Origin of the sequence: Anabaena sp. 4-3, from assembly GCF_001597745.1 — a bacterium.
Classification (GTDB): Bacteria; Cyanobacteriota; Cyanobacteriia; order Cyanobacteriales; family Nostocaceae; genus Trichormus.
Map to the genome: position 1 here is coordinate 324,737 of NZ_LUHJ01000026.1, position 51,139 is coordinate 375,875.

The 51,139-nt window shown below is 42.3% G+C and carries 37 protein-coding genes; 19 read left to right on the forward strand and 18 right to left on the reverse strand.

What is annotated here, in order from left to right; translation table 11 throughout:
• A partial coding sequence (locus A3775_RS23475; RefSeq protein ID WP_156481580.1) for a DUF4351 domain-containing protein occupies nucleotides 1-108 on the forward strand: 108 nt, incomplete at its 5' end.
• Between the two features lie 44 nt (nucleotides 109-152).
• Here the strand turns inward: A3775_RS23475 and A3775_RS07985 are convergent.
• Both A3775_RS07985 and A3775_RS07990 read right to left on the reverse strand, forming a co-directional pair.
• Nucleotides 153-1,370 (reverse strand): ABC transporter permease, encoded by a 1,218-nt coding sequence (locus A3775_RS07985; RefSeq protein WP_066424471.1) that lies wholly within the window; start codon nucleotides 1,368-1,370, stop codon nucleotides 153-155.
• Complete coding sequence (locus A3775_RS07990) at nucleotides 1,370-2,833, reverse strand: efflux RND transporter periplasmic adaptor subunit (protein ID WP_066424473.1); 1,464 nt, start codon at nucleotides 2,831-2,833, stop codon at nucleotides 1,370-1,372. Before A3775_RS07990 ends, A3775_RS07985 begins: the two co-directional genes overlap by 1 nt.
• A gap of 396 nt (nucleotides 2,834-3,229) precedes the next feature.
• Here A3775_RS07990 and A3775_RS07995 point away from each other — a divergent pair, with 396 nt between their 5' ends.
• On the forward strand, nucleotides 3,230-4,078 hold the full coding sequence (locus A3775_RS07995; protein WP_066383880.1) for a tetratricopeptide repeat protein: 849 nt from the start codon (nucleotides 3,230-3,232) through the stop codon (nucleotides 4,076-4,078).
• Between the two features lie 167 nt (nucleotides 4,079-4,245).
• On the opposite strand, the gene A3775_RS08000 is transcribed toward A3775_RS07995, so the two are convergent.
• The gene (locus A3775_RS08000) at nucleotides 4,246-4,650 is read right to left on the reverse strand and encodes a response regulator (RefSeq protein WP_066383873.1); all 405 of its coding nucleotides are present in this window, start codon (nucleotides 4,648-4,650) and stop codon (nucleotides 4,246-4,248) included.
• Nucleotides 4,651-4,947: 297 nt separating this feature from the next.
• Between A3775_RS08000 and gyrA the strand changes: the two genes are divergently transcribed.
• Complete coding sequence (gyrA, locus tag A3775_RS08005; RefSeq protein ID WP_066383872.1) at nucleotides 4,948-7,455, forward strand: DNA gyrase subunit A; 2,508 nt, start codon at nucleotides 4,948-4,950, stop codon at nucleotides 7,453-7,455.
• A 576-nt stretch (nucleotides 7,456-8,031) separates the two neighbouring features.
• Nucleotides 8,032-8,211 carry a chlorophyll a/b-binding protein gene (locus A3775_RS08010; protein WP_066383871.1) on the forward strand — a complete coding sequence of 60 codons (180 nt, stop codon included), beginning with the start codon at nucleotides 8,032-8,034 and terminating at the stop codon, nucleotides 8,209-8,211.
• Between the two features lie 131 nt (nucleotides 8,212-8,342).
• On the opposite strand, the gene rpoD is transcribed toward A3775_RS08010, so the two are convergent.
• On the reverse strand, nucleotides 8,343-9,515 hold the full coding sequence (gene rpoD / locus A3775_RS08015; RefSeq protein ID WP_066383861.1) for an RNA polymerase sigma factor RpoD: 1,173 nt from the start codon (nucleotides 9,513-9,515) through the stop codon (nucleotides 8,343-8,345).
• A gap of 1,956 nt (nucleotides 9,516-11,471) precedes the next feature.
• Nucleotides 11,472-13,409, reverse strand: coding sequence for a DNA topoisomerase (ATP-hydrolyzing) subunit B (gene gyrB, locus A3775_RS08020; RefSeq protein ID WP_066383860.1), 1,938 nt, complete (start codon nucleotides 13,407-13,409; stop codon nucleotides 11,472-11,474).
• 364 nt (nucleotides 13,410-13,773) lie between these two features.
• Here gyrB and miaA point away from each other — a divergent pair, with 364 nt between their 5' ends.
• Complete coding sequence (gene miaA / locus A3775_RS08025; protein ID WP_066424561.1) at nucleotides 13,774-14,670, forward strand: tRNA (adenosine(37)-N6)-dimethylallyltransferase MiaA; 897 nt, start codon at nucleotides 13,774-13,776, stop codon at nucleotides 14,668-14,670.
• Nucleotides 14,671-14,843: 173 nt separating this feature from the next.
• Here miaA and A3775_RS08030 read toward each other — a convergent pair whose 3' ends face one another.
• Nucleotides 14,844-15,551: a Uma2 family endonuclease gene (locus A3775_RS08030; protein WP_066383998.1), complete on the reverse strand. Its 708-nt coding sequence runs from the start codon at nucleotides 15,549-15,551 to the stop codon at nucleotides 14,844-14,846.
• A gap of 217 nt (nucleotides 15,552-15,768) precedes the next feature.
• Between A3775_RS08030 and glcD the strand changes: the two genes are divergently transcribed.
• Entirely contained in the window at nucleotides 15,769-17,241 is a 1,473-nt protein-coding gene (gene glcD / locus A3775_RS08035; RefSeq protein WP_066383858.1) for a glycolate oxidase subunit GlcD, read from the forward strand.
• Nucleotides 17,242-17,662: 421 nt separating this feature from the next.
• The gene (locus tag A3775_RS08040; RefSeq protein ID WP_066383856.1) at nucleotides 17,663-18,913 is read left to right on the forward strand and encodes a glycoside hydrolase family 10 protein; all 1,251 of its coding nucleotides are present in this window, start codon (nucleotides 17,663-17,665) and stop codon (nucleotides 18,911-18,913) included.
• 304 nt (nucleotides 18,914-19,217) lie between these two features.
• Here the strand turns inward: A3775_RS08040 and A3775_RS08045 are convergent, their stop codons facing one another.
• From A3775_RS08045 to A3775_RS08060, 4 genes are all read right to left on the reverse strand, one after another.
• Nucleotides 19,218-19,673, reverse strand: a complete 456-nt coding sequence (locus A3775_RS08045; protein ID WP_066383853.1) for an EVE domain-containing protein — start codon at nucleotides 19,671-19,673, stop codon at nucleotides 19,218-19,220.
• Nucleotides 19,674-19,966: 293 nt separating this feature from the next.
• Nucleotides 19,967-21,568, reverse strand: a complete 1,602-nt coding sequence (locus A3775_RS08050; RefSeq protein WP_066383851.1) for a peptide ligase PGM1-related protein — start codon at nucleotides 21,566-21,568, stop codon at nucleotides 19,967-19,969.
• Nucleotides 21,569-21,786: 218 nt separating this feature from the next.
• The gene (locus A3775_RS08055) at nucleotides 21,787-24,024 is read right to left on the reverse strand and encodes a GAF domain-containing protein (RefSeq protein ID WP_066424475.1); all 2,238 of its coding nucleotides are present in this window, start codon (nucleotides 24,022-24,024) and stop codon (nucleotides 21,787-21,789) included.
• A gap of 358 nt (nucleotides 24,025-24,382) precedes the next feature.
• Nucleotides 24,383-24,961, reverse strand: a complete 579-nt coding sequence (locus tag A3775_RS08060) for a hypothetical protein (RefSeq protein ID WP_066383844.1) — start codon at nucleotides 24,959-24,961, stop codon at nucleotides 24,383-24,385.
• Between the two features lie 241 nt (nucleotides 24,962-25,202).
• Here A3775_RS08060 and A3775_RS08065 point away from each other — a divergent pair, with 241 nt between their 5' ends.
• The 5 genes from A3775_RS08065 to A3775_RS08085 all read left to right on the forward strand — a co-directional run bounded on the left by A3775_RS08065 (nucleotide 25,203) and on the right by A3775_RS08085 (nucleotide 30,472).
• Nucleotides 25,203-26,948 (forward strand): bifunctional serine/threonine protein kinase/MFS transporter, encoded by a 1,746-nt coding sequence (locus tag A3775_RS08065; RefSeq protein WP_197480109.1) that lies wholly within the window; start codon nucleotides 25,203-25,205, stop codon nucleotides 26,946-26,948.
• Between the two features lie 351 nt (nucleotides 26,949-27,299).
• Complete coding sequence (locus A3775_RS08070; protein ID WP_066424477.1) at nucleotides 27,300-27,821, forward strand: pentapeptide repeat-containing protein; 522 nt, start codon at nucleotides 27,300-27,302, stop codon at nucleotides 27,819-27,821.
• Nucleotides 27,822-27,932: 111 nt separating this feature from the next.
• The gene (locus tag A3775_RS08075) at nucleotides 27,933-28,670 is read left to right on the forward strand and encodes a phycocyanobilin:ferredoxin oxidoreductase (protein WP_066383839.1); all 738 of its coding nucleotides are present in this window, start codon (nucleotides 27,933-27,935) and stop codon (nucleotides 28,668-28,670) included.
• Nucleotides 28,671-28,786: 116 nt separating this feature from the next.
• A complete protein-coding gene (locus tag A3775_RS08080) occupies nucleotides 28,787-29,560 on the forward strand; it encodes a nucleoside phosphorylase (RefSeq protein WP_066383837.1) in 774 nt (257 codons plus the stop codon).
• Nucleotides 29,561-29,872: 312 nt separating this feature from the next.
• Nucleotides 29,873-30,472, forward strand: a complete 600-nt coding sequence (locus A3775_RS08085; RefSeq protein ID WP_066383993.1) for a TIGR02281 family clan AA aspartic protease — start codon at nucleotides 29,873-29,875, stop codon at nucleotides 30,470-30,472.
• Nucleotides 30,473-30,642: 170 nt separating this feature from the next.
• Here A3775_RS08085 and A3775_RS08090 read toward each other — a convergent pair whose 3' ends face one another.
• The gene (locus tag A3775_RS08090) at nucleotides 30,643-32,094 is read right to left on the reverse strand and encodes a sensor histidine kinase KdpD (RefSeq protein WP_066424562.1); all 1,452 of its coding nucleotides are present in this window, start codon (nucleotides 32,092-32,094) and stop codon (nucleotides 30,643-30,645) included.
• A 633-nt stretch (nucleotides 32,095-32,727) separates the two neighbouring features.
• On the opposite strand from A3775_RS08090, the gene A3775_RS08100 reads away from it, so the two are divergent.
• Nucleotides 32,728-33,186 (forward strand): BON domain-containing protein, encoded by a 459-nt coding sequence (locus tag A3775_RS08100; protein ID WP_066424479.1) that lies wholly within the window; start codon nucleotides 32,728-32,730, stop codon nucleotides 33,184-33,186.
• A gap of 265 nt (nucleotides 33,187-33,451) precedes the next feature.
• Here the strand turns inward: A3775_RS08100 and A3775_RS08105 are convergent, their stop codons facing one another.
• Both A3775_RS08105 and A3775_RS08110 read right to left on the reverse strand, forming a co-directional pair.
• Nucleotides 33,452-35,656, reverse strand: coding sequence for a serine/threonine-protein kinase (locus A3775_RS08105; RefSeq protein ID WP_066383829.1), 2,205 nt, complete (start codon nucleotides 35,654-35,656; stop codon nucleotides 33,452-33,454).
• A gap of 82 nt (nucleotides 35,657-35,738) precedes the next feature.
• Nucleotides 35,739-37,460 (reverse strand): serine/threonine-protein kinase, encoded by a 1,722-nt coding sequence (locus A3775_RS08110; protein ID WP_066383826.1) that lies wholly within the window; start codon nucleotides 37,458-37,460, stop codon nucleotides 35,739-35,741.
• Nucleotides 37,461-37,611: 151 nt separating this feature from the next.
• Here A3775_RS08110 and A3775_RS08115 point away from each other — a divergent pair, with 151 nt between their 5' ends.
• The gene (locus A3775_RS08115; protein ID WP_066424484.1) at nucleotides 37,612-39,129 is read left to right on the forward strand and encodes a phenylacetate--CoA ligase family protein; all 1,518 of its coding nucleotides are present in this window, start codon (nucleotides 37,612-37,614) and stop codon (nucleotides 39,127-39,129) included.
• Nucleotides 39,130-39,237: 108 nt separating this feature from the next.
• Here the strand turns inward: A3775_RS08115 and glp are convergent, their stop codons facing one another.
• Entirely contained in the window at nucleotides 39,238-40,461 is a 1,224-nt protein-coding gene (gene glp / locus A3775_RS08120; protein WP_066424485.1) for a gephyrin-like molybdotransferase Glp, read from the reverse strand.
• A 258-nt stretch (nucleotides 40,462-40,719) separates the two neighbouring features.
• Between glp and A3775_RS08125 the strand changes: the two genes are divergently transcribed.
• From A3775_RS08125 to A3775_RS08135, 4 genes are all read left to right on the forward strand, one after another.
• Complete coding sequence (locus tag A3775_RS08125) at nucleotides 40,720-41,277, forward strand: RDD family protein (protein WP_066383816.1); 558 nt, start codon at nucleotides 40,720-40,722, stop codon at nucleotides 41,275-41,277.
• 43 nt (nucleotides 41,278-41,320) lie between these two features.
• The gene (rpmG, locus tag A3775_RS23485; protein WP_082803697.1) at nucleotides 41,321-41,515 is read left to right on the forward strand and encodes a 50S ribosomal protein L33; all 195 of its coding nucleotides are present in this window, start codon (nucleotides 41,321-41,323) and stop codon (nucleotides 41,513-41,515) included.
• 2 nt (nucleotides 41,516-41,517) lie between these two features.
• Nucleotides 41,518-41,733, forward strand: a complete 216-nt coding sequence (gene rpsR / locus A3775_RS08130; protein ID WP_066383809.1) for a 30S ribosomal protein S18 — start codon at nucleotides 41,518-41,520, stop codon at nucleotides 41,731-41,733.
• A gap of 220 nt (nucleotides 41,734-41,953) precedes the next feature.
• A complete protein-coding gene (locus tag A3775_RS08135) occupies nucleotides 41,954-44,014 on the forward strand; it encodes a ribonuclease catalytic domain-containing protein (RefSeq protein WP_066424487.1) in 2,061 nt (686 codons plus the stop codon).
• 153 nt (nucleotides 44,015-44,167) lie between these two features.
• Here A3775_RS08135 and A3775_RS08140 read toward each other — a convergent pair whose 3' ends face one another.
• The 4 genes from A3775_RS08140 to A3775_RS08155 form a co-directional block, all read right to left on the reverse strand.
• A complete protein-coding gene (locus tag A3775_RS08140; RefSeq protein WP_066383805.1) occupies nucleotides 44,168-44,770 on the reverse strand; it encodes an MBL fold metallo-hydrolase in 603 nt (200 codons plus the stop codon).
• Nucleotides 44,771-44,970: 200 nt separating this feature from the next.
• Nucleotides 44,971-46,854: an ABC transporter ATP-binding protein gene (locus tag A3775_RS08145; protein WP_066424489.1), complete on the reverse strand. Its 1,884-nt coding sequence runs from the start codon at nucleotides 46,852-46,854 to the stop codon at nucleotides 44,971-44,973.
• 176 nt (nucleotides 46,855-47,030) lie between these two features.
• A complete protein-coding gene (locus tag A3775_RS08150) occupies nucleotides 47,031-47,561 on the reverse strand; it encodes a single-stranded DNA-binding protein (RefSeq protein ID WP_066383797.1) in 531 nt (176 codons plus the stop codon).
• Nucleotides 47,562-48,212: 651 nt separating this feature from the next.
• Nucleotides 48,213-49,424: an FAD-dependent oxidoreductase gene (locus tag A3775_RS08155; RefSeq protein ID WP_066424491.1), complete on the reverse strand. Its 1,212-nt coding sequence runs from the start codon at nucleotides 49,422-49,424 to the stop codon at nucleotides 48,213-48,215.
• Between the two features lie 287 nt (nucleotides 49,425-49,711).
• On the opposite strand from A3775_RS08155, the gene A3775_RS08160 reads away from it, so the two are divergent.
• Nucleotides 49,712-50,986: an ABC transporter ATP-binding protein gene (locus A3775_RS08160; RefSeq protein ID WP_066424493.1), complete on the forward strand. Its 1,275-nt coding sequence runs from the start codon at nucleotides 49,712-49,714 to the stop codon at nucleotides 50,984-50,986.
• Nucleotides 50,987-51,139: the final 153 nt, after the last annotated feature.

The following is a 51,139-nucleotide window of genomic DNA, read 5'->3' on the forward strand; positions in this document are numbered from 1 at the left end:
GTCACTCAATTAGAGGAGTTAGCTGAGGCTTTGTTAGATTTTACTAGCCAAAGTGATTTAATTAATTACTTGGCGAATATCTCCCCGTCTTCAAGCAATACCATTTGAAGATACAAATACCTGGGTGGGGGTTTAGCAATGCTCAACCCTTACTAAACGCTTCTGAGTGCCACAATTGGATCGAGTTTAGCAGCACGACGGGCGGGAACGACACCGAAAAATAAACCAATGCCACCGGAAACACCTACAGCCGTCATAATGGCTACGGGAGAAATTGCTGCTTCTAGGGGTGTTATAGCTCCTACTAACATAATGCCACTGACACCAACGGCAGTTCCAACTAAGCCACCAATGGCAGAGACAATTACAGATTCAATGATAAATTGCAGTAATATATCTTGTTCTGTCGCGCCAATGGCTTTGCGTAGTCCAATTTCTTGGGTGCGTTCGGTGACGGAAACTAGCATAATATTCATGATACCAATACCACCGACAAACAGAGATATGCCAGCGATCGCAGCTAGCATGATTGTTAATGCACCAGAAATCTGTCCGACTGTTTGCAAAGCATCTTTTTGAGTACGGATAGTAAAATCATCTTCACCGACGAGTTTATGGCGTTGTCGCAGTAAATTGGTGATTTGAAATACGGCTGCATCTACGCTATCGGCATTGTTGGCGGAAGCTACAATATAACTTAACTCCAACCCATAGGGAGATGTGCGCCCAACAATGCGGTTAGCCATTGTGAACACGGGTATCAAGGCTGCATCATCATAATCAACGCCTAAGCTTGAGCCTTTGGTTTCTAATACTCCAATCACCTGAAAGCTAGCATTCTTAATTCTCAGTTGTTGACCTACGGGGTTACTATTACCAAAGAGTCTATTAGCTAATTTTCCCCCTAATACGGCAACTTGATTACTGCGCTTCATGTCTACGTCGCCAAAAAACCGCCCTTGGGCGACTTCAAAATCCCGCACGATTAAAAAGTTGGGGGTTGTGCCAATAATGTTGACATCTGTGTTGCGATTACTGTAGGTGACAACCTGCCTACTGTTTAACTCCGCAGTCACGTCGGCGATGGTTGGTACTTGGGTAGCGATCGCGTTAGCATCTTCATATACCAAAGTCTTTGGTACTTCTCTAGAAATCCGTTGAGTTGCCTGATTACCTGGAATAATAAACAGTACGTTCGGCCCTAAAGATTCTAACTGTTGTTGTACGAATCTTTGTCCGCCTTCACCAATTCCGATCATCGCTATCACCGAAGCGTTACCGATGACAATACCCAACATAGTCAGGGCGGTACGTAGTTTATTAGACAGCAGGGTTTTACCTGCCATTTGCATACTTTCTAGCAGGTTCATTAATTACCCTCTTTTTTCTCCTTCTCCAGTTTGTAATCTTTTGGCAAATCCACAAACACGCGATCGCCTGTTTTTATACCTGATAAAATTTGCGTTTGGTCTTGGATTTGTGCGCCAATGGTGACTTCCTGAAACTGGGGTTTATTCTTCGCATCCGGTATAAGTACGCCAGTTTTGCCATTTTCTGTCAAAATTGACACCGTTGGCACTAGCACAGCATCATTGACGCGATCGCCCAAAAAGGTAAGATCGACATTTAAGCCAGAACGTAATTTTTCTGTACCTGTTTTCAGAGCTACCCGCACCTGAAAGGATGTCACACCTTGTTCTACAACCGCTTCTGGTGCAATCAAACGCACCTCACCTTTAAACACTTCATCAGGGTAAGCATCAGCCACAATTTCCACCTGCTGTCCCTGTTGAATTCTACCAATATCTGCTTCGGGAATTTGCGCTAAAACTTCCAAATCCTTGGCTACAGCCACAATTGAACTCGAAGTAGCTGATGCACTGGTAGAAGCTGAAGTTGTGGGTGTGACAAAAGCCCCAATGTTGGCGTATTTCTGAGTCACAACCCCAGAGAAGGGCGCGCGAATCATTGTATCTTGTAGTCTGACTTCTGCTGCTGCTAACTGGGCTTGAGCCGCTTTGACTGCGGCTTGACGTTGGGCGATTTCTTCAACACGGCTACCTTCTTCCAATAGTACCAAGGCGGCGCGGGCTTCGATGACAGCTGCTTCTCTAGCTGTGATTACCTCGCTACGAGTCCCAGTTTCCAGCAGCGACAATCGTTTTTGTGCTTCTGCCAAATTCGCTTTTGCGCTTTTATCTTCGCTAATCGCTTGATCGAGTAATTGTTTTCTCTCTGCTCCCTGTTGGTAAAGATACTGATAACGCTTTACTTGTTCAGATGTATAGTTTACCCTAGCGCGTGCCGCATCTACTTGGGCTTGGACTTGGGCAATTTCTTGGGGACGATTACCGGCACGGGCTTCGGCTAACTGGGCTTGTGCCTGTGCCAAACGCGCTCTAGCTTGGGCGATTTCTTGGGGACGATTACCTGCTTGGGCTTGGGCTAGCTGGGCTTGTGCTTGTGCTAAATTAGCGCGGTATTGAGCAATTTGGGCGGGGATATCACCTACATCCATTCTGGCGATAATTTGTCCTTGCTGCACGCGATCGCCTTGTTCTACATATAATTGTGCTAGTACGCCTGGGTTTTTCGGACTAATATTTACACTTTGAACTGGAACTACTTTCCCACTGGCAGTAATCCGCAAAGTTACATTTTTGGCTTCTACAGGTACGGTTAGTTGCGTTACGTCTTGTTTGTTAGCTCTTTGATTGACAATGGTGTAGCTCGTTGTACCCACAACCAAAGCTCCCGCCGCTAACAATCCCACTAGCCACCGGGTTGGGTATTTAACTTTGCCAATAATGGGAACTTCTATGTACGCAATCATCAGTAGTTGCCTATGAAAATTTTTGGTGGTCTTAATTAACAGGTAAGAACAGTTATCTCAAGATTTTAAAACTCTGGGGGGGAAAATAAATTTTTATTGCCAATTAAACATTTAGACGCATAATCATGATAAAAGTTGCTGATTCTACACTATCCTAGCCTTTATCAGTTGTTTATGCCTTTAATTTTCCGGTGAAGTGTTCAAACATTTCAGAAAAAGTCATGATTGTTGGTTGTTGACTGTTGATGGTTGATGGTTGATAGTTGGGTAAAAGTCGTCTCCCTCCGCTCCTCCGCTCCTCCAGTGCTAACGACTGTAAAATTGGCCTGCCACCTCAAGCGGATATCGTTTAAGCTAGCTGAAAGATTATTGATATATGGTTTAAGAGGCGGTAGTGTGCCTAAATACTTTCGGTTAATTTCTCTTTTACTCGTCTGTGGTTTGTGGAGTGTGCCAAAAACTGCTCAAGCCCAGGCTTTGATACCTCATACTGTGCAACTAGATACGGATAAGCTAGAAAAGCAAGGGTTAAGTTTAGCACAAGAAGCAGCCCAATTAGGGCAGTTTCAGCAGTATGAGTTGGCTATACCACGAGCGCGACTAGCTAGCCAACTAGCTCCTAAAAATGATAAAGTTTGGTTTCTCTTGGGTGGCTTGTATTTGCAAACCAAAGATTATGATGGCGCGATCGCAGCCTTAACTCAAGCCCATACTCTCAATCCGAAAAATGCCGATATTTTATTTGCTTTGGGTTCGGCTAATTTTCAACAAAAAAAATATACCACAGCAATTGACAATTACCAAGCTGGCTTGAGGTTAAAACCCAATCACCCAGAAGGTTTGTTTGATTTGGGTAATGCCTACTATATGGTGGGCAGACTGACAGATGCGATCGCCGAATATAATAAAGCTGTGGCACAAGACAATAAATTTTGGCCCGCAGTTAATAACATCGGCTTAATCCAATATGAACAGGGTAATGTGCAAGCAGCCATTCAGCAATGGCAAACGGCTGTTTCTCTAGATAAACAAGCAGCCGAACCATTATTAGCAATGGCTGTGGCAATATACACTAAAGGCGATCGCCAACAAGGTTTGACTTTAGGTGAAAATGCACTTCGCATCGATCAACGCTATGCTGATTTGGATTTTCTCAAAGAAAATCTGTGGGGCGATCGCTTACTTGCTGATGCGAAACAATTCTTGGAATTACCCCGGATTCAAGCCGCCTTAGATTCCCGCTAAAACTTACTTGATAACTTATAAGCGGAGCATTTACAGCTCCGCTTTTTTTACCAGATGATTTTCCTAGTTGCCAATTACACTATACTGTAGTACATATATACTAACAGAGGAAAATGTTCGCCAATAACACCAACTGGTGAATATTCCGCAGAGAATGTCTAAAGTTTTCAGCTGTTGTCTGTGGGGAGAAGTGCCATGATTTGGTCAACGAACTGTTGATGGTCTACAACAGGTTTAGAGATGTAGTCATCAGCACCACTTTGTTTGAGAAAGTTCTCGCGATCGCCTTCCATCGCGTGTGCTGTGACTAAAATTACAGGTAAATTTGCTGTTTGTGGATCAGCCTTTAACATCTGGGTAATCTTAATACCATCAACAGACTTACCTTGATAAACACTTCTAGAGAGAGAAACATCCATTAAAATCAAGTCTGCTTCTCCTGACTGGGCGATTTGAATTACTTCTTCCACATTTTCAGTATGTTTAACACCTAAACCACCCCGCTTAGTCAAAATCTTAGAAAAAACACGAGCGTTAATCAAATCATCTTCGACAATCAAAACAGTCTTCATGAGAATTTTATTTACAAACGTGAGGGGGAAACACCAATTCTAAATTTCAAATCAAATTATGGTTACACAACTATAGGCAACCTAGAGCAGCAAGGGTTGATTACCAGTCGATGACACACTAAACTGTCTCCTTTTTAATAATCTATATACATCGGAGTCATCAAGGATAATACTACGGCTTTTACTTCGGTGATAATCAAGATTGTGTAAGGAATCCCATTTCATCCGTTATGCTGTGTTTGCTGCAATGTTTAGCACCAGCAACTTTTGTGTAGTTAAATCTCAGGGAAAAAACTCATGGCAAAACAGTTAAACCTTCTCGCAACGGGACAGGTAATCACAACGGCCCTGCATACCGAGATGCAACGGTCTTACCTAGAATATGCCATGAGTGTGATTGTCGGACGAGCATTACCAGATGTTCGTGACGGTTTAAAGCCAGTGCATCGGCGGATTTTATACGCGATGCACGAATTAGGTTTGACACCGGATAGACCCTACCGCAAATGCGCCCGTGTGGTGGGGGATGTCTTAGGTAAATATCACCCTCATGGCGACCAAGCGGTTTATGATGCTTTAGTCAGACTGGTGCAAGATTTTTCCAGTCGTTATCCCTTACTAGCTGGACATGGTAACTTTGGCAGCGTGGATAATGACCCCCCGGCGGCGATGCGCTACACAGAAACCCGTCTTGCACCGATTAGCCATGAGGGGATGCTGACAGAAATCGGCGAAGAAACAGTAGAATTTGTCGGTAATTTCGATAATTCGCAGCAAGAACCCACAGTTTTACCGGCTCAATTACCCTTTCTGTTGCTGAATGGCTGTGCAGGAATTGCGGTGGGCATGGCGACGAATATCCCTCCCCATAATTTAGGGGAAATTGTGGATGGCTTAATTGCACTAATTGATCAGCCAGATTTACCAGATGAGAAGTTATTAGAGTTAATACCAGGGCCAGATTTTCCCACGGGTGGGGAAATAGTCGGGGATGCGGGGATTCGAGACGCATACATTACCGGCAAGGGTGGGATTATGTTACGGGGAGTCGCCACAGTTGAAGAAATTCCCGGCGGTAAAGGTAGCAAGCGGCGGACGGCGATTGTGGTGACTGAGTTACCTTATCAAGTTAATAAAGCCGGCTGGATTGAAAAAGTGGCTGATTTGGTAAATCAAGGTCGTTTGCAAGGTATTTCTGACATTCGGGATGAAAGCGATCGCGAAGGGATGCGAGTTGTGATCGAACTCAAACGCGATACCAACCCCCAAGAAGTGCTACAGCATTTGTATCACCAAACCGCTTTACAATCTAATTTTGGGGCAATTCTTTTAGCTTTAGTCGATGGACAACCACGCCAGTTAAGTTTACGCCAACTTTTACTAGAGTTTTTAAATTTCCGAGAACAAACACTTAACCGTCGTTATAGTTATGAATTAGGTAAAGCAGAAAGTCGGCTACATACAGTCGAAGGATTACTCACCGCTTTGTCTGATGTCGATGAGGTAATTACAATTTTGCGACAAGCCGCCGATGGTAGCACGGCGAAAATCAGTTTGTGTAGTCGCCTGGATTTAAGCGAAAATCAGGCTGATGCTATTTTAGCGATGCCATTACGTCGCCTCACCAGTTTAGAACAGCAAAATTTACAGCGTGAGTTTGAGGAACTGCGGCAACAAATCGCTTTACTGCAAAAATTGTTGAGCGATCGCAAAGAATTATTGAAAGCTTTGAAAAAAGACCTGCGATCGCTCAAGCGCAAGTACGGCGATTCGCGTCGTACCAAGATAGGGACGAATATTCCAGAGGAGTTACCCAAAAGCGAAACCACCAGCAGACAAAAAAAACCCACCTTAGCTGAAGTCGAACCGGAAGTTACTACACCGGCGGAAGATGTCACCTTAGAATTGACTCAACGGGGGTATGTACGTCGTCTTCCCCTCTCCGGGAGAAAGTCAAAACTAGAAAATGGTTTAAATGATCATGACTTCATCATTCAAACCGAATTGACCGACACCAATAAAGATTTACTTGTACTCACCAGTGGTGGTAAACTCTACCCGGTGAAAATAGGCGATATTCCCCCCACTACTACACGTTCACCACGGGGAACACCATTAATTACCATGTTGACAAGTACCGCCCAAGGTACACAAGAAGCGGTAGTCAGTCGGTTTGTACTGCCAGAAGATTTAGAAACTCAGCAGATAGTTCTGTTGACGAAGCAGGGAAGAATTAAGCGTCTGTCTTTGAGTGAACTAACTAACCTGACAAGACGGGGAATTACAATTATCAAACTCAAAGATGATGATGAGTTGTTATTAACTCAGTTGACTCAGCCAGGAGAGCATTTAATTTTAGCTAGTTCTGGTGGGCGGTTGTTACGCTTCCCAGTGAATGAGGCACAATTACCCATTATGGGTAGAACAGCGATGGGTTTACAAGCATTACGTGTACTGAAACATCAACCAATGGTAGGGTGTGTGAGTTCGGCGGAAGCTGATCATTTATTGCTAGTCACAGAAGAAGGTTACGCCAAACGCTTACCTATTAATCAGCTAAAAACAGCGAATCGTGGTGATTTAGGAACGCAAGGCTTAAAATTTGCTAGCCAAACAGATAATCTAGCGGGTATGGTAGGAGCGATCGCAGCTTCCGAAGTGGCTCTAGTGACCAATAAAGAGCGAGTGGTGCGAATCCCCACAGATAGTATACCTATTTTGACCAGAGACAATAAAGGTGAAAGCATCCTGCAACTCAACCGTGATGAAAAAGTGATGAATGTCGTCCCTGTGCGCTCATCGTGAGCATCCACTCAGCTAGAAGTTAACAGATTGACTGTTAGTCGGGTGCGTCAGAATGAATATTTTCTTGGTATAGCTAGGGTGACTCGTACTGACGCACCCGACATTTTGGATGTTTTTTGCTCTGGAAGTCCCTAATTACGCAATAGATCCCCGACTTCTTTGAGAAGTCGGGGATCTGATTGTTACATGGTTAATGCTAATTATTCCTAATACAATTTGTCAGGTGGGCATTGCTTACAAGTTTCTCAGACCCTGATTTTGATGTTTTTGGCTGTGCATCGCCTTACTTTAATTGAGAATACAGCCAGCTATGAGCAAATTTTGTGCTAAAATAATTGATAAATAATAGCAATATCTATATTTATTCATACAACTATCTATTTCTGGGTGGTCGCTTTTATCTGACATCCTTCTGCCAAAAGATAGATGTATGAGCCTGTTTATCAATTTTCCCTAACAATAGCATTGAGTTTATGGCAACCAGAATATAAATAAATGTTGCAATTTAGAAAAATATTGTTATATTAGTTTACATAAGACAACAATCCTTAGAAAATTCAGTTTGGAGTGGCAACCATGACAGACACAACCAAAGTTACAGCTCCAGTCATCGAAGACCGTAACGCTTGGCGTTGGGGCTTTACCCCCCAAGCAGAAATTTGGAATGGTCGCTTGGCAATGATTGGCTTTTTAGCAGCTGTATTGATTGAACTGTTTTCCGGTCAAGGATTCCTACATTTTTGGGGTATTCTGTAATTTTTAAGTGTCAGATTGCCTAGGCATACTAAAGAGTTAAACAAAAAAACCTGGGAGTTTATCTATATCCCAGGTTCTTATTGTTTTTTAGACGCGATTCATCACGTCTCTAGATGAATTTTGGCTTTTGACTAGCGAATGTATTCTTTAAGTACGCTGTTGCGATTGGGATGGCGTAACTTCCGCAGTGCTTTTGCCTCTATTTGACGAATTCTTTCGCGGGTGACGTTGAAAATTTGTCCGATTTCCTCTAAAGTTTTCATACGGCCGTCATCTAAACCATAGCGTAGTCTGAGGACATCGCGTTCACGGGGGCTGAGGCTGTCGAGGACTTTTTCTAAGTCTTCCCGGAGCAGATTTTTAGAAACTTGGTCTTCTGGGGTTTCGCCGTCAGATTCAATAAAATCACCCAAGCGAGAATCTTCTTCTTTACCAATGGGTGTTTCTAGGGAAATGGGCAACTGAGCAGATTTAGCGATGAACCGCAATTTCTCGATAGTCATTTCCATACGAGTTGCGATTTCTTCTTCTGTGGGTTTGCGTCCCATTTCTTGAGACAGCAATTTGGTGGTTTTCTTGATGCGGGAGATGGTTTCGTAGAGATGGACTGGTAGGCGGATAGTCCGGGATTGATCGGCGATCGCTCTGGTGATAGCCTGACGAATCCACCATGTAGCGTAGGTGGAGAATTTATAACCTTTCTCGTGATCGAATTTCTCAGCCGCACGAATCAAACCCAGACTACCTTCTTGAATCAAGTCTTGGAATGATAAACCACGGTTCATGTACTTCTTAGCAATAGAAACCACTAGCCGTAGGTTCGACTGCACCATTTTATCTTTCGCTCTGCGACCTAGATGCAAGCGATAACGGAAAGCTGGCAATGGCAATTGTACTGCTTCTGCCCATTCACTATCACGCGGATCACGTTCTAACTGTTCTGAGAGTCTTTCCCGTATCCTTTCTAATTCGAGTAAGTCAGCAATTTTTCTGGCTAATTCAATTTCTTCATCTGCCCGTAACAGGCGAATTCGACCAATTTCTTGCAAGTACAGGCGAATCGAATCTTCGGTATAATGCTTCTTCTTGCTTTGTGTCCGACGACGCGATTTAGCGGCTTTTCCAGACTTTGCGTCGTCCTCATCAGTCTGAGGCTCTAAAAACTCATCAATTTCGCCGTCATCGGTAAGCAGTAAGTCCTCCTCGTCTTCAATTAAGAGGTCTTCTAACTCGATCTCAGGCTGATTCATCATTTCTAGGTCAGGCTGATAAATGCTATCGAGTACGTTGTTAGCCTGGTTCATGCCGCGTTCCTCATGCTCCTTGCAGAATCAATTACTCAAAATTTGTTGACTGCTCTTTTTAAACTGAGCTAGTGAACAAATAAAAATAGGGTTTTAGATGGATTTCCCTGGTGTGTTTGGGAAGTTCCCGCCAATGGAGAAATTTCTTACTCCTCGTGAAAAGTCGCAGTTAATGCTGACTTACTTACTCATTCCATACCAGCCAAAAGTGTTGCTGTGGCAGACACTTTTATTTGGTTTGTCTCTAACAAGACTTGTCTTGATAAAAAAATTTACCACTTCATCACATATTAATTATGACTGTTGGCATATTTTCTTATAAAGACTCTTCCGATTGTAGCCTGTTTCACAAAAATTGCACTCTTTTTGTGTATTAATCATTAACTCATGAAGCAAGGTAAAGCCACTACTATCAAAAAGTCTTGAAAAATGGTAGTGATACCCTTAAATTTTCTCTAAAGCTTTTTGCAATTGCTGTGGGTTGTCTTCACATTCTCAGGATTTTAAAGCCTCCTTTACACAATTTCTGGTATTTTCTAAGACATGAATTACCTAAAAACTGTGTATTTTATATCAACTGAGTCCAGAAGCATTAACGCACCCATTTTTACATTTCCTTCATAAATAACTCAGTCCGGAGAATTGGGGCTTGATTTCCCAAGAAATAAAGACACCAACAGAAATAGTTCTTGCCTTGAGAAACTTAAGTTTCTACGTGCAGAACTCCTTTACTAGCTAGTAAAGGCTGGGGGAAACTTGCCGGGTGGCAGTTGGCGATTTGAATTTAGTCTTATTCACACATTAACGCACTGCTGAGATTTCTACCCTCTAATTCTTGACAAACTTTGATTGTTGTATCCAACGATATTTTAATCAATTCAAAAGGCATTTGACAGGTGTAATGAAAGATATTTGCTTAGTTATAGCAAAACTTTATCGAATACACACTAAATTCTGCCTGTGAAAAGATGAAATAGAATACATGAGCAAGTTAGAAGCAGGTTATGACTACTGCTTGTGCAGGAGAAGTATAGTTTAGGTGTTCATGTTTGAGCTTAACCTAATTTTCAATGTGGCTGTTGAGCAAAAAAATTTGAAATCCAATCCCGTGTTTTCCTGGGAAATGTTTTTGTCTAGTGATCTGGGATTTTGAAGATACCGAGATGATGTGACTGAGCAGATTCATCTAGAACTTTTTTTCCCAGCTTAACAAATAAGTTATGAGGCTGGCAGCAAAAGCATCAACCAGCTTTTTTATCCGTTCCGGTGTACCCAGTTGATAACGGTTACTTATTGCTTGAGATTGTCGGAATAATTGACCTCAATGTGAGAATTTGAGGCTTTTGTGACTTAATCCCAGCCAATAACGGATAAATTTTAATTATACTGTCACCCTGTTGACAAAATATGGTTTTTGTGCATTCAGATGAATTGAAAAAAACTGATAATTTAATTAATCAATGATTATGTATATTAACAAACATTTTTATCAGCAACAATTTTAATCAGCGAAAATGTTTCTTTGGGTGGATTGGCAATTTTGTAAAGATATCAAGAAGATGCTGAGAGTCACAGAAAATAGACTGTCAAGTTTTGCTGATGAGACACGGAATTGACCGCAAATCAATGTAGCGCAGAGTAAGCGGATTTATCCGTGGGAATAAGTAGGAGCAGGTTCAGAAAGATGAATATTTATGAAGAAAAATGTCGTTTAATCCGTACCTACTCAGATGAAATCAGTAGGTCAACATAATTAAAGATGATGATGGGATAGATCCCCGACTTCTCAAAGAAGTCGGGGATCTGAGTTAGTAGTGTGCGTCAGAATGAATAATTTCTTGGTATGGCTAGGGTTTCTCGTACTGACGCACCCTACATTTTAGAGATTTTTTGATCTCTTTAAATGTTCGGTGGGCATTGCCAACAAGGTAAAACTCAGGTTATAAGATACTGAGATTAGATATCTAGGTCAGTGAGATTCAATTTAGAACCATAGGTTTCGATAAATTCGCGTCTGGGGGCAACGCGATCGCCCATTAAAATGGTAAATATCCGATCAGCTTCGGCAGCATCCTCAATTTCCACTTGCTTGAGGGTGCGGGTTTGGGGGTTCATTGTGGTATCCCAAAGTTGCCCAGGCATCATTTCACCCAAACCTTTGAAGCGTTGGATGGTATAGTTAGCGTTAGCGGGGAACTTAGCGAGGATGTCTTGCAGTTCGCGATCGCTATAACAATACTCATGATTGCGTCCCCGTTCGACTTTATATAATGGGGGACAAGCAATATAGATAAAGCCTTGTTCGATGAGCGATCGCTGATATCTATAAAAGAAAGTTAACAGTAGGGTGCGGATGTGTGCGCCGTCTACGTCAGCATCAGTCATAATCACGATGCGGTGATAACGTAGTTGGGAAGCGTCGAATTCTTCACCTTTGACACCTAAACCCAAAGCGGTGATTAAGGCTTGAACTTCATTATTTTTATAGATTTTCGAGTCGTCAGTTTTCTCGATATTCAGGATTTTACCACGTAGAGGGAGGATGGCTTGAGTGCGGCGATCGCGTCCTTGTTTAGCACTACCACCTGCGGAGTCACCTTCCACGATAAAGATTTCTGACTCGCTAGGGTCGCGGGAACTGCAATCTGCTAACTTACCAGGTAGTGGGGAAGATTCTAATACAGATTTGCGGCGGACTAACTCCCGTGCGTGACGGGCTGCTTCTGCGGCTTTAAAAGCTTGGATAGCTTTATCTAGAACAGAGTCAGCGACACCGGGATGAAATTCTAAGTATTCAGTCAGGACTTCGCCGACTAAAGAATCAACAATACCTCTAACTTCAGTATTACCTAGTTTAGTTTTAGTTTGTCCTTCAAATTCTGGGTCAGGGACTTTGACAGAAATTACCGCCGTCAAACCTTCGCGGACGTGTTCACCACTGAGGTTAGACTCATTTTCTTTGATTTTATTCCGCTTGCGAGCGATCGCATTCAAAGTTCTGGTCAAAACCGCCTTTAAACCTTCCAGGTGCGTACCACCATCAACGGTGCGGATATTATTGGCAAAGCCTAGCACGTTGTCAGTGTAAGCATCGGTACACCATTGTAAAGCCACCTCCACCTGAACGTTATTCCGTTCACCCTGCACATAAATCACTTCCTCATGGAGTGGCTGCTTTTCGCGGTTCATGTAAGCGATATATTCCCGAATTCCACCCTTGTACTCGTAGGTTTCAACTTTCGGCGTATCGCTTTTCAGCAATTCTAGACGGTTATCGGTAAAGGTAATTTTTACCCCTGCATTTAAATATGCCAACTCCCGCAGACGACTGGCGAGGGTAACATAATCAAATTCAGTTCCAGTGGTAAAAATTTGAGCATCTGGCTTAAAACTGACAGAAGTTCCCGTTCTCGGTTCTTTATAAGACTTGGCGACGAGTTCCGTCACCGGAACACCTCTTTCATATCGCTGAGTGTGAACCTTTTTGTCTCGCCAAACCGTGACTTCTACAACTTCTGACAAGGCGTTTACTACAGAAATACCAACCCCGTGCAAACCTCCAGAAACTTTATAACCGCCACCGCCAAATTTACCTCCAGCGTGTAGTACAGTTAATACAGTTTCTAAAGCTGATTTTCCCGTCCGCGAGTGAGTATCGGTAGGAATACCCCGACCATCATCGGTGACAGACACGGAACCATCAGCATTGAGATCGACCTCTATGTGAGTACAGTAACCTGCTAATGCCTCATCAATAGAGTTATCTACCACCTCATAAACTAAATGGTGGAGTCCTCGCGGCCCGGTAGAACCAATGTACATCCCCGGTCGTTTGCGGACGGCTTCCAGACCTTCCAGAACTTGAATCTGATCGGCACTGTAACTGCTCGTCATGAAATTTCTCCTGATGCGTGGGGTTGAAAGTGCCTAAAGGCTAAAAATTCAAAAACACACCAAGATTTTAACACAAAAGCCTTAATGACGGTTGCAGGGCAATTTTATGAGAAGTTTATAGAGGGGATGTAACCCCATAAGTTTTTTAGATTATTGCCTGGAATATTTCCAATTTGACTAATTTTGAGATAAGAGACATTAAGAGCTTGTAGCATTGAGTCTCACAAGAGCAAAATGCCTCAAGATTTTAGCACAAAAGGAATTGGGGATTGGAAGGGACTGGGGATTGGGGACTGGGGGATGAGGGAGATTTTTTCCCAAGTCTCTTTAATTTTGAATTTTGAATTTTGAATTGTTATGGCTAATGACTAAATTAATTGTGATTTGTGGTGCTACGGCGACGGGTAAATCTGGGTTAGCTGTGAATTTGGCGATGCGGTTGGGTTCGGTGATTTTAAGTGCTGATTCCCGTCAGGTTTATCGTGAGTTTAATATCGGTACGGCGAAGCCAACTTTAGCAGAACAGAAATTAGTTCCCCATTATTTGATTGATATCTGCGAGCCAACAGATACAATGACGGTGGCAGACTATCAAGAACAAGCACAAGCTTTAATTAATTCTGTTGCTGTATCTCCACTGTTATTGGTGGGAGGTACTGGGTTGTATATTCGCTCAATTGTGCAAGGGATGAAAATTCCGAGAGTTGCACCTGATTATGAATTGCGATCGCAGTTAGAAACTCTCGGTCAAACTACACTTTACGGCATCTTACAACAAGTTGATTCCACTGCTGCCCAAAAAATTCATCCCAATGATCCCGTGCGAACTTTACGCGCATTAGAAGTATTTTATGTGACGGGTATTCCCATTTCTGCCCAACAAGGCGAAAATCCCCCAAATTATCCCATTTTGCAGATAGGTTTAGATTCTCAGGTAGAGAAATTAGACAAGCGCATTCACAAACGCACTGAGCAAATGATTACAGATGGGTTAGTGAATGAAGTCGAATATCTTTGTAAAAAATATGGTACTGATTTACCTTTGTTGAATACTTTAGGCTATCAAGAAATCAAGCAATATTTGAACGGTGATATTTCTTTAGAAACAGCCAAAGAATTAACAGTTTTGCATACTCGGCAATTTGCGAAACGTCAACGTACTTGGTTTAGAGCATATCCTCAAATTGAATGGTTTGATGCGGATGATACTGATTTGTTGGAAAAGGTTTGGCAGCGTGTGGAAGAATTTATCAATAATTGACTTTTTGTGTCAGTATTTTTTTGTCTCACGCAGAGGCGCAGAGGCGCGGAGAGAATGAGGAGGTTGAGATTTAAATATATCAAGTTTTGTCCCATTATTAAGCAAGGTTAATTAACAATATGTAGAGACGTTTCATGAAACGTCTCTCTACTGGTTTTCTGCATGAAAGATTTTTACAGGCTATCAGGATCAATTCCCATAGCCCTGAGTCTTTCTGCTAGTAATTGGGCGCGTTGTTCTGCTTGTTCCGCACGTTGTCGTTCTTGTTCTGCAATTTCATCTCCAGTCAGTAAAACCGTACCATCTTGATAACACCAACGTAACCAAGTATCCTGTCTTCCTTCAAATTCACCTTCCCAGAGAGTAACACCTAAACCTACTTGTTCTAACCAAGTTTCGGATGTCTCAAAATAACGTCTTCCTCTCAGCTCATAAACTCGTAGTTTTTTTTCTCCTAGTTGCTGAGTGGAATCATAAACAATGTAGTAACTAACCCGCATTTGTTCATAAATTTGCAGCTTTTTACCGAGTTCGTCACCTTCTTTATTAGAGACAATTTCAATCACAACTTCTGGAGGTTTTCCAAACCGCCAAACCATGTAACAACGGTTTTGTTTCTCCCACCAATTTGCAGGAGTTTGGACATCTAAGTTGAGGAAAACATCGGGAACAATTGCTGGCTGTTCATCTGTATGATAAATACCAACGTTAGCTTCAGCTAAGAAAGTCTGATTTTTTAAAGCACTGTAAAGAGAACCTACTAATAGACGTTGTTGTTTGGCGGATGCAAAATTGTCCACAGGTGTATCATCTTCAGTAACTAGCTGGTTGGCATCTGGTACATAGAAATCATCATTATTTATCAGAAGTTGCTCAACCATGATTTTATCCATTGATTTAAGAGCCTTATTTCTAGGTTAATGGATTCGAGATATAGGAGCGCAGTTAAATAGATATACTGTATTAATTAAACGTAATACCCAGATACCCGACTTCTCAAAGAAGTCGGGTATCTATCCCATCAGAAATCCCCCTAAACTGCTATTCTGGCAACAATAGTCATTAAACTTACCCACCCAGCCAGCAATATAAAAATCTATGCTTACCCAAGATAAAAAACAACGTAACTGGAAACCCATTATCAAAGCGTTTGAGGCTGTTCTTGGTGCAAATGGCGTAGTACAACGCCGGGAAGAACTCATCACTTATGAGTGTGATGGTTTAACTAGCTACCGTGAACGTCCGGCGGTGGCAGTGTTACCACGCACTACAGAACAAGTGGCGGCGGTCGTCAAAATATGCAACCAGTATGCTGTACCATTTATCGCACGCGGTTCTGGTACTGGTTTATCCGGTGGTGCGTTACCCACACAAGACTCTGTTTTAATTGTCACTTCCTTAATGCGGCAAATCCTGAGCGTAGATTTAGACAACCAGCGTATTGTTGTACAGCCAGGAGTAATTAATAGTTGGGTGACACAGACAGTCAGTGGTGCTGGATTTTACTACGCTCCTGACCCCTCTAGCCAAATTATCTGCTCAATTGGCGGAAATGTGGCGGAAAACTCTGGCGGTGTGCATTGCTTAAAGTATGGTGTCACAACTAACCATGTTTTAGGTTTAAAAATTGTCACGCCAGAAGGGGAAATTGTTGATTTAGGGGGACAAATTCCCGAAACTCCTGGTTATGATTTAACAGGTATCTTTGTCGGTTCAGAAGGAACTTTGGGTATTGCCACAGAAATCACTTTACGAATTCTCAAAAGTGCTGAATCCATTTGTGTGCTATTAGCAGATTTTACCAGCGTGGAAGCTGCGGGGGCGACTGTTTCGGATATTATCAGCGCGGGGATAATTCCTGGCGGGATGGAAATGATGGATAACCTCAGCATTAATGCTGTGGAAGATGTGGTTGCTACTAATTGTTATCCCCGTGATGCTACAGCTATTCTGTTAGTGGAAATTGATGGTTTAGAAATTGAAGTTGCAGAAAATAAACAGCGTGTAATTGACATTTGTAAAAAGAATGGGGCGCGTAATGTCACTTCTGCGAGTGACCCAGAAACTAGGTTAAAGTTGTGGAAAGGACGTAAAGCTGCGTTTGCTGCTGCTGGACATTTAAGCCCAGATTATTATGTACAAGATGGGGTAATTCCTCGGACACAGTTACCCTATGTGTTACAAGAAATTGAGGCGTTAAGTAAAAAATTTGGTTATCCAGTTGCCAATGTATTTCATGCTGGTGATGGCAATTTACACCCATTAGTGCTGTATGATAATGCTGTCCCTGGCGCATTAGAAAAAGTCGAAGAATTAGGCGGAGAAATTCTTAAACTTTGTGTCAGAGTTGGCGGTAGCATTTCCGGGGAACATGGTATTGGTGCTGATAAAAAGTGCTATATGCCAGATATGTTTAGCAATGCTGATTTAGAAACGATGCAGTGGGTAAGAGAAGTATTTAACCCCCAAGGTTTAGCAAATCCTGGTAAAATATTCCCTACACCTCGCACTTGTGGGGAAGCGGCAAATAAAACCAGTAATCAACAGTTTGCAGGAGTCGAAAGATTTTAATCTAGTTTGTAGTAAGGACTTTAGTCCTTAGAAGATTGGAAAGCCATCAAGGATACTAAAAACCCCTCTCCAAATCTCTCCCCTACAAGGAGAGAGGCTTTGAAACGCCCATTCCCTGCCTTGCGGCACGCTGCGCGAATGTAGGGAAGGGGGGCTGGGGGGTTAGGTTTGACAGACTTTGGTGTTAATAATAATACTTTTTAAAGAACCTCTTAGAAGTTTGGAAAAGAAAGGGCTGAAGCCCTGACTACGAACAACGTTCACTAATAACTATCTCATCACTAAATTCTAGCCAAGATATCAAGTTACCAGTTTTTCTTGATATCTTGGTATATTTTGATGTTATTTCTACATTATCCAGAACAATAATGATTTATTCTGTATTGATACATATCTCGACCTAACGAAGTCAAAACCACAGATGAATCGGTTGGCTAAACTTTGTTTGTTTTATTTAGTGTGTGTGCAATTAGTATTGTGCTTAACAATATTTTCCTCTCCTTCCCTCTCAGATTATCAACCAAAAGATAATCTACCGACGACAACAGAAATTCGTGGAGTTTGGCTAACTAATGTTGCTAGTGGTGTATTATTCGTTCCTTGGGGAATTGATCGGGCTGTCAATCAACTATCTGCACTCAATTTTAATACAATTTATCCTGTGGTTTGGAATCGCGGACATACTTTTTATAAAAGTAAGACGGCGAAATTGTTCACAGGTAGCGATGTTCAACCTTTGGTGAATTTTGTACATGGTGGTCAAGATTTTTTGAGAAAATTATTGAGACTTGCGAAACCTAAAGGTTTAACTGTGATTCCCTGGTTTGAATACGGGTTTATGGCACCACCTGATTCCGAATTAGCTAGGCGTTATCCTTATTGGTTGACAACTGGGCAGGGAGGAGTCAAAAGTATTAGTGAAATTTTACCAGAAGAAATTAACAATAACCCTACCAATAAGTTAGTCTGGCTGAATCCTTTGCATCCTGAAGTGCAAGATTTTATTTTGTCGTTAATTTTAGAAGTTGTGACTAATTATGATATAGACGGCATTCAGGTTGATGATCATTTTGGTATGCCTGTACAGTTTGGTTATGACAGATTTACGCTTGAAGTTTATCAAAAAGAACATGAAGGTAAAAGCCCTCCTATTGACCCATTTGAAACAGAATGGATGCGGTGGCGGGCTGATAAAATTACTGAGTTCATGACGAAAATATCTCAAGTGGTTAAGGATATAAAACCTCATCTTAAAATATCTTTATCTCCTAACTCACAAGCTTTTGCCTATAGAAATTATCTCCAAGATTGGGAGAATTGGGTAAAAAATGGTTTAATAGATGAGTTGATTTTGCAGGTTTATACTCATGACAAAAGTGGTTTTATTAGAGAATTAGAACAACCTGCGGTGAAGTTTGCGCGAACTAAAATCCCGGTGGCGATTGGGATTACTACAGGGACTTTACGTAGTCCTGTGAAGATTGCACAGGTTCAAGAACAAGTTCAAGCAGTGCGCGATCGCTCTTTTTTTGGTATATCTTTTTTCTACTGGGAAAGTCTGTGGGGTTACATCACTCCTGAATCACCAAAACAGCGTCGCACGGTTTTTAGTGAATTGTTTGCAGCTAAAGCTGAACGACCTTTAACAATAGCTAAAAAACAGTCAGAATAAACGCAATTGAACTTATCTTCAAAAAACTTAGGGAACACGGTTAGTAGGGTGCGTCAGAATGAATATTTTCTTGGTATATAGGAATCCGATTTGATTAATAAAATTATTTGTGTAGGTAGGGAACAGGGAACAGGGAACAGAGGTGTACTGAGTTTTTTTCAGAAATCAAATATGATTCCTATAGCTAGGGTTACTCGTACTGACGCACCCTACATTTTGGATGTTTTTTTTATCTGGAAGTCCCTTAATACCCAGATTCCTGACTTCTTTGAGAAGTCGGGTATCTATCCCATCATCATTTTATTTAGTCTGTTCTCAACGCCAAAATCTGCTGTGCGACTGCTTCAGACACCGGAATTACTGATAAGCGATTTCCTTGTCTGACTATCATTAATTCTTCAGGGTTAAATTTCTCTTTGAGTGTTGATAGCAAAATGGGCTGAGAAAAATCTTCCACGAATTCCACTACAACTGTTTGCCAGCGAGGAGATTCTATACTTGATTTTGGGTCATAGTAATCACTCTTTGGGTCAAATTGGGTGGGGTCAGCAATACCCGTTTTGACTACACGCATTAACCCAGCAATACCCGGTGGATTTGTGTTGGAATGATAGAAAAAAGCTAAGTCTCCAGGTAGCATTTGACGCAGATAATTGCGCGCTTGATAATTGCGAACACCGTCCCAGATAGTTTGGTGTTGCTGTTTTAGGTCAGCTATGCTAAAAACTTCTGGTTCTGACTTCATGAGCCAATAATTCATTAATTTACAGCACTTTGCAGATAAATGAGGTACACATTTAATATCATAAATCTTGTGGGGGAGCCACTGCGTTGGGCGGCTGTGCCGACTTGTAGCAAGTGGCGTTGGGCATCCTGCCCGCCCTGATGTACTTCACTCAGATGAAATTTGCTGTATTTACTAAGTGGTTATGTCAATTTTAAATGCAGATAAACGCAGATGAACGCAGATAAATTTGTACGTTATTAGACTAGAAATTGCTATATTCAGCAATGAGATGAGAGAGGACTAAAGTCCTTACTACAAACTATTTTCTAGCTGTATCCGTCCCAGGCGACGGGGAAGGTGTAATCTGAAAATAGGGAAAAATTGGCGGTGTCGCTGCGGGTTTCTTCGTCTAAAACTTTGACGACTTTGTTATAAATGTCTTCTGCTTGTTGGGGTGAATCACCTATGCTGGTTAGTCCTAATTTACCAAACTGGGACAAGCAACCCATGAGATGGAATACTGTTCCGGTTTCTGTGCAGCTATCAAAGTGTAATCTGTGGTGGGCGATGATGTCCATGAGGTCGTTTGGTAATAATCCCCGATAGCGGTCTTTTTGCAGGTTGTCTGTGGCTATGTAATATTTAGGGCGACCTTGTAGACTATAAAATAATCCGGTGGATAGGTCATAACGTCCGTTTGTTAATAATTTTAAGGTCATAAATGGGTGGGTTGTACCGCCTTTACGAAGGTTAATTTCTATTGCTTGGATTTCCCATTCACCGTTACCTTGATCAACTGTGATAAAGTCTACTCCAAATCTTTCTAAGGCACCTTTTTCTGCTAGCTTTTTACCAACTTTTAATCCTAAATTCTGTAATTGTAAACGGTAGCTTTCATCGGCTGGGAATCGACAACCAAGATAAATTTGTCCATCGGGGCCGCCCAGAATTTGGTCATGGGTGGAGAGGATTTCTACTTCGCCTGTGGGGGTAATGCGTCCTTGCACACTGGGCGATCGCTTGTTTTCTCCTTCTACAAATGCCTCGACAATTGCGCCTAATTCCGGTATTTTTTGCGAAAAACTCCCCCAGTTTTCTTGTTTGGCTTGAAAGCGCATCACAGCAAAGCGATCGCTAATGGCTGCTATTCTCTGAGTCTGTGTACCTTCTCCCGGTGCTAAGTCCATAATCGGACGCAAATCTAGGAGTGCGTTTCCTTCTCCTGAAATCCCTTCATTTAATTTAACTACCATCCTTTGTAATGTCGGTTGACGTTCCCACAACTCACTCGCTGCTATGGCTAATTCTTCAACCTTCCAGACTAATTCACTACCATCAGGGTGGGGAACTCCACTTTCTGCAAAGATTTGGCGACTACCACTCTTTGTCCCCCAAATTTGTAACTCTGGTGCAGCCGCATACAATGGTACGTTTAATTTTAACGATAATTCTGCTTCTAAATTGGTAGAATTATAGCAAGCAATTAATGATTTTTCTAGCCGGATTGCTTGGCGAATTCTTTCTATTAATCGGGGACGTTCTAAAATTTTTTGAGTTAGGGGTTTGGGTGAAGCATCGTAAGTTGATAATAATAGTAAGCGATTGCGAGCATGAGAAAAGGGAATTCCAGGTAATAATTGTAGATAGTAATCAATGATGCTGGGATGTAATGGCATTGAGGTTACATAAATTAACCTAGTGCGGGGATTTCTTAACCGCATTAAGGCAAAAAGTAATCTTTCTTCATAATGTTCTGAACCTTCTATCTTTTGGATTTCGCGCTGATCAATACTCAGGGAAGGTATGATGATAATGTCTGCCTCACCAGTGTCAAATAACTCGATGGTTTTCCAGCGATCGCGCAAAGTTAATTGCAGATGATGAAACTGATCTATCTTCTCGAATTGCGAAACATTTAATGTCATCATAAGCCTTACCCTGTGATGATCCCCAACGCTGCTTATTATTCTGGTATATCTCAAAGCAACAGCCTTAACGTTAATATGCAATACTTCTTTGACTAAACTTTGCTTAATCTCTAGCATTAAATCCCCGACTTCTTTGAGAAGTCGGGAATCCATGCCAACAAAACTTAAAATAAACACAACAATATAGTTAATTCGTCAAAATACAGTCAACTGATAATTTATGGTGTGGCAAATATGGGGAATTTGACGATGAAAGTAGTCTCTCCTGCGCCACTTTCTACATGAATTGTTCCCCCTAAATGTTTAACCATTTTTTTGACTAATGCCATTTCTAAGCCGGTGCCGCTATACTTCCAGGGGTCGTCTTTGCAAATGTGGTAAAATGGCTCGAAAATGCGCGATCGCTCATCGGCAGCAATTTCTAATCCAGAATTATTGATGCTGATTTCTAGTGTCTCTACATTTGTATAAACAGACACCGTAATTGATTCCCCTGGCGGAGTATACTTACACGTATAACTGAGTAGTTCGGTAATAATTCGCTCTAGCTCGGTGATTTCCGTTGCTAGCGGTGGCAATGCAGTTTCTAGATTCAGGTGTAATTTTTGACTCTGGAAACTACTCAGTTCAGAAAAATCTGCCACAATCGGAGGTAGCCAAGTTTGTAAGTCGATAGTAATTAAAGTTGACGCTTCCGGTTGTGCTTCTAGATGGATGAGTGTGAGTAAATCGTTAATCAGTTTGTTTTCCCTACCACACTCATGATGTAGGATGTGTAAAAGCTGGGGTACGACTTCATCTAGTGTGCCATCAGGTAACAACACACCTTCCAAAGTTTGCGCCGCTAAACTAATACTTGTGATTGGTGTTCGCAGTTCGTGAGCCAGATTTTTGAGAAATTCCTGAGTTAGACGTTGTTTTTCTGCTAATTTTCTCATTTTGGCTTGCTTGGTGGCATAAAGTTGAGCCTGTCGAATCGCGATCGCGCATTCATTGGCTAAGGTTTGCACCAGGTTAATTTCCCATTCATTAAACATCTGTTGTATTGGTCTAATCAACCACAGATTCCCCAGCATGCCTTCCTGGTCAAAAATCGGACAGGCTAACTGAGTAATTACCAGTAACTTGGGATGCCATCCAGGGACAATTTCCACCGATTGGAAGTGTTGTTTTTGCAATAGCGGCTGATAAATTTCGCTGAATTCTGGCGGTTGTCTAGTCAATCCCTCGTATACGGGTTGGGTTGCTGCATACTCACAAACAACATTGACTTGTGAACAGTCTTGGTTGTAAAGTTCAATATAACAAGACTCAAGCTGGAGTAACTCGGCTAACTCCTGGGTAATACTTGCCCAAATTTGACACTCATCTCTTGTATCACGAACTTGTTCGGTGATGCGTCTGACTAACGCCTGAAATTGATCTATTTGGCGTAATTGGGCTTGATGTTCTTTGTTTTGCAACTCTAGTTGCTGTTGTAGTTTTGATTGTTGGACAGCAATTCCCAGTAGGGTGGCTAGTTGCTGGAGTAAGTCAATTTCTATTTGTTGCCATTGGTGGGGTTCTTCGCAATACTGGGCAATTAACAGCCCCCACAAATTATGTTGGCACGAAATTGGCATGACTAAATGCCCTCTCACTTGCAACCTAGCTAAAAATTCTTGTTGACAAGAATTGATGTGAGTTGCATAGATATCGTCTACAATTTCCTGACAACATCGCTGTGAGTGTTTGTGATGTTTCGCCACGAAACAAGGATCATGGAAACTTTTTCCCAACAGTGACAGCGCAGGGCTAACTGTAGCTTCGGCAATGACTACACCATGATCATGAGTCTGCATCTGATAAATTAGGATGCGATCGCAATTTAAACACTGTCGCAAATCTTTTGCTGTCTCATGCACAATTGTCTTTAAATCTAAAGACGAATGAATGCGTTGCGCCACGACTGCCAACAATTGCTCTCTTTGGGCTTGAATTTCCTGCGCCTGTGTTAGCTGTTTAGCGGCAGTAATATTACTACTGCTACCAATGAGCCGATAAATTCTAGAGTCTGTATCCCGTAATGGTGTGAGAGTTGTATTCCACCAAGTCAGAACCCCCTGGAATTGTAAACACTGTTCGTAAGAAATAGTTCTACCCAAACGTACACAGTCTGCATAGTGCTGACGCACCTTAGCCGCATCCACTGGATTGAGAATATCCTCTGGTTTTTTGCCCCGAAAATCCTCAGTGCGGATACCTAACCATCGCTCATGGGCAGGATTGAGTGCTACATAACAAAAATCACCATTTTCTAAAACATCTACTACAAATATAGATGTCTGCACAGAGTCATACATACTCAGTAGAAACTGTTGACTACTGCTGGTTTCGTCTACTGCTGTGCCGAATAGAAGATGAGAATGAGATTTTGCCTTCAACTTGATAGTCGAGTCTACAGAATTGATATTCATGGGAGAGTCCCTGGTTGCTATTACTGACTCTTTTTAAGATGCTTTGTCTGGAAATTTTGAGGTATACAAGGCTTTGAGCATCTAAACTCAATGCTTTCTAGCTTTCCCTGATGATATTTACCCCTATCTCTAATTCTTACCCAAAATCTAGGCTAGTTAATCGCAATAAGCTGAATAACCCTGCTTTTGGAATCTCAAAACGCATTTGCAGGCCAATATAATTTTATGGAAATTTAGTTTAAGATTTTATTAAGATTTTTGCATATATTTAAACAAATACAAGATATAAATTAATTTTATTTACATTTCTTAATATAATAGCGAGTGTAAGAGTTTAGCAATGCTAAACCCCTACTAGCTACCAACTTTGATACAGTAATTTATAAGCATAGATGCCTGTGGAGATAGCGACTACCAGCCAAGTGATAGCTAACCCGACAACTTCGCCTAAGAATAAGCGCGTGAGTTGATGTAATATCATGCCGACAACAGAACCGAGAGGTACGGCTATAGCCCAACTGACAGCATTAGCTAATATCCATTGCCAAGCCCAAGATGCTGGCTGACGAATTGCTAACCATTGCGCCATACCTATACTAAAGCCAGCGAATGCGCCATAAACCATCCCCAAGTAGAGACGTAGGGGTAGCACCTCAGAAGCTAGTACCATCCAACCGACTGCACCCACGCCGGTAGCGGTGAGGAAAACCCAAGCGGCTAAGGTTAAGACAATCCACTTGCCTGTAAAGATAGTATGGTTGAGGATGAGACTTTGCGGTAATGCGATCGCTAATCCTCCCACAGCCGCCTGTACCACCCCAATATCTGGACGTTCACCAATTTCAATCCAGAACAAACTTCCCACAAAACCGCCAAAAGTTCCAACAGTCCACAGCAATGTAAATTCTAATGGGCTTTTAGCAGCAACTTTCGGCATCAAACTTTAATGTAACTAGAAGGCTGAAGACTCCAAGACAGAAAAACAAAAACTTTTTTATGCGTCGTCTTAGTGTACACAGAAATTCTCTCTAACAGCAAATTAATTGTTGTTTGATCAGCCATCAAACTTTTAACGTTAATCAAAGGGCTAAAGCCGCTTACTCTCCCCAATTCCCAATCCCTACTCCCCAATCCCCAAGAGGCGTTAAAATCAAGTCAGCCTTTGTATTGTAGCGATTGTGTCCCACATCAGTAAAAGTGCGGTTCACTGCATAAATCCTGATTGTCAACGTCCCTATCCCCAACCTTGGGGTAACAAGTTTTGTAACAGTTGTGGCGCGGTGCTGCATCTGTTAGATCGTTATGTGCCGATGCAACGCTTAGGCGCGGGGGGATTCGCGCAAATTTACACAGTTTGGGATGAAAGGACGCAAACAGAAAAAGTGCTGAAGGTGTTGGTAGAAGATTCACCCAAGGCGTTGGAATTATTCGCCCAAGAGGCGGAGGTTTTGGTGAGTTTGCGTCATCCGGGTGTGCCGAAGGTGGAAACTGATGGACATTTTCAGGTAAATTTATCTAATCCTAAACCGCGCCAGCTTGCTTGTTTGGTGATGGAAAAAATCAACGGCCCGACTTTAGCGGATATGTTCGATAAATATCCGCAAGGATGCCCAGAAGAATTGATTTTAAGCTGGTTAACCCAAGCTTTGAAAATTTTACAGGAATTGCATAAACGCCAAATTATTCACCGTGATATTAAACCCTCAAATTTGATGTTGCGGACTCCTGTATCAACGGTGCTGCCGTCTCAGGGTGGGAGTGGTTGGGAACAATTGGTGTTAATTGACTTTGGCGGCGCAAAACAAGTTAAATTGGCAAGGCAGCATCCTAGTTCTACCCGGTTATTTTCTTCTGGTTATAGCCCACCAGAACAGGTGAGAGGCGGACAGGTTGGCCCGGAGGCTGATTTTTATGCCCTCGGTCGGACTATGATTGAATTGCTCACAGGTAGGTATCCTTCAGACTTGGAAGATCCCAATACAGGGGTTTTGCAGTGGCGTAATCTGGTAAATGTGCGTCGTCAGTTGGCGGATTTATTAGATGAGATGGTGTTGGAAGATCCGCGATCGCGTCCTGCTAATGCTGCTATTATTCAAAAACGATTAAACAAAATTACTCAACCACCCCCACAGACAAACCGTTTACAGCAACTTTTAACCCAAACTCAACAAAAATTCCAAACCTGGCGACAAAACACAAAGCAAGCTGTAAAAAAGTTGGCTAAAACAGTCCGCAAAATCTTTCTGTGGATAGTTAAAACGATATGGCAAATTTTAAAAGCTTGTTTGTTGACAATTTGGGCAATGTTGTTAACTGGTGTGGGTGCTGGTGTGGGTACAATTAGCGGATATAGTTTAGCCTATCACACCAATTTAGGCGATTTAGGCGATCGCTTAGTCGAATTCATCTTCACTCAGCTACCCGAATTAATTGATGACACACAATATAACCTTGGTTTAGCAAGTATAGTTTTTACAGCCGCAGGTTTAGGTACAGCCTGGGGAATTACCGCTAGCGGTTGTTTTGGTCAACGACGACGATTTTTAGCAGCGTCGTTTATGGGTATTATTAGCTACCTATTAGGTTGGATATTGTGGGCAGTGTTCACATCAAGCAGCTATCTTGCTGACGGTTTAGTAGTAGCAATAGCCATTGCTGTTTTTTTGTTGGCGTTAAGTATTGGTTTTCGTAGTCATCGCATCGTTTATGCGGTATTTGCGGCGGCTGGTATGGCTCTCGGTTGTGCCGCACTGCTATTTTTTGGATTTCCACCCACCGTCTTACTCTTTTATCCTAGTTCTGTCTGGACAGAATTATCCTTACCTGTGGCTTTTTTCAGTTTTGTCGGTGTCTCTACTAGCTTTTGGTTTGGAGTGAGTTACTACCTGATTGTTCCCACATTGCGCTGGCTAGGATGGCGATAAATTGAGGGACTAGGGATTGGGGACAAATTAATTCAAAAGTCACGCAGTGAAGAATTTGAGGTCAAAATCTCCCCTGTTCCGAAAGCTCCCCAAAATTAACACCCCCTGATGGTGTTCTTTTGCCAATCAGGGGGTTGGTATATGTGGTAGACTATAATTCTTTCCGTATAGTTAGTTACGACTCGATTATAAATCTTAAATTACTATTTGACCACTCTTATAAGTAGATTTTATAGTATTTTCACAGGTTCTTTATCACTGCTTCATTCCCGTATTCACTGACAAAAATTCAGTCTAAGTGTGTGACAATAAGATAAATTATAAATTGTCAACACCAATATTACGTAAATTATGAAATTTCACTTGGTGGCTGCCATATCTTTGTTAACTGCGCTAGGCTTAACACAGTCAGCGTTTGCCTTCAATCAACAAGACCTAGAACAGTTAAAAGCGTCTGGTATTTGTCCACGATGCGATTTGAGTGGCGCAAATTTATCTCAAATGAATTTGGTGGGTGCAGATTTGCGACAGGCTAACTTGAAGGAGGCGAATTTAACTCAAGCGAATCTCACTAATGCTAACCTCACCTCGGCTAATTTAGAAGGCGCAGTCTTGGATGAAGCAAATCTGACTCGTGCTTCGTTAATCGGCACAAATTTACAATTGGCATCACTGCTCAAGGCTAACTTATCTTCTGCCGGGTTAATTGGTGCTAATGTAGCAGCAGCTAACTTTAAGGATGCTAATCTAAATTATACTAACTTCCGGGGTGCAAACTTCCAGCTAACAACCTTGAATAATGGTGTTGTCACCTACGATAAACCCTATCTTTGGTCATTACAGGAAGGTAAAAATCGTCAACGGAGAAAATAGGTAGTTGATGTTTCCATGACTAATCCTAAATGTTTGCTTATATTGCAAGCAATAACATAATGAGCATGGCAGGCCGTAGACTGACATCTAGATTGCATTATCAAATAGATTATGTCATTAACTTCCATGCCCTCGCTACGTGAGCAACAACATCCCTTAATTCGCCAACTGGCTGATTGTATTGAAGCAGCTTGGCATCAATATCTGGATTTGTCGCCTTATCATTTACCTGCTGAGTTGGGGTATGTGGAAGGAAGGCTAGAGGGTGAGAAACTGATCATTGAAAATCGCTGCTATCAAACCCCTCAGTTTCGTAAAATGCACTTGGAATTAGCCAGGGTAGGAAATATCTTAGACATTTTGCATTGTGTGATGTTTCCTCGCCCAGAATATGACTTACCGATGTTTGGGTGTGATTTAGTCGGGGGTAGGGGACAAATTAGTGCAGCGATCGCAGATTTATCTCCTGTTCACCTAGACCGGAGTTTACCAGTATCTTATCACTCTCAACTGTCATCTCTCCCATCTTTGGTATTTTCCCAACCGCGTGAATTACCGGAATGGGGACATATTTTCTCAGATTTTTGTGTATTTGTGCGTCCGAGTTCTCCCGCCGAAGAAACCATGTTTTTAGAACGGGTACGGGAGTTTTTAGCTATTCATTGTCAAGCGGCGATCGCATCTCACCCTGTCGCGCCAGAACAGATACAGCACATTATCGCCGGACAACACAATTACTGCACCAAACAGCAACAAAACGATAAAACTCGCCGGGTGCTAGAAAAAGCCTTTGGTGCAGAATGGGCTGATAATTACATGACTACGGTATTGTTTGATTTACCAGAGTAGGAAAGCCTCAGCAGAGACTAAGTATGCTTAGTCTCTACATTTCCTTGTACAGCAACGGCGTGAAAGCTGTGAAGAGAGGGAGAGGGGTTAATCAACAGTGTGGGATGAATGAGAGAATGGCTAGTAAATACTTTTATCACCTTGGCTTTAGCTTAGATGATTTAGGTGCGTCGCCTCCGAGTATGACTTTATTATCCGGTGATCCTGAACGTGCGCGTCTGATTGCTCACACTTATTTACAGGATGTTCGTCTGCTGTCAGAAAATCGGGGACTTAATAGCTATTTGGGATTCTTACCGAATGGTTGCCCAATTTTATCGGCTACCAGTGGCATGGGCGCGCCTTCTTTAAGTATTGTGGTAAATGAGTTAGTACAGGTAGGTATTAAACAAATTATTCGCGTTGGGACTTGTGGCTCTATTCAACCACATATACCAGTCGGTAGCATAGTTATTAGTAGTGCTGCATTATGTCGTCAAGGTGCAGCTAATGATATTGCTCCTCTAGAATATCCTGCCGTTGCCGATCCGTTTTTGACTGTGGCTTTGGTGCAAGCTGCACAAGCATTACAGATTGATTATTACATGGGGATTACGGCTTCTGTCGATACTTTTTATGAAGGACAAGAGCGTACTGATTCAGCTAACCCTTATTTACTGCGATCGCTACAGGGTATGACTACAGAATATCAGCATTTGAACATTTTGAACTATGAAATGGAATGCGGCACACTGTTTAAAATGGCTGGAGTCTATGGATTTGCGGCGGCGGCTGTTTGTGCTGTAGTCGCTCAACGCACTCTCACCGAACAAGTTATCTTATCTCAAAAGGATCAGGCAGTAAACAATGCGATCGCTACTGCTATCCATGCTGCCACCAACTATCATTAGAATCCAGCATTTATCAGATTTGTCAAATTTTTATATTGTCTCAGTAGTTTTATTTTCTCTTTACCTAAACTTTAATTTATTCACTAGCCAATTTATGTATTATAAAAATTAAATAAAATGCGTTTTCTATTAATTTAATTCAATAAATCGAGAAATTTATGTAAACAATTTAGTAATTTTGCCTGAAATATTACAGAGAAGAGCGAAGTAATAATTACAGGCAATCAATGATGCAATTTGATTCTAGTTTGTCTCTAGAATCAACAATTGCATCATCAAAGATTATGAGTAAATATTGGAGAATAAAATAATATGAAAAATCTGGTAAAGCCGAGAATTAGCAGCATCAATTTAGCTGTAATTTTCATCATGCAAATGGTGATGATTTTAGCATTTGCCCAACGTGTAACGGCTGGATATACAGGCTATTGTTTTATGATCACCGCCTCTGGGAGAATTATTAAATTAGATAAACTTTGTAATCAAACCAGCAATATCAAAGTATTTCAACAACCAAGAAAAAAAGTATTTCAACAACCACAAAAAAAAGTGTTTCGAGTGCCAATTAAGCGTAGACTAGGGAGAACCCCAGTCATTGATGTCACCTTTAATAACAATAAAACCTTTGAGATGATTGTGGATACAGGTGCTAACAGCACGCTGATTACTAAAGAAATAGCCAATGCTTTAAAACTCAAAGCTACAGGAGTAATGGCGGCGCAAATTGCCGACGGTAGCCAGATTCAATTTCCCACAGGTAAGGTAAAATCGATGATAGCAGGGGGAGCTATAGCCAAGAATGTAGAGGTAGCGATCGCACCATTAGCACCCATTGGATTACTAGGACATGACTTTTTTGGCAACTATGACATTAAAATATTAGAGAAAAGCGTAGAATTCCATCATCGATAGTCATTAGTCATTAGTCATTAGTCATTAGTCATTAGTCATTAGTCATTAGTCATTAGTCATTAGTCATTAGTCATTAGTTATTAGTCATTAGTCATTAGTCATTAGTCATTAGTCATTAGTCATTAGTTTTTCTCCCCCTACTCCCTCATCTCCCCCACTCCCCTGCTTCCTCAACCCTCTCCCCGAACTTCCAAGGGTAGGAAAATAGTCAAAACCTCGCCATATTGCGGACGCTGACGGACAATTAACTTACCACCAATTGCTTGAAACAGGTGTTTAGTAGCAGAGATATTTAAACTAATAGTACCTGTTTCTGGTTGGAACATGAGCAACTGACCCAAAGCTTTGCGAATGGGGGGAGTTGCAGGTGTGCTAACTTTATTAGTATCTTGAGAGAGAGTCTGAGGCGACAGTTGTAACTTTAATTGATCCCCTGCGGGTATGACTTGCACTTGAATACAGCTACCAGCAGGTAAACTGCGGGTGAAATTTTCCATCAAACCCGTGAGAACTTGATCTAACATAGTGGGATTACTCACCACAGTCGGTAATTGCTGCGGTAACACCACATCTAAAGTTAAATGGCGACGTTGCGCTGCTTGTTGCCAACGGGGTATACTTTGTTGTAACACCTGATCCAGAGACATGGCTGTGAGGTGGGTGTTAGCAGACTTCGCAGATTTGCAAGTTTCTAATTCTGCTGCTTTAAATAATAACTCCATCCGATCAATCTGCTCAGTACACTCATGATCGATAATTTCTAAACGATTGATGACATTTGCTGGTAAGTCTCGCCGCTTCAATAGCAGACGCGTCATGGTGCGAATAGTAGTTAAGGGTGTGCGGACTTCATGAGCAAAAGCTTGCAGTAATTCTACATCCGGGTTGGGAGTAGAATAATTGGGGAGTGGACATTGGGGATGAAGTTCTGGGGGTTGGGTGTTGGGGATGGAATGCTGAGAGAAATCTTCCTTAATTGCTGCTGACTCTGGTACAGCTTGCAGTAACAATTGACTAAATTGCAATACAGTCCGATAATTTGGTGCGGCTACCGGATAGTTTTGTACTAATGCGTCCAACTGAGCGAAACAATCGGGATTAGTTAGCATAACACGCGCACCGAGCGATCGCCATGCTTGCTGTACTACTTCCGGTTCAAAAGAAAACGAAAATTTTTTTTGTCCATCTGGATGAGTTGCTAACACCAACACCAAGCTAAAATTATCTGTGAATACCAGACAAAATTGCTCTGATGCTAAAGGATCGGCAGGTAGTAGCGGTAATACAGACTCACCGGGTGTAGTTTCTGGTTCACTACAAGCGATCGCGCTTGGCATTTGAAACGGCATTAATGCCAACGGGTTAAATGGTTTAGCAGTAAAAGTTACCGTCTGCAACTTCTGAGTTAATCTTGGCTGACTAAAGAGGGGTGCTGGTGCAGCCAAAACCAAACCTGAGACTGCATCAGGTGCAGCATTAGCTAAAGTCTCAACCAGCAGATGTTCTGTAGCGGCTAAACTCATCCGCCATTGTTGTTCTGCTTTCATGACGGAACATTCAGCCAAACTTGATTGACTTTCAGCTAACACTTCGCTCAGACTTGGCAATATCCATTGGTACACAAACATTCACCCCTTGCTTCCAGAGAGATTAGCAGCTTTGATAGGACTCAGGCAACTGGCGCATCGAATCGGGTGCATCACAGGCAAAAATCCTCATGAATTCAGTTTTGAACTTTGACTGACGCACCCTACAAGTTGATTTTTTTTGTGAGACTCAACTTGAGTCTTGTTTGAGATTTAAAATTTCTCTACTACATAGAGGTTATATTTATTTACGCCCTAACAACAGTCGTATAACCGAACTAAATAGGCGCGATTTCCCCTGTATAGTTTTTTTAATTAAATCGGGTACGTTCAAGCAACAGATAACGCACCGCATAAGCATGGTGTCTTAAGTCTTGTAGGGTGCGTCAGACTGTTTAGATGCTGTCAATAAACTCATGCTTGATATCTGACGCACCCTACTATTATGTCAGTTGCGTAAGTCCCCAGTTTGATAATTTGAGTGGACACTTTTGCAAACTGGTTAGCGGATTTTAGCTTTGAGCAATAGTATAAGTGTTTAGCTTCAGCTATTTTGTGGTGCTTGCTGACGACATTTGCCGTTTCAAATTTCATCTTGTTTTAAGATTTGTTCCTAGGCAACACACACAAGTAAATTACTCGCTTCAATGATGCAATAGGGAGATAAATATGAAAAAGCTAGTTACCTTATTAGTTAGTAGCTTTTTATTAGTTGGTAGTTTTGGTTGCCAAGAATCTGCGAATAATGCTAACCAAACTCCTAATCCTACGAATGGAACTGCGGAAACCACGACTAAGCAAGCTACTCAGACTACACCAGTTACAGATAAAACTGTCAAATCTGCTGAAAATTCACCGACTAATGCAGATACTAAAGCTAAAACTGAGACTGAGAAAAAGCAGGCGATCGCTTCTGATGAAGATTTAGAAAAAGTTGTTAGTCAACAGTTAGAAAAAGGCTTACCCGGAAATAAGTTAGAAGTGGAAAATGAACAGGGTGAAATTACCCTTAAAGGTACGGTTGCTTCTTCAGCAGAATTAGAGAAAGCACAAAAATTAGTTAAGGAAGTGAAGGGAGTAAAAAAGGTAAAAGTAGAAGTCAAAGTTGACACTGAGAAAAAATCATAGATGATGGTTGAACAGTATTCTGATTAACCAGGACTTACGCAACTGGCATAATAGTAGGGCGCGTCAGATATCAACCATCTGTTTATTGACAGCATTTAATCCGTCTGACGCACCCTACAAGACTTGTAGACGTATCCAAACGGGGAGATTTGAGTATTTTATCTCTTCTTCTTTGCGCCTACTCTGGCAGTTCCGCCTTGGCGGTATGCGCGAAACAAAAAAAATCTTGATGCAAGAAGTGAATAAACCAACAGTCCCCAGTACCTCAAACTTCAGGCGTTTCCGTCGGTGTGGGTGTGGGTGTGGGTGTGGGTTCTGCGGTAGGGGTTTCCGTGGGTGTGGGTGTAGGTTCTGCGGTAGGGGTTTCCGTGGGTGTGGGTGTAGGTTCTTCGGGAGGGGTGGGACTTTCTACAGTCAGACTGAGTTGATAATTTGCTGATGTGGAAGCAGTAGACACCACGACAAACTCATAAAATCCTGATTCTGGTAGTTCAGTTGATAAACTGCGTTTTTGCGAATCTTCTAAAAATGTGATTTTCCCGGAAGGAGAATAAACTGATAATAAAACTTTGGAATTGGCATCCAATTTTAAATCTAAAGTTTGATTTTGTCCCAAATCAGCAATAAAAACTTTACCAGCAGCCGGTTTCAGAGTACCACTAATGTTTTTACTAATAGCACCGGGATCAAATACAATTCTTTGGAAAGCACTACCAGCTAAAAGGGCGTTAAGTTTGTCACTGACAAAAGCGTGCCAAACTTGTCCGATAGGCTGATTGATAAAATCTCGCCCTTTTTGTGCGGGAAAGGCGTTAAAAAATGCAGCATCACCTAAATCATACAAAGCCCGACTACTAACGTTGATTTGGTTAACTGCAACCTTCCATCTATCCCTTTCTGCGGCTGTGTAAGTACCGAGTTGTCGCCTGGCGTTGGTACTCAAAGGCGCAAGTTTTTCTAATAATTGGGCGGCAATCCGATCCCACTCGGCGCGTAAACTTTCATCTTCTGGTTCATCGCTGAGGGTGCGCCCTTGTAAACTGGGATTTTCCTCCCAAAAGGCTTGATTCACTAAACTAACGTAGAAATTAAAGTCTACACCCAATTGTTGACGGCGATCGCTTAATCTTTGTTTGCGTCGTCTTTCTGCTGGCGAATATTTATCTAAAGGATTAGTGGGTTGGGTAATCGTGGGCGTTGGCGTGGGGTTGACAACTATCGGTTTTTGTGTATTAGCATTTATTCCCCACCAAACTAATCCACCAGCACCAGCAAACGCCAGTAAACTCAAGAAAACTTTAGTTGGTGTCCACCAGTTGTCAGGTTGAGGAGGTGGGGGAGTCGGGGGAGTCGGGGGAGGTGAGGAAGATGGGGGAGATGGGGGAGATGGGGGAGATGGGGAGACAGCCAGGGTAGCGGATGTAGGTGCTGTAGTCGGTGATGTAATGGGAGTGGGTGGTGTGGTGGGTGGCGTGATGGGGATGGGTGCTTGAGTGGGGGGATAATACGCTGGTTTGGGGTTGAGTGCTTCTAGAACTTGCTGGGCTGACTGATAGCGATCGCCTGGTCTGGCAGCTAGCATTTTATCTAATACCTGTCCTAAAATCGGACTGAGGCTAATTTCCTTGCGCCATTGCCAAGTCAGATTATAAGTATCGAGTAATTCTTGGGGTTGTTTACCCGTCAGCAACACCAAGACAGTCACAGCCAAAGCATATAAATCACTGTGAGGCGAAACCGCACCAGTTTGCATTTGTTCTGGTGGTGCAAAACCCACCTTACCCAGTAGAGTAGCCTGTGGAGTTGGAACACCTGCACCCGGTTGGTAATATTGAGAAGCCACCGTAGCCGCTACTTGTTTGACACCGCCAAAATCAATTAAAACTGGTAATTGGTCAACACTACGCAACATTAAGTTATCCGGCGAAATATCGCGATGGATGACACCCAAACTATGGATATAATCCAAAACTGGCAGAATTTGCTGTAAAAGTTGGCGGATTTCCGCTTCTGTGAACCTTAAACCCTGCTGTTTCCGAGAAATTAATAAGTTACTATAAGTTTCTCCTTCTACATAATCTTGGACTAAAAACAGATATTGTTTACCTTCGAGGCTAACTTGAAACATTTCCCGAAACCGGGGGATTTGGGGATGTTGTAGCTGATAAAGAACAGTAGCTTCCCGTTGAAATAATTCTTCAGCTTTTTGGATAACGTATTCTGTTTGAACTTGGGGAGAAAATTCCTTTAAAACACAAAGTTCACGGAAACGGTTAACATCTTCTGCTAAATAAGTCCGTCCAAACCCACCTTTACCAACTTGACGTACAATCACATAGCGATCGCCTAAAGTTAGCCCTGCTTGAATACCAGAACTCTGGGTATTATCCACCAATTTCTCACCACAATGGAGACAAAAGCGACTTTCGGGAGAATTTTCGTGTCCTTTAGAACAATAAAGAGAATACATAGTTTAGTAAATAGTCATTAGTCATTAGTTATTAGTCATTAGTTATTAGTCATTAGTCATTAGTCATTCTCCCTCATCTCCCTCATCTCCCACTTCTGGCTTGACTAACTTGATCAGATGCGATCGCGTACCAGATTTGACCTAAAGTTTGTTGATTCAGTTTCCCACGGTCTTGGTCAGGAAACAACTGCTCAAATTTTTGATTAGCGTCTCTATTTAAATCATTAACTGTATATCTTCCCAATTGTCCAGAACGGGCTTGTCTTCTCCATCTTTGGTAATCTTGCTCCGTATAGCTTCCTAGTTTACGGCGAGACTCTACACTGAGGTTAGCTTGTTCTATTTTATTTAGCAAATCCCCAGCAATCCCAGCCCATTCATCGCGCAAAGCTGCGTCTTTTGCTTCAGAAGTCAGAGTCCGCCCTTTTAGTTCTGGTTTGCGCCCATAGAATAACTCATCTACCGTGCGGATAAAAAAACCTTCGGGAAGTTCTAACTGTTGACGACGGCTAATCACTTCACTCAGACTAACTTTGTTGTTATTCCCCACTGGTTGAGCAATAGGATTGGGTAAGGATGGAATTTGAGGCAAAGAAATTGATGGTATCGTGATTGATGACACACCTTTAACCACAGAATTTACTACCGCCCAAGTTCCTGCACCAGTCAAAACAACTAAAGCTGTGCCGCCAAAACTCACCGCAAACGGACGCAACCACACAGGTAACGGTAACTTTTGGGCTAAAAATTGAGTTTTACTATTAATTTTACTCACAATTGCCCCAGCTTTCCGTCCAGGGGCAACTATCATTGTCTTCATCTTGGTAATTTGGGTAACAGGTAATTTAGTAGCAGTTGCTGAGAGTACAGGTTGTTTAGTCACAGTGGGTGAGGGTAAATCTTTCAGAACTTGCTCGGCGTTTTGATAGCGATCGCTTGGTTTATAAGCCAGCATCTTTTTTAACACCGTCTCTAGTTGATAACTCACATTAATTTCCTTCCCCCAACGCCACATTCCATTAAAGCTATCGTATAGTCTTTGTGGCTCTTTTCCAGTCAGTAAAACTAACGCCGTTACCGCCAAAGAATATAAATCACTATTAAAATGTACTTTCCCCTGTCGTAATTGTTCCTCTGGTGCGTATCCGTTTTTACCTAAAAGAGTGCGATTAGCTGCTAACTGAGTCATCCAAAAACCCTGAGCCGCAGGTAATTGCTTCACCCCACCAAAATCAATCAGTACAGGTAAATTATCCGAACGACGCAAAATCAAATTATCAGGAGAGATATCACGATGAACAACATCTTGAGCGTGAATATACGACAACACAGGTAAAATTTGTTCTAATAAAGTGATGACTTCCTCTTGACTAAAAGCCTTACCTTGACTTAAACGCTGTTCTAAAACTTGGTCAAAATTATCACCCTCTACATAATCTTGTACCAAAAAGAAAAAATCCCGACTGCCGATTTTTACCTGTAAAGTCGCGTGAAACCTAGGAATTTGAGAATGACGGAGTTTTTTGAGGACATTTGCTTCTCGCTCAAACAACTCCTTAGCCTTTTGTAAATCCTGCTTCTCAGTAACTTGGGGTGCAAACTCTTTCAGCACACAAGTTTGATGAGATTTTTTGGTATCCTCAGCTAAATAAGTACGTCCAAAACCACCTCGTCCTAATTGACGTATCACCCGATAACGATTATCAACAACTTGTCCAGCAGCAAGAGCCAAAGCTTCACCGCAATGAGTACAAAAACGATTACTGCTATGATTGGCGTGTTGTTTACTGCAATATACCTGCATGGCGCGGAACGATAGATGAGGGTTTTTTTAAATTACTACAATAAACACAGTTTAATTTACGGAGAATGGGGACTGAGGATTGGGGACTAATGACTAATGACTAATGACTAATGACCAATGACCAATGACTAATGACTAATGACTAAATAAGATGAAATATCAATCAAGAGGACAGCAAGCTATTAAAGCATGGGAAGATTTTGTTTCTATCCCTCTAGAGGTGTTATTACAGCAGCATATTAACACTTCGGCTGAATCATCTGTGTTGGATTTATTTCATGATGTGGCTGCTAATGTACCTGCTTATCAAGCTTTTTTGGCAGACAGGGGAATTAATCCCGATGCTGTGCAGAGTTTTGCAGACTTTCAGAAACTTCCTGCGATCGCTAAAGAAAATTATATTTCCCGTTATCCTCTCACAGATTTATGTCGCAACGGACAACTAGACGGTTGCGATATGATAGCCGCTTCCTCCGGTTCTACAGGTAAACCGACATTCTGGCCGCGTTTCTTCACCGATGAATTACAAATTGCTACACGCTTCGAGCAAATTTTTCATGACAGTTTCGCCGCCGACAATAAACGCACCTTGGCTGTAATTTGTTTTACCCTCGGTACTTGGGTCGGGGGAATGTTCACAACTAACTGCTGTCGCTATCTTGCCAGCAAAGGCTACCCCATCACTGTCATCACACCCGGTAACAATAAAGACGAAATATTGCGGGTTATACAGGAACTCGGCGGAAATTTTCAGCAAGTGGTTTTATTAGGATATCCACCATTTTTAAAAGATGTCATTGATACAGGGATTTCCCGTGGTGTAGACTGGCAACGCTATCAGATGAAATTTGTGATGGCAGGTGAAGTCTTCAGTGAAGAATGGCGCAGTTTAGTTGGTGAAAGAGTCGGTTCTCAAAATCCCTGCTATGATTTTGCTTCACTTTACGGTACTGCTGACGCGGGAGTATTAGGTAATGAAACGCCTTTAAGTATCTGTATTCGCCGCTTTCTCGCGCAAAATCCCACCGCCGCTAAAGCGTTATTTGGAGAATCCCGTTTACCTACACTCGTGCAGTATGACCCAGTGAGCCGCTTTTTTGAAGTGCAGAACGGTCAATTATGGTTTTCTGGGAATAATGGCATTCCCCTAATAAGATATAATATTTTAGATACTGGGGGAATTATTCCCTATAATGATATGCTCCAGTTTTTAGCAGACTGGGGATTTAACCAATTAGAAAATTTAACTTCTCAAACCCCTGACTCCCCAAGAGGTATTCATCAATTACCTTTCGTTTACGTTTTTGGACGCTCTAATTTTACGGTGTCCTATTTTGGCGCGAATATCTACCCGGAAAATGTCACAGTAGGATTAGAGCAACCTGTGATTAAAGATTGGGTAACGGGTAAATTCGTTTTGCAGGTAAAAGAAGACGCAGATAAAAATAGATTTTTATCTGTAGTTGTGGAATTAGCACCGGGGGTAGAAGGTAGCGAAGACAAACGCCAAGCTATCACCACCTCAATTCTTAACCAATTGTTGAGACTTAACAGCGAGTTTGCTAACTACGTGCCGAAAGAATATCAAACCCCGCAAGTTATGTTAACACCAACGGGCGATCGCGAATATTTCCCCATCGGCGTAAAACATCGCTACACACGCCAATAAATCTTGTGGGGTGGGCATCCTGCCTGCCCTAAAGTAATTCATATTTGATGAGGATATGAGGATATAGATCCCCGACTTCTCAAAGAAGTCGGGGATCTGAATATTTATTCACTGTAAAACCTCTATTTCTTCCCCTGGTAAAATCAAAGTTTTACCGACTGGCAGCACAGCTAAAGCATTTGTTTGAGCTAAATTAATTAAATTGCCAGAAATATGACTACCTTTAGCTTTGTGAAATTCGTAAACGCCATCAATTAAATGTAAACTTCCCCAAATATAAGTTTCGCGCTTACCATCTGAACGTAACTCATCATGCGATCGCACTCTGATAAATTCCACATCCCAACCCGCAGCCATTCCCCCCAATTTCCTAATAGTCGGTTGCACAAATCGCCAAAAAGTCACCAAAACCGCCGCCGGATTTCCCGGTAAACCGAAATATATCGGCGACTGGGGAAAGCTGGCGACGGTGAGGGGTTTTCCTGGGCGCATCGCTACAGCGCGGATGTGAATTGTCGCGCCTAACTCATCAAGAATTTTGTCAACGTAATCATAATCACCCACAGACACACCACCGGAAGAAATCACTATATCGGCGTTAGCTATGGCGTGTTTAATCGTTGCTGCTAAATCTTCTGGGTTATCCTTAACAATGCCTAATAATATCGGTTCTGCGCCGCTTTGTTGCACCAAAGCAGCTAAAGCATACTGATTAGAATCAACAATTTGTCCTGGTTGTAAAGCTTGATTGACTGTAACTAACTCATCTCCAGTAGAAAAAATCGCTACACGAGGACGACGGTAAACCCTGACTTGAGAACACTGAGAAGCGGCTAAAACAGCAATTTCCGCCGCCGTTAACTTAATCCCTGCTGGTAATAATTCTGTCCCTGCTTGATAATAAGAGGCTTTGCGTCTGACAAATTCCCCACTTTGGGGTGTAGTGAGAATCAAAACCCGGTTATCTTCCCGGCGTGTTTTTTCTTGCATGACGACAGTATCAGCACCCTTGGGAATCACCGCACCCGTAAAAATCCGTGCGGCTTGTCCTGGTTGTAGGGTAAACTGGGGCTGATAGCCGGCGGCAACTTCGGCGACAATTTCTAAATTAACTGGCTGTTCAACGCTAGAGTTTTGGACATCCTCATAACGTACCGCATAGCCATCCATCGCCGAATTATCCCAGTGAGGAAAATCTAAAGCACTGGTGACAGACGTTGCTAAAATACGTCCGTTAGCGGCGAATAAATCTATATCTTCCGTAGCTTGTAGGCTGTGTAGTGGTTGAACTAAATTGAAAATAGTTGCTGCTGCATCCCTGACTGATAACATAGCGATCGCCTCAAATTTCCTGAAATAATTTACCTCAGCCTGAAATTGTAGTGGCGTGTCAAGGCTAAAGTAGTGCAAAAATATAGTTCTTGTAGTGTAAGCTCTCTAGCCTGCACCGGACGGGCTAGAGAGCTTATCCTACAAGAGAGTTTTAATGCAACATTTTAAGCTTGCCACGCCACTAGATAATAAAAGTAATAATTACTCCCCAATCCCCAGTCCCCAATCCCCAATCCCCAGTCCCTAATCCCCAATTTTATGACTATCGAACGAATTCCCCAACAACACTATCCCAAAGCCGAGATTAATCGGCGCGGTATGGCGTTGGGTTTAGATTTTCTCGTGGTTTGGCTAGTCAGTTCTCTGTTGGGAAGTTATCAAGTCGGGATTCAATTCATGCAAATTCTAGTTTTTATCTTTGGTTGGCTAGTTTTGCGCGTCTTGGTAGTTTATAACAATCAAGGGCAAAGTTTGGGGCGTTGGGCGTTTGACTTAAAGGTGTTAGCAGTGGAAGGAGGAGAAGTTGTCGGCAGAATTCCCCAATTACCAGCACTGTTGAAAAGAGAAGCTATAATTGGCTTTGGGGCAATTTTGGTCTCTGTTGCTTTAGGCAATATTCGAGCCAACCCTACTGCTATACTGCTAGTAATTCCCCTAGCTATTGACTGCGGTGCTGCTTTATCTGATACTCAGATGCGGCAAGCTTTGCATGACCGTTATGCAGGAACTTTCATTGTTTCGTCGCGTCGGGGCTACTCGTTGGATCTAAAAATTAAACGATTAGTTGAAACTTTGCGGCGGAATGTGAGAAGATAGATATTTGTGTTAATTCTCTTCAGGCTTTAGCGTTTGTAAGATTATGGCAAAGAGTAAAGGTGTCCGCATTATAGTGACACTAGAGTGTACCGAGTGTCGAACAAATCCAGATAAGCGATCGCCAGGTGTTTCCCGGTATACGACAACCAAGAACCGTCGGAACACCACCAACCGCTTAGAACTGAACAAGTTCTGTCCTCACTGTAATAAACATACCGTTCACAAGGAAATCAAGTAAAGATGAGTTACTACCGTCGTCGTTTGTCTCCAATTAAGCCTGGAGAACCAATTGATTACAAAGATGTTGACTTGTTGCGGAAGTTTATCACCGAACGGGGTAAAATATTGCCACGTCGGATTACTGGACTAACCGCTAAACAACAGCGAGACTTAACATTAGCGATTAAACGGGCGCGTATCGTGGCTTTATTGCCATTTATCAATGCAGAAGGCTAAAAGCGAGTTGTTACTGAGTATTTTAGACTGGGCATGAACAAGAGAGGCTACATAAAAGGTGATATGTAGCTTTCGATTATCTGAGTCCATAATCTAAAATCTCAGTCAACGTAGGAGCTTGAGATAAATCTCAAATCATGAGATTTTGGATTTAGTAGTCAATATTTAACTCCAGAATCTAAAATTTAGTTGTCAACCAAATAATTAAAGTGCGAGAGTTGTGGAGAAGGGGACGCTAGTTGAATTTAGGGTTCAAAGCGATCGCCGTTTGGGGGTGGTAGACCGTCCAGACGGTAAAACACGTTGGTTTGTGATCGATGAACGTGGTCAATCCCACAGCCTCGCGCCTAGACAAATTACCTACACAGTCAACGGTCAAACCTACAAGCCGTCTGACATTCCCAGCTTTTTAGAGCAAGTCAAACCATATTTAGACCCCTCAAGTTTAGAAGTAGCTTGGGAATTGCTGGTTGAGGATGGGGAAGCAGTCACCCCGGCGGAAATGGCAAATTTATTATTTTCCGAATCAGACCCAGCCCCCTGTTATGCCGCCCATTGTTTACTGTCAGATGATAAACTCTACTTTAAGCAAAAAGGTGAAGCTTACGAGCCGAGAACGAGTTCTCAGGTAGCAGATATTAAACACCAAATACAAGTAAAAGCCCTCAAAGCCAGGGAACAGCAAGACTTTTTAGTGCGTGTAGAAACAGCACTACAAGGGGAAGCAGTAGAATGGCAGCGTTATGACCGTCAACGTCTAGAAGCATTAGAAAAGTACGCAACGCTGTTAGCAGAGATTTTCCGGGGGGGAGTCAATAATGAATCCCTAGCGCGGGCTTATCCTCCTCCAGCCCCAGTCTTAGAAACAATGAGTATGTTGGGGAGAGCCGCAACACCCCAAGGAGCTTGGGAATTATTGGTAGAATTGGGATGGTGGAGTTTGCATGAAAACTTGTTCCTGCGTCGTTCTGCAATTCCAGTCCAGTTTGCTAGTAAGGTATTAGAAGTGGCGGAACAACGTTTGCAATATCCTCCAATCGACTCAGATACAAATCGTCTAGATTTGACTCACCTCAAGGTTTACACCATTGATGATGAAAGCACCACGGAAATAGATGACGGACTGAGTTGGGAAAAACTCGCCGATGGTAGACAACAACTGTGGGTACATATCGCCGATCCTACCCGTTGGTTAGCACCAGAAGATGATTTAGACCTAGAAGCACGAAAGCGGGGCAGCACAGTATATTTACCGACGGGGATGGTTCCCATGTTCCCCGAAGTTCTGGCGACTGGGCCGATGAGTTTGGTACAGGGAAAAGTCTGTTGTGCTTTGAGTTTTGGCGTAATTTTAGATGAAAATGGGGCAGTAGAAGATTATACCATACATCCGAGTTTAATTAAACCTACCTACCGCCTCACCTACGAAGATGTAGATGAGATGCTGGAGTTAGGGGTAGAAGCAGAACCAGAAATAGCGGCGATCGCCTCTTGGGCAACCAAGCGCAAAGCTTGGCGGTATCATCAAGGCGCGATTAGTATCAGTATGCCGGAGGCCATGATTAAAGTCAAAGATGACGACATCAGTATCGACATCTTAGATGATTCCCCTTCCCGGCAGTTAGTAGCAGAAATGATGATTTTAGCTGGGGAAGTAGCCGCCCGTTACGGTCAAAAGCATAACATCCCCTTACCCTTCCGTGGTCAACCCCAGCCCGAATTACCCCCAGAAGAAGAATTACTCCAGCTACCGCCAGGGTTTGTGCGCGCCTGTGCCATGCGGCGTTGTATGCCCAAGAGTGAAATGAGTATTACTCCGGTGCGTCACGCTGGCTTAGGCTTGGATACTTACACTCAAGCAACGTCTCCGATTCGTCGTTACAGTGACTTATTGACTCACTTCCAACTCAAAGCCCATTTACGGGGAGAAGTTCCGCCATTTTCCGCCGAACAACTCAAAGAAGTGATGATGACCGTCATCAGTACCACTCAAGAATTGACAATGGTAGAACGGCAAACGAATAAATACTGGGCGTTAGAGTATTTGCGCCGTCAACCTGAGCAAATTTGGCAAGCAACAGTATTAATGTGGTTGCGAGAAGACAGCAATTTAGCACTAATATTGTTAGAAGATTTAGGTTTGCAGTTACCGATGATTTTCAGACGGTCGGTGAACCTGGGCGAACAAATATCAGTTAAAGTTAGCATTGCTGACCCACGAAAAGATGTGATTCAGTTCCAAGAGATAATTTATCAAGAAGCCCAGACAGCAGCAAATTAGAATCTTTCATCAAGCAGATAACAGTAAAAGATGATGTAGTAGCGTGGCAAGGCTAAAGTAGTGCAAAAATATAGTTTTTGTGGTGTAAGCTCTCTAGCCTGCACCGGACGGGCAAGATGCCCATCCCACAAGAGAATCATGCTCGCCTCTATTTTATCCCAACGTCGCCACCAGTTCCTTTAAGCGATCGCGTCCATCTCGAAATACACACCAACCATCGCCAACTAAGACAGCTTCTATCTTTTCTAAGGCGGCTAATCGACGCACTGAAGTCACTGCTTCAGCTTTATTCAGCAGCTTGTCATCTGATATAATACTCAAACTGCCCGCTTTGTAGGCTCGGACTAAATCACCGGTAATCAAAGTAGTTTCTTCTAACAACAGTGCTAACTCACCGGGAGTTTTAGAACCTTGCATTTCCATCACCTTGAGGCCGGGGACAAATTCATCACCATCAGCTAACCAGCGATCGCACATTAAGGGAAAAGACTCTTTTTCGGCTATAGGCCCGGCTATCTTCGCATAGGTTTGATCAGCAATTTCCTTAGCTGACCGAATATGGTCAGAGTTAGTTAGTATAATCCAATCCACACCACCCAGAGAAATTAAGTGATTCCAGTCATGATTGGATAATGCCACCGGATCAATCAAAATATTACCACCGGGACGAATCCAAGCAAAGCCATTGAAATCAATATTTCTTGCTGGGTTGAAACAAGACCAGCCATATAAATCAGGACGGTGCAGAAATTTCATAGTTATTCTGGCTCTAGAGCTTTGATTATGATGTAGTTATAGTCAGCATCAATAATCTATCATTCAAAGCTGTTCTGTATATCGAATCAACCAAATGTAGGCGATCGCATTTACAAGTTGCTGTCAAAACCTTGTAGAGACGTTGCATGCAACGTCTCTACACCTTGCTCTACAGCATATTTCACGGTAAATCATCAAATTTAAACTGTACGGGTCTGGCGACTGCGTACCCGTTCAGGACTCCCGGTAGGAATTGCCGCAATTAATTGTTGTGTATATTCTTGTTTAGGTTCGCGGTAAATGCTTTCTGCTGCACCTTGTTCGACAATTTGACCACGGTTCATAACTAAAATGCGATCACTCATAAATTTGACGACGCTTAAATCATGGGAAATAAAAATATAAGTTAGTTGAAATTCCGCTTGCAATTCCTTTAATAAATTTAATACCTGCGCCTGTACAGACACATCCAAAGCCGAAACCGACTCATCACAAATAATAAACTTCGGGTTTAACGCCAAAGACCTAGCAATACAAATTCTCTGACGTTGACCACCAGAAAACTGATGCGGATAGCGGTTAATTGCATCTGCACTTAAACCGACTCTTTCTAATAATTCTGCTACCCTTGCTAAACGTTGTTTTTTCGTCTTACCTACAGAGTGAATTAACAACGGTTCCATAATTGCATCCCCAACCTTTATCCGGGGGTCAAGCGCGCTAAAGGGATTTTGGAAAACTATCTGCATTTCCCGGCGCAGTTTTTGCAAGGGTTCGCCTTTCAGGTGAGTAATATCTTGTCCATCAAAGATAATCTGACCGCTAATTGGGTCAAGTAATCGCAGTAGAGTTCTACCAAGGGTAGTTTTACCACAACCTGATTCTCCCACTAAACCTAATGTTTCCCCTGGTTTGACATCAAAAGAAACATCATTCACAGCCATGTTATAGCGTTGAGTCCGACCAAACCAACCCTTAACAGGGAAACCTACCTTAAGATGGCGAATTTGTAACAAAGGTTTCTGTTTTTCCAAGTTTTCTAGCCTAGCGGAGAGTTCTGCACCAGTCACTTCAGGAGGGCGTGCGGGTTGTTTTTCTTGTATAATCAAATCTCCGCTTGTAGTTTCTTCTACACTCATGTAGTCAGAAACCGTCAGTAATTTATGGGGACGACGGTTAAGGGTAGGACGACAAGCAATCAAACCCTTAGTATATGGATGTTGGGGATGATTAAAAATTTGCTCAGTTGCACCGTCTTCGACAATTTTACCTTTGTACATTACCGCTACTTGGTCGGCAATTTCCGAGATTAAACCCAAGTCGTGGGTAATAAAAATCAACGCCATGTCACGAGTTTGTTGCAATTCTCGCAGCAGGTCAATAATTGTAGCTTGGACGGTGACATCTAAAGCTGTAGTTGGTTCATCTGCAATTAGTAGCAATGGGTTGCAAGAAATCGCCATTGCAATCATCACCCGTTGTAATTGACCGCCAGAAAGTTGATGCGGATAGCGTTCCAGCATAGATTCTTTATGCTGTTTCACCAACTGCGCCAATTTATAATCATCAAGGGGAGAATGGGGGTGAGTTTGCGGCCAAGTGTCGATGTATTGCTGTTGCAGTTGCTCATCATTAGGTAAAAGTTTCACCTCTTGCAGCAGCGCGATCGCAATTTGTTTAGCTTCACCTATCGTCACATTTTGATGACGCTGAATTGCTTCCGTTAACTGAAACCCAATGGTATAAACTGGGTTTAGAGAACTCATCGGTTCTTGAAAAATCATAGCAACGTCACCGCCTCGGTATAGTTGCATTTCCTCTGGCGGTAACGTCACTAAATTAATACCTTGATCATTTCCTTGAGCAGAAAACCAAATTTCCCCACCGCTAACTCTACCGGGATGTTGCAACAAACCCATCACCGCTAAAGCTGTAACTGACTTACCACTACCAGATTCTCCAACAATTCCTAGAGTCTCACCTCGTTTTAGCTGAAAGGAAATACCATCAACAGCTTTGACAGAATTGCCATCACCGGTAAATTCTACTTGGAGATTGCGAACTTCTAGGACTGTTTCTCTCATAGGAGTCTAGTATACAGTAAAAATTACTTTGGATTTTAACAGTAGTTTGGGATTTTATGGGGACTGGGGATTGGGGACAAATCAATTTAACAGTCAACAGTCAACAATCAAAAATTTTGAATTTTGAATTTTGAATTTTGAATTTTGAATTTTGAATTAATTAGTCCCCCTCATCCCTAAAACGGAATATCATCGTCATTAGGTTCTTCTACCGGAGGTGCATAACTGCTGGGTGTAGAGACAGGTTCGTAGGTGTTTGGTGGGGGAGGGACATTTACGGGAGTTGTCACCGGGGTAGTTGTGGGACGTGGAGACTCGTAACTCGGAATATTACTCGGTGGTGGGGGTGGTGCTGTTTCTGTAACTGCGGGAGTTCTCGCGGGTGCTGGCGATGCGGTGAAAGCAGTGCCTACAGGTTGAATTTGTTGTACAGTTAATTCTGCATGTTTTTCTTTAGAACCATCTTGATTTTTAATTGTGTGCATCCCTAAGCGTCCGGCTAGAATTACGCGATCGCCTTGATGATAGTTTTGCTGAATTTCTGTGGCTAAATTTCCCCATCCCACAACTTTTAAAGTTGCTGGTGGTTCTTCCGGTTTCACGGAATTGGGAAACTGTACCAGCATTTCTGTCTTTGCTAAGTTATCTGCTGTATACCGTAATTGTGGCTCTTGAATGATTTCCGCCATTAACACACAACTGTTCATGATATCCTCCTGGCTTAATAATTTTTAATTTCTAATTCGTAATTCTCAACTCATATACGCAAGCCTATCTGGTTTGTGAAAATTGAGTTATTTCTAGCATAAAAGCCAAGCGATCGCGTTGTACAACAGTCATTACACTGTTGAACGCTTTCGCCTGACTAAAACGAGCATTGAATCTTGCATGAGTAGTATAATTGTATCACTTTTACAAAAAAAATACTTGCTACAGATATAAACCACAAAAAAGTTTCAAACCCTTGTAGAGACTAAGCATGGTAAGTCTCTACACTGTATCTAATTAGTCTTGTAGGGTGCGTCAGACTGTTTAAATGCTGTCAATCAACGTATTTTTGATATCTGACGCACCCTACTAATATGTTAGTTGCCTCAGTATCTAATTATTCTTGTAGGGTGCGTCAGACTGTTTAAATGCTGTCAATCAACGCATTTTTGATATCTGACGCACCCTACTGGACTGTTTCAGCTAAAATAGTACAAAAATATAGTTCTTGTGGTGTGGGCATCTTGCCCGCACCGGACGGGCTAGAGAGCTTATCCCACAAGAGAGTTTTAATGCACAAATTTAGCTGAAACAGTCCACTACTAAATATGCCAGTATCTAGTTAGCAGAAAACTGCTGTAATATAAATCCTAAATCTGAACATGAACGGGAAACACACCTAAAGCAATCAATCTGGCTGGTAGGTCACGTAAAATCGGTAGGCGTAACCAAGCTGGCGGTTGAAAGGTGCGGTTAGATGTGAGAATGGGAGCAAATACTCGTTTCTGAATCAATGTCTGAAATGCTTGAATGATGCGTGTGGGCAATTCTCGGCGCATCTGCACTTTTACCAAGTCTTTTAATTCTACATGATGATTTTGCAGAGGTTTAGTTAAGACATTGGCAGTTACCACCGCATCCTGAATAGCATAGTTAATTCCCACACCGCCAACGGGTGACATGACATGAGCAGCATCCCCAATTAATAATAACCCTGGACGATACCAACGTTCTACAAGACTAGATTCTACCGAAAGAAACGCTACCTGTGACCAATCTTGTAAATTATCAATGCGGTTGGCTAATTCTGGGACAATTTCCACCACAGATGTTTTTAAAGCTGCTAAACCCTCACCCCGTAATTTTTGATATCCTCCCTTGGGAATGACATAGGCAATTTGCCATTGATCACCACGGTCAAGCATCGCTACAATATGACCAGCAGCAAAGCGTCCCATTCCTCCCTCAATTTCTTCTGGTTGACGGGGTAGGCGAAACCAAAGTATATCCATCGGTGGTGAGGTTTCAATGGTGGTAAAATTTCCTAACTGTCGTAACTTGGAATGACGACCATCTGCACCAACGGTGAGTATAGCCCGGACTTCATGCCAACCACCACCGCCCCGATAGCGGACACCTTTAATTACTCCATCCTCTGTAATTAGTTCTTGGACATTTGCCCCCATAACTACTTGACAATTGGGGTGTTTTTGTGCTTCTTCGGTGATAAATTCCAGAAATCTCACCTGGGGAAGCATTGTAATGTAGGGATAGGAGGTTTTGAGGTGACTAAAATCGGCGAGTGTTACCGTATCTTGCGGCGTTTTGACTTGAATTTGCCGCATTTTAGCATGGGGTAATTGCAGCAAGCGATCGCTCAATCCCAATTCTGCCATAATTTCCATCACCGACGGGTGAATCGTATCACCACGAAAATCTCGGTCAAAATCCTTATGTGCTTCCAACAGCATCACAGAAACACCGTGACGTGCTAGCAGCAGTGCTAACACCGCACCAGCCGGGCCACCGCCAACAATGCAACAATCTGTAGTCTGTACGTCTACAATATCATGGGTAGTCATGATTGCACCTCTGTTTAGGAGTGGGGAGTAGACAAATCAATTCAAAATACCCTGCGGGAACGCCAAAGGCGTACAAAATTCAAAATTCAAAATTACAGAATCTTTGGGAAATGGGGATGAGGGAGATGAGGGAGATGTTTGTTGTGGGCTGGAGAAAGTGGTGTTTAATTCTACGGTAATTGGGTTTTGCTGATGTAGACCGTTTTTTTGTAATTCGTAATTACTGCTATGCTAACTCTTGACTAATGACTAATGACTAATAACTGATGACTAATAACTAATGACTAATGACTAAAGTTGTTATAGAAAACGTATATAAAAGTTTCCCTCCCCGCAAAGGGGAAAGTGTCACCCCTGCTGGTAAGCTAACTCAGACAGCAGCAGAACAACCAGGAAATATTAATGTGTTGCGACGAATTAACCTCACCATTAATGATGGGGAATTTATGGTGTTGGTGGGTGCTTCTGGTTGTGGGAAAAGTACCTTACTGCGGTTAATTGCTGGGTTGGAGGTAATGACAGGTGGTAATATTTGGGTAGGCGATCGCTTGGTGAATGATTTACCACCCAAAGACCGTGACATAGCAATGGTGTTTCAAAATTACGCCCTTTACCCCCATAAAACGGTGTATGAAAATATCGCCTTTGGGTTACGTCGTCGGGAATTAGGCAATGTTGCAACTCAGCACTCTCGACTCCCTGAGTGGGGAGAAAATTTCCTCGTGGGGATGACAAGAAATTTACCGAAAGGTTTACGTTATATCTCGGAGAAAGAGCGAGAAGTAGACGCAAGGGTGCGGAGTGTGGCGGAGTTATTGCAAATTGAAAAATTATTGCATCGCTTACCGAAACAACTATCAGGGGGACAAAGACAAAGGGTAGCATTAGGAAGAGCGATCGCACGTAATCCGCAAGTATTTTTAATGGATGAACCGCTTTCCAACTTAGATGCTAAACTCAGAGCAGAAACCCGGACTCAAATAGTCAAATTACAACGCCAGTTAGGGACAACGACGATTTACGTCACCCATGACCAAACAGAAGCCATGACAATGGGCGATCGCATTGCCATAATGAATCAAGGTCAGATTCAACAAGTAGCTTCACCATTAGAACTATATAATCATCCCACCAACCGCTTTGTCGCCGAATTCATTGGTACACCACCGATGAACTTTATCCCCGTAAAATTTCACGCACCTTTATTAATTACCCATTCGCAATTTCGGCTCACCCTTCCAGAAGAGTGGGGTAGAGCGTTACAAAGATATGATGGACAAACCCTAATTTTAGGTATTCGTCCAGAACACCTAAGTTTGAGCGTACCAGCGACAAAAAATTTACCAGTGCAAGTAGACTTAGTAGAAAACCTCGGTCACGATGCTTTTATTACTGTTAGACTGATGGATCAAGATTCTAAGTTTGCTCAAATAATCAATCCTCTGCAAGTGCGAGTACCACCAGAAAAATTAGTTAGCATTGGTGAACAACTGTGGTTATCCCTCACCCCAGACAAACTGCACTTTTTCGATCCAGACACCGAGTTAGCGATTTTTCCCTAGTTGGTATTGTTGACTGGAGACAAATAAATTCAACAGTCAACAGTCAACAGTCAACAGTCAACAGTCAACAGTCAACAATTTTGAATTTTGAATTTTGAATTTTGAATTTTGTAGGCGCAGCCTTCCCGCAGGGTATTTTGAATTGATTTGTCC

Bases quoted from the DNA above. Each gene is read 5' to 3' on its own strand.
- A3775_RS07985 (WP_066424471.1), bottom strand. From the start codon at position 1,370: ATGAACCTGCTAGAAAGTATGCAAATGGCAGGTAAAACCCTGCTGTCT.
- A3775_RS07990 (WP_066424473.1), bottom strand. From the start codon at position 2,833: ATGATTGCGTACATAGAAGTTCCCATTATTGGCAAAGTTAAATACCCA.
- A3775_RS08000 (WP_066383873.1), bottom strand. From the start codon at position 4,650: ATGAAGACTGTTTTGATTGTCGAAGATGATTTGATTAACGCTCGTGTT.
- gyrA (WP_066383872.1), top strand. From the start codon at position 4,948: ATGGCAAAACAGTTAAACCTTCTCGCAACGGGACAGGTAATCACAACG.
- A3775_RS08010 (WP_066383871.1), top strand. From the start codon at position 8,032: ATGACAGACACAACCAAAGTTACAGCTCCAGTCATCGAAGACCGTAAC.
- rpoD (WP_066383861.1), bottom strand. From the start codon at position 9,515: ATGAACCAGGCTAACAACGTACTCGATAGCATTTATCAGCCTGACCTA.
- gyrB (WP_066383860.1), bottom strand. From the start codon at position 13,409: ATGACGAGCAGTTACAGTGCCGATCAGATTCAAGTTCTGGAAGGTCTG.
- miaA (WP_066424561.1), top strand. From the start codon at position 13,774: ATGACTAAATTAATTGTGATTTGTGGTGCTACGGCGACGGGTAAATCT.
- A3775_RS08030 (WP_066383998.1), bottom strand. From the start codon at position 15,551: ATGGTTGAGCAACTTCTGATAAATAATGATGATTTCTATGTACCAGAT.
- glcD (WP_066383858.1), top strand. From the start codon at position 15,769: ATGCTTACCCAAGATAAAAAACAACGTAACTGGAAACCCATTATCAAA.
- A3775_RS08040 (WP_066383856.1), top strand. From the start codon at position 17,663: ATGAATCGGTTGGCTAAACTTTGTTTGTTTTATTTAGTGTGTGTGCAA.
- A3775_RS08045 (WP_066383853.1), bottom strand. From the start codon at position 19,673: ATGAATTATTGGCTCATGAAGTCAGAACCAGAAGTTTTTAGCATAGCT.
- A3775_RS08050 (WP_066383851.1), bottom strand. From the start codon at position 21,568: ATGATGACATTAAATGTTTCGCAATTCGAGAAGATAGATCAGTTTCAT.
- A3775_RS08055 (WP_066424475.1), bottom strand. From the start codon at position 24,024: ATGAATATCAATTCTGTAGACTCGACTATCAAGTTGAAGGCAAAATCT.
- A3775_RS08060 (WP_066383844.1), bottom strand. From the start codon at position 24,961: ATGCCGAAAGTTGCTGCTAAAAGCCCATTAGAATTTACATTGCTGTGG.
- A3775_RS08070 (WP_066424477.1), top strand. From the start codon at position 27,300: ATGAAATTTCACTTGGTGGCTGCCATATCTTTGTTAACTGCGCTAGGC.
- A3775_RS08075 (WP_066383839.1), top strand. From the start codon at position 27,933: ATGTCATTAACTTCCATGCCCTCGCTACGTGAGCAACAACATCCCTTA.
- A3775_RS08080 (WP_066383837.1), top strand. From the start codon at position 28,787: ATGGCTAGTAAATACTTTTATCACCTTGGCTTTAGCTTAGATGATTTA.
- A3775_RS08085 (WP_066383993.1), top strand. From the start codon at position 29,873: ATGAAAAATCTGGTAAAGCCGAGAATTAGCAGCATCAATTTAGCTGTA.
- A3775_RS08100 (WP_066424479.1), top strand. From the start codon at position 32,728: ATGAAAAAGCTAGTTACCTTATTAGTTAGTAGCTTTTTATTAGTTGGT.
- A3775_RS08105 (WP_066383829.1), bottom strand. From the start codon at position 35,656: ATGTATTCTCTTTATTGTTCTAAAGGACACGAAAATTCTCCCGAAAGT.
- A3775_RS08110 (WP_066383826.1), bottom strand. From the start codon at position 37,460: ATGCAGGTATATTGCAGTAAACAACACGCCAATCATAGCAGTAATCGT.
- A3775_RS08115 (WP_066424484.1), top strand. From the start codon at position 37,612: ATGAAATATCAATCAAGAGGACAGCAAGCTATTAAAGCATGGGAAGAT.
- glp (WP_066424485.1), bottom strand. From the start codon at position 40,461: ATGTTATCAGTCAGGGATGCAGCAGCAACTATTTTCAATTTAGTTCAA.
- A3775_RS08125 (WP_066383816.1), top strand. From the start codon at position 40,720: ATGACTATCGAACGAATTCCCCAACAACACTATCCCAAAGCCGAGATT.
- rpmG (WP_082803697.1), top strand. From the start codon at position 41,321: ATGGCAAAGAGTAAAGGTGTCCGCATTATAGTGACACTAGAGTGTACC.
- rpsR (WP_066383809.1), top strand. From the start codon at position 41,518: ATGAGTTACTACCGTCGTCGTTTGTCTCCAATTAAGCCTGGAGAACCA.
- A3775_RS08140 (WP_066383805.1), bottom strand. From the start codon at position 44,770: ATGAAATTTCTGCACCGTCCTGATTTATATGGCTGGTCTTGTTTCAAC.
- A3775_RS08145 (WP_066424489.1), bottom strand. From the start codon at position 46,854: ATGAGAGAAACAGTCCTAGAAGTTCGCAATCTCCAAGTAGAATTTACC.
- A3775_RS08150 (WP_066383797.1), bottom strand. From the start codon at position 47,561: ATGAACAGTTGTGTGTTAATGGCGGAAATCATTCAAGAGCCACAATTA.
- A3775_RS08155 (WP_066424491.1), bottom strand. From the start codon at position 49,424: ATGACTACCCATGATATTGTAGACGTACAGACTACAGATTGTTGCATT.
- A3775_RS08160 (WP_066424493.1), top strand. From the start codon at position 49,712: ATGACTAAAGTTGTTATAGAAAACGTATATAAAAGTTTCCCTCCCCGC.